Consider the following 40,450-nt stretch of genomic DNA (forward strand, 5'->3'; position numbering starts at 1 on the left):
GGCTGTTACTGTTACATCCTTCGGTTTAATTTTGATGTAGGACTCTATAGCCTTACTTTCTACATTTCCATTAACCACTTTAACCCATACATTATATTTACCGTCATTGTCTGTTCTCACATTTGTATAGGAGATTTCATCTTCCAAAAACTGGATGCCGTCTGTTGAATACAGTATCTTATCTTCATCACTAATTGTATTCTTTACCGTAACTGAATGCGGCTTTCCATCGTAAGTATCCTCATATGGCTCTACAGCAATATTTGAAAAATCACGTTTAAACTTCGCCTTATAAGTATGGTCTGAAAGTATCGTCGTCGGAAAATGTTCTACCCGTTCTCCATTTTCATACCATCCATCAAATTGATAACCACTGTTTGCTACCGTTTGCGGTACTTGAATTGCGGTCTCCCAGGATGTCCCTGTCAAAATGTCACTGTAACTTGTCTGATCATCCAATAAACCACCAGAACCATCTACTTCAAATGTAACAGTAAACCACTGTGTCTCATCTTTTTCATAGTAGATCGTAATAATCGTCGAACCATCTTGCTTTACAACCGCACTTCTTGAAAGTTCGGAAGAAGATTTTTTCGCCAGTTTATATCCAGTAATTTCTTGTGCTTCTTCTACGCTAACGTATTCTCCAACTCTAGCCTCTTTTCTTTCCGACTCAAAAATAGTTTTTCCTTTTTCATCCTGATATTGAATCGTGTAGCTCGTTTTAGGAATTGGCTTATAGTAGAATGTAATTACAACTGGCTGAGAATCATTTTCCGGTCTTTCAGCACTTTTGAAAATTCCCTTGTTTGCCTCATAGTCTGGTACAAACCCTTCAATATTCGGCGCATACTCGACCACACGGCTAGAACTTGTTGTTTTTTCTACTTTTTTCCGGATTTCCTGTTCAGACTCACTGTTACTTTCCATATATTTAATGGTATACTTCCACGTTTCCGCTTGTTTGTATTCCATTTGAATAATCAGTCCATCTTTTGTCAAAGTAACATTTTTAGAAGAAACAACCGGATACCATCCATCTAAATCTTTGGCGTTAATGGTGACAGTACTGCCTTTTTCGCCTTCCAGTGTCTCCGATTCCACTCCTGGGATCTGATTTCCTTCTGAATCAACATACTGTACTGTATACCGATAGGTCTCATTTTCTTTCACCCATTTTGCATACAAAGTAGTGTCCTCTAAAATTTGAAATCCTTCCGTAAATGGTTTCGTAAAATTCTCATCTAAAAACCATCCCAAAAATGTATATCCATCTTTTGTAGGATTTTGTTCTGGTACTTCGATTACATCATATTTGTCTAATACTTTTGGTTCGATATTCCCTGCTCCATTTGTTTCAAATGAAAGCGTATACTGTGCCGGTATCCACTTTGCATATACTCTCACATTATGAGCTGGCATTGTATCCGAATTCCATTTTACTTCAGTACCAGATTCACAAGCTGGTGAATAATACCAGCCTCCAAACGTAGAATCCGAATCAATTCCTTCTGGCGGCTTCACCATGTTATCCATTGGTTTAGCAGAAGATAGTGTGGCCTCATACTTCACATTTTTGTCGTTCATTCCACTTGCATTTTCAAATGAAATCGAATATGAGTTACGGGTATAATAGAGCCATAGTTCGTTGTCCCACCATCCCATCGTCTCTTTTTTCCAATCCTCAAATTGGAATCCTTCGATTGGCTGTTTATCTTCATCTGTTAAATAAACACCGTTCGAAGCCTGAAACTTACTATATAGTTTTCGTTGTCCATTTAGGCCTTCTACATAATAACTGATAGTAGTTCCTGTGCCGCTCTCCTTTTGATACATCTCGAGATTCTCAGCAGGCATATTGGCAAATAAAGTATATTGGGTGTCCCCCGACTTCTCAGGTCCCCATCCGTCATTTTCACATGCTTTTTGCCATTCTTCAGAAATATCTTCACCGTACTTGGCTGTAATGCGTAATTCTTGGTTCTCTACCCACTCATATTGAGGTATTATCACACCACCTACTCGTTTGTATTCATTGAATTTAATTGTGAAAGTTTTTCTATTGTAGAGAACATTTACTACAGTACTTCCATCGGCCTTAATTTTGATGTTTTGAGTCTGACTATTCAACTCTACTCCATCAGGATCGATATTAGCATCCTCCCATTCACTTCTAGTAAGCTTTTCATAGGAAGTCATATCACCCACCTGACCCGTCTTGGTCTTAGCAGTAATATAATCATACCCATCTAATCCATTCTTACCTGTAAAGTTCTCCAGCCAATACACCACTGTGTAGGAAGCCGTTTTAGCATCATTCCAAAGGGCATTGACGGTCAAATCCTGTGCCGGCATCGTTGGATATTGAACTTCTTCTTTCCATCCGGCAAATTCATATCCTACTCGTTTCATTGTATCATAACCAGGATATGAAATCTTCGCACCATATTTTAATGTCACAGGGCCAACATAGGTTCCACCATGTGAATTATAAGTCAGTACATAAGAATTTCTCGTATACTTTACATAAATAATAGTTTCTCCGTCATTTTGCAACGTGACATTTTCAATCGGCTGAGCAGTAAATCCATCATAATCCTTGGCAACCGCATTGGTTTTTAGTCCAATCGTACCTTGTAAAGTTTCTTTATACTGATCCGTATATCCATCATCATCTAAATTTTGTAATTGATGAATGACTGTATATTCTTTTGGAGCCCCAGTGTACTTTACAGTTTCAACATAATCTTGTTCCTGCCCCTCACTGAGATTAATGTTTACCTCTGTTTTATCTGGCGTAAATCCTGGTATCTTGGGAGAATTGACTACATTCTGATAGCTCTCCCCAAAATCAACTTCCGCTACATATGGTTGATCGGCCTGCCCGATTGTTTTACCAGATTGATCTACATACACATATTCAATCCGTACTTCATATTTCTGGTTCGTTTTGAATACTGCTTTGTATGTAATATCTTGTTTGACTTCCCTTTCACAAATTTCAGCACTTGTGTAAATTTCCTCATCTAGACTGCTCTTCCAACCGACAAAATGTTTTCCGGACTCTGTAACATTTTCCCAACTCAAAATTGGTGCTGTTGTAAATGTTCCGTCTAAAACATATTGTGGTTCCCATATAAGCCCTTCATTTTCATCAACAAACCTAACCTCATAGTAAATCTCGCCTGTCGCAGTATTATCCTCTATTGAATAAGGACTTACTTCGTTACTTGGAGCCGCTGAAAACCAGTTTGCAATCGGTGATTTTTCTTCTTTAACATCATTCTGTGAAAAATCTTCTTTTGCATTACTGGTTGCTTTTTCAGTTTCGTTTTTTTGCTGATCAACGTTCTGTTCATTTCCCTTAGATTCAGAAGTATCAGCCTCCCCCTTCACATCCTCCGCTTTCTGGCTGTCATCCTCTCCAGCGTCCTCGCTGTCATTTTTTGCAGGAATCTTCTGGTATACAACTTTGACAGTGGTATTCTTTTCTACCTGCATTTCGTAGTAGCTGTCTTTCACCAGCTTGAGCGGTGTCTGTTCGTCAGGCATCTGATATACAGCCTGTACCTGATATCCGGCATCTGGTTTAACTTTAAACTTCGCTTTACCATTTTCGTCAGTTTTCAAAGTCTTGCCGTCAGCCACTTCTTTACTATCCAAATCGGTCACTCTACCGTGCTTTTCCGGCGTATCAAAGGTGATATCATAGAGGACCTTTTCTTGTTCTTTTGAAGGTTCCTGTGTATCTTCAGACTTATCTGCATCCACATTCTGAGTTTCACTCTTCTGGCTATCAGCTTCCGTACTCGGCTTCTGCGTTTCTTTTGAATCTTCATCCTTCTTCTGATCCTGATTCTGAGAAACGACGTCTTCCTTGGAGTCCGTCTGCTTCTGGTCACCTGGGTCAGTACTCTGCGAGCTTTCATTCTGTTTCACCTGCTCTTTGCTCTGCGAAGCTGAGGTGCTCGTGTTGCCCTTCGTGTCAGATGCCTGGTCCTTTACGCCTCCCGATGCATCGCTTTGGGAATTAAGAGATTCGGCACCCTGTTGTGTGGTCGTAGTGTTCGTATCCGGTGCCGCATATGCGACATTAGATAACACCATCGCAGCCGCTACTGCTAATGCTGTAATCCTTTTTGCTCGTCTCATCTCTTTTCCCCTCCTTTCCTTTTAGATTTTTTCACCACTGATGCCTCACGGCATAATGGTACGCAGGGCACAAATTTCGCCCTACATTATATAAAGACGTAACGCAATACTAAAAAGGTTCACATTTTCTTAATTTTTTTTACATATTTTTTTCTTATTTACAAAAGGCCTGTATTTCCAATGTGGCTTTGTACTGCAGTTTCATAAAACTGGAAATATTTTCCTTTATTTGTGGCGAATCCGCACATCTATATACTTTTTTCACTTTTTTTCGGATTTTGTGAACCTTTTTACATGTTTCCTGCGTCTAAATATTATATAAGGGCAAATTTTGATGGTTTTCCTGCATTTTAAGTTCCATTCCTCATCCAGAACTTCCTAAGCAGGGATTTGACAGATCGTTTTGTTTTATTTATCATGAAACCTATCAAGAATACCGATTGTGTACATGATGACCCGATACCGGTTTTTCCGGATACCTTAGACCATCTTTTGGAAAGGAAACGTAAAACTATGAGACACGAAGAGAACAACCGTAACAACCAAACATCTGAAACATCTGATTTTCTTCACGATAAAATGAATACAGGCCAGCTTTTTGAGTGTATTATGACTGACCTGGATCTGGATCCTTCCTGTTCCCCGCGTTCCGGCATGAAATACAGAGCACGGTTTATCCGGCGCTGTCTAATCAAGGGTATGCTCGCCGCCGCAGCCGTCGGGCTTTTCGTCTTCAGTGGGACAGGTATCGTTCAGAAGCCTTCGATCTCCAGTGTCAAAGCCGCTCCATCATCGGACGCTTCCAGCGCAAAGGTCACCTTCCATGTGGACGCGCTCTTCCCTGTCAGCCAAGTCAATGCTTCTCTGAATGAGAAAGATATCGACGTAGATGTACTTGGCAATCAGGACTACTCCCTCGAAGTAGAGGAAAACGGATATCTCCTTCTGGACGTCGTTTCGATCTCAGGAATTCACGCTACCCAAGAGATATCGATTGATTCCATTGATGACCAGGCTCCCGTCATACTCTCCCACTCCCATGAAGGGGACAATATTGAGATTCACGTGAAGGATATCGGCGATTCCGGCATCGACTATAACGGAATCTATGCCAGAACAGATTCTTCGGACATGATCCGCCCGACCTGTTGTGAACCATCGGAGGGACTTGTGGTATTCCCTTATCCTTCCGAGGATATGTACATTGTGATTCCGGATCTCAACCAGAATCGGCTTGTCTCTGTTTTGCATCCGGGAATTGGGACAGGTGCGGAAGAATAAAAAAGAAAACATACAAGATGCAAGGCGGGAAAAGAGAACCGATTTTTCCTGCCTTGTTTTCTGTTACTTAAGATGATATACTAAAATAACATCTTATGGTTTTGACAGAATTTTACTTTAGAATGTCAAGAGGTTTAACGATGATACATAAATCATTTGACGCCAAATACCTTGCTTATCTCGCAAGGTTTATCCGTAAACGTGATAAAGAAGCGTTCGTGGAGCTTTACAATTACACACATAAAAAGATTGATCAATACGCACTACAGTTTTTGAAAGATCCTCATCTGGCACAGGATGCAGTGCAGGAGATCTATATTCTCATCTACAAGAATATAGATTCTCTGAAAGAAGATTCACTCTTTTTGTCATGGATGAACCAGATCACCTACCATGTCTGTTGCGATTTTCTCCGCAAGGTACGCAGCCAGTCATATGAGCAGACAGATTTTTCCAGTGATCCGAAGGTTCTGAATATTCCGTCGGACGATGACTGTTTCCGGGACATCTCGGATCGGGATTTTCTGGAACACTACCGTGAAGCACTGGATTCGCTTTCTTATCAGGAGCGCCAGACGTTTCTTCTTCGGTACGACCATGATTTCAAGCTTGAAGAGATTGCGGACTTCCTGAATTGTTCGCTCAGTTCAGTAAAGCGTTATCTGAAATCTTCCAAACGTCATCTGGCTGAGAGGCTGCGGTCTTTTCAAAATTAGGAATGGAGTTTTCTTTTATGAAACCAAAACATAGACTTCTGCTTTTGTGCGGGCTAATCTTATGCCTTGTCCTTATCTGTTCCGGCTGTTCCCAGAAAGGAGACTCCTCCCTTCATGGCGCAGAGGGAAAGAAAAACGGTACCCGCCCAAATGCCCCGCACGTGTATGTCCCTGAGGCGTCAGGAACCGCTTTGATTGGCAGTTCGCCCCTGACTCTGGATATTTCTCATATCGATCAAGGATATCTTATGGCACTGTATGACGGCTCTGCCGCCAAGGCTGTCGTCCAAATCACCGGACCGGACGGGATTACATACAAATACTTTATTTCCGCTCAGGATCAACACGTCACCCTCCCCCTGACAGCAGGAAGCGGCTCATACACAGTGGCGGGATATGAGAATATTGTGGACAATCAGTATGCCTCATTATACAAGGAAAGCATTGAGGTCAGTTTGTCGGATGAGCTTCTGCCTTTCCTATATCCGAATCAGTATATTTCTTTTACTCGGGATACCCAGGCAGTCGTAAAGGCATCTGAGGTGGTAAAGGGCGCCTCTTCTGATCTTGATGCAGTTGGCGAGGTCTACCACTTTGTCATTGAACATGTGACGTACGATGATAAGAAAGCCGAGACTGTTCCTTCGGGATATCTCCCGGATGTAGATGAGACCCTCGCCACCGGGAAGGGTATCTGTTTTGACTATGCCGCACTGACGACCGCCATGCTACGCTCCCAGAATATTCCGACCCGCCTGGAGATCGGCTATTCGGGAAAGATTTATCACGCATGGATCAGCGTATATATTGAGGATATCGGCTGGATCGATAATCTGATTGAGTTTACCGGGGACGGCTGGACAAGGATGGACCCGACCTTTGCCTCCAGCAATGATAACAGTGAAAATATTCTGAAATATATCGGCGATGGTTCCAATTATACGATGCAGTATCTGCACTAGATTTCATCGAAATGGAGAAAGGAGCATTATGAAAACATTATCCAACACCGAATTAACGACGTTTTGCAGTCAGTTTTCCCTGATCCTAAGATCCGGGATTTCCTCCTTGGAGGGTCTGTCGATCATGCTGGAGGATACACCGGAAGGCGATGGCACCGTACTGTTAAAAGGGATGATTGCGACGATGGAGGAGACCGGAAGTCTCTATGAAGCGCTTATTACATCCAAAGTCTTTCCCCCTTACCTTTGCAGTATGGTACAGATCGGAGAGCAGTCCGGACGTCTGGACGACGTCATGGCTTCTCTTTCCGAGCATTACCACAGAGAAGAGGAAATGGCAAGAAATATTAAAAGCGCCGTCACCTATCCGCTTGTCATGCTTGGTATGATGATGGTAGTCATCTTTGTGCTGATTGTAAAAGTGCTTCCGGTTTTTAATGAAGTATTCAGGCAGCTTGGCACCGGGCTTACCGGGATCTCCGGGACGATTCTCTCCCTGGGAAATACGATCAGTCGCTATGCCGCCCTGCTTGTCATACTGGCTGTCCTGCTTGCCACAGTGTTTCTCTACTTTGCTTTTACAGCGAAGGGGCGCCATCAGATCGGCTCTTTTGCCCGTTCCTTTTTCCTCACGAAAAATCTGATGGAAAAGATCGCGTGCTCCCGGTTTGCAAGCGGAATGTATCTCTCTCTTTCCAGCGGACTGGATACAGATCAGAGCCTGGAAATGGTTTCCCGGCTTGTAGAACATCCAGTGATCCAGGCGAAGATTAAACAGATTCAAGAGCTGATTCTGGAGGGAACGTCTTTTGCAGATGCAGTAACCAAAAGCAGTATATTTTCCGGCATCTACACCCGCATGGTCTCCATCGGGTATAAGACCGGATCTATGGATGATGTGATGAAGCAGATTTCCGTACAATACGATGAAGAGATTGACGCCCGGATGACAGATCTCGTCGCGAAGCTGGAACCTACTCTTGTGGCAATCCTTTCGATCGTTGTAGGACTGATTCTTTTATCCGTTATGCTCCCACTCATGGGAATTATGTCCAATATCGGATGATACGTTGGCAGGAGGAGTTTATGAATCGATTTATGAAGCGTCCCCGGCATCTTGCGGGGGCTAAATATCTGATTTCAATCGTAGTTTTCGGCATTGTCCTCTTCCTCTTTTTTAACGGACTTTCTTCCATTACCCGGACAACTTCCGGTCAAGAGCTCGAAAGTCTGGAGCGGGCAGTCCGCAGAAGTACCGTCCAGTGTTATGCCTTGGAAGGATTTTATCCGGAAAGCCTCTCCTATCTGGAAGAGCACTATGGTCTGACCTATGACGAAGATAAATATGTCGTCTCCTATGAGGTGAGCGCTTCCAATTTGATGCCTTCTATCGATGTGATCGCTTTGAAGCAAGGAGGAGGTGACGGAAAATGAAAAAGAACTGGAAAAATCAGGGACATATCGTGGATTTCTTCTTTACTTTGTCTTTGTTTTGCCTGTTCGCCGCATCAGCTCTGATCGTGGTAATCATTGGTTCCGGCGTTTACCGGAATACGACCTTGCAGATGGAGGAGAATTACGTTGCCCGTACCGCCCTCTCTTATGTAGCAGAAAAGGTACGCCAGCATGATACCTCCGGAGGCGTCCGCCTGACAGAAGGGGAAGGAGAGACAGTGCTTGTGCTTCAGAATACAGAGAATACTACCGATACTGATTATCTGACTTATATTTATGCGTATGACGGATGGCTCTGTGAACTGGTTATCCGAGATGACGCCCCGTTTTCCAAAGCCCAGGGCGAACGGATCCTGGAAATAGATACGTTCCGTCTCGTAAACGAGGGAAATGGATTTCTAAGGATCACAGTCTCTGATTCTGGTTCCTCTTCTGCCTCCTGCCTGCTTCATCTACGCAGCAGCCAGGAACACCGAGAAAAACCATAACGAAGGGGGAGTACAATGAGTATACGAAACAGCAGCAAATCCAGTTTGTTTTTAATCGAGCTGATAATCGCTATCTTGTTCTTTGCTATTGGAAGCGCTGTCTGCGTGCGGGCTTTTGTCAAAGCGCACGATCTGAGTATGCGTGCGAAAGATCTGAGCTTTGCTTCCGCTCAGGCGTCTAGTGCGGCTTCGGTGTTGGAGTATACGGATGGTTCTTTTTCATCCTTTTCCACGTATTTTCCGGATGCCGAAGAACGTGGAGATGCGTTTCTCGTCTATTATGACGCTGATCAGTCCCTCTGCTCCGGAAACGACGCTATCTACACGATGCAGATCAAGATTTCCGATGAGGATGGGATGCGTCACGCAATGATCTCTGTAGCGTACACGGGGAAGGAGCCACTCTATGAGCTTCCGATCCGTTTCTTACCGTCTGCCAAAAAGGAGGTGGCTGACGATGCAGCCTAGAAGAAAATCTTTTCTCAGCACAGGAATAACCTCGATCGTCCTGATCTTCGTTCTCCTCTGTCTGCTGACGTTTGCGGTACTCTCCGTGGTGAGTGCCCGGGCAGACTACAAGCTGAGTGAAAAGAATACGACACGGACGACCGAGTACTATGAAGCAGAAAATACGGCAAATGATATTCTTCTGAAAATTTCCACTGTCCTTTCAACGCACGCAGGGTCTTCGGCCTACCTTGACGACGTTCGGACAGATCTGGATGGAACTGATGGAATCTCGTTCTCATCCGCAAGCCAGCTTCAATACTATGTCACCATCAATGAGAACCAGCGTCTGTTTGTCTCACTTCTGCTTACAAATGCATCTTCGGATACATCATCGGATACCGCAGGTCTGTATCAGATTAAAGCATGGAAGGTAGAAAACACCCATGAGTGGAACAATGATACACCGGTTCCGGTTCTGGGTAGTGATGAGATGAATGAGTTATTATCGGAGGAATAGGAAATGAATGTACTTGATATTTTGACACAGACGACAAAGGAAGGGGCTTCAGATCTCTTTATCGTGGCAGGGCGCCCGCTCTCCTACAAGAAAAACGGCAAGATTCTTCAGGCCGATGAGGAACGGATGATGCCGCATGACTGTGAAACGTTCGTGCGTGAGATCTATGAACTGGCTGGAAAACGGGATATTTCCCGGTTTCTTGCAACCGGAGACGATGATTTTTCCTTCGCGGTACAAGGACTCTCCCGGTATCGTGTGAGCACATACCGTCAGCGCGGTTCTCTCTCCGCTGTGATCCGGGTCATTACTTTTGAGCTTCCGGATCCATCTGCTCTTGGTATTCCGGATCCCATCATCCGTCTGGCAGATCAAAAAAAGGGACTGATCCTTGTGACAGGTCCTGCAGGAAGTGGAAAGTCCACTACCCTCGCCTGTATCATTGACGAAATCAATCGTACACAGGAGAAGCATATCATCACTCTGGAGGATCCACTGGAATTTCTCCACCGTCACAAGAAAAGTATCGTAAGCCAGCGTGAAATCAGCTCCGATACCGAGAGCTACCTTACTGCTCTGCGCGCTTCCCTGCGCCAGAGTCCGGACGTCATCCTGCTTGGTGAGATGCGGGATTTTGAGACCATTTCCGTTGCTATGACTGCTGCCGAAACGGGACACCTGGTACTCTCCACCTTGCACACGCTTGGTGCGGCCAATACGATTGACCGGATTATCGACGTTTTTCCTCCAAACCAGCAGCGACAGATCTCTGTCCAGCTTTCCTCGGTGCTCCATGCGGTTGTCTCCCAGCAGCTTGTACCGTCCCAGGATGGAAAACTGGTTCCGGCATTTGAATTGATGACGACCACCTCTGCCATTCGGAATATGATACGTGAGAATAAGATCCATCAAATCGAAGGACTGATCTATTCCTCCTCCGGGAAGGACATGATGTCCATGGATAACAGCCTTTTGGCATTGTATAAAGCAGGAACAATCTCAGACACCGAGGCGTTAGCCCACGCCTCCAATCCGGATATGCTGAAACGAAAATTGTAAAAAACAGATCATGCGGACATATGTCAGACAATCGTCATCTGTTAGGTAATACCGTTTTTTTCTAACAGGTAGAAGCAGGTGTGATTTTCCATAAAATCACACCTGCTTCTGTTGTTCCAGATTTCCCTAATTTCCCGACAACTCATTTCCTGTTTATTCCTGCAAAAGTCTGGCAATTGTAATTTTTAACACTTCAAAGTCGATCGGTTTGGAGATGTGTGCGTTCATCCCTGCCTTTTTCGTCAGGGCAATATCTTCAGTAAACGCATTAGCTGTAGCCGCAAGGATCGGAATCGTCTTTGCGTCTTCCCGGTTCAGATGACGGATTTGCCTTGTAGCTTCGCATCCATCCATAACCGGCATCTTCATATCCATAAGTATCAAAGCAAATTCATGTTCCCTGCTCTTCTGGAAGATTTCAAGTGCTTCTTTTCCGTTCCATGCTGAGACGACTTTAAACCCAAACATCTTCAAAATCTCAACCGCAATCTCCATATTGATCTCATTATCCTCGGCAATCAGGACTTTCCGTCCCTGACCCGAAAACTCTTGCTCCCGTTCTACGTTTCTTTCTCCCTGGGCGGCCGTTTCCTCCGGTGCAATTTCCAACGGCAACATGACGGTAAATTCCGTTCCTTTTCCCAGAATACTGTTCAGCTCTATCGTCCCCTGCATCCTGATAATCAGATCATGGACAATCGGCATCCCCAGACCGGTCCCTGCAACGTTTGCTGCACCGAATTTCGTCTCACGCTCAAACGGAACGTAGATTCTATGCTGGAATTCCTGACTCATACCAGCTCCATTATCCTTCACCACAATCCGATATTTTCCGTACTTACTGTTATTATCCTTCTGCTCTGTGATGGTCAACCAGATCCTTCCGTCTGTTTTGGTGAACTTAAAAGCATTCGAAAGCAGATTATCCAAGATCTGCCGGATCCGGTTCCAGTCGCTGTTGACCCATTCATCCAAAACATCGATCTGAACGTCAAACTGTTTCTTCTTTCCAACGATCTGAGCTTGATAGATAGAAACCAGTTCTTCCGTGTTCGTCCGGATATTAAACTTCTGATTACGAATCTCAAGTTTTCCCTGCTCCATTTTGGAAATCTCCAGTATATCATTGATTAGAGATAAAAGCTGGTTACTGAGATTTTTAATCTTCTGAAAAGAATCCTCGACTCGGTCCGGATGATCCAGATTTCCGAGCGCCAAGTTTGTCAGGCCGATAATTCCATTAAGCGGTGTACGCATATCATGGGACATATTGGAGAAGAAAATATTCTTCGATTTTGCCATCTGATCTACCGACCGAAGCGATTCCTGCATAAATTCCATGCGGGAGAGTTCCTGTTTCTTTGCGTCATCAATATCCTTAAAGCCAAGAACGACCGTATCCTGCTGCAAAGACTCATCATAGAGCATCTGCACATGGACCCATCGGTATTCCTGATTAAAAATCCGTTTGAAATCTCCCCCGAAATCACGGACTCTTTTTTTCGTCAGTTCCATCATATTATCGCAGGCAAAGGCTGCCCGAAACTGCTGGTATGTATCGTCCTCCACGATCTCTCTGAGCGCATCCAGCAGATCATCATAGCTTCCCTTCTTCGGCAGGTGTTCTCTGATATAATCTGAACCTTTCAGCATAAAATACTGGTTCTGGCTCAGGTCAATCATATAGAGCGCATAGTACGAATTCCCAAGCACCCGCATGATGTCATTATAAAGCCCCGCCTTGCGTTTTGCCCGGTACTCCAAAATTAAAAACATTACTAAAAGCAGAAAGAAAATCAGCATCACAAGAAGGAAGATTCCCCAAGAATCCTTCATCGGCTCCAAAAGCTTGGAAAACGGAATGGTAATCACGGAATACCAGCCATTATCCAGAATAAAATAGTACACGCCCCTCTCTTTTCCATCCATTCCTATGATGGATGAATCGTATACCTCATGCTTTCCCGCCTTGATATCGGCAAAAAAGCTATTATATTTCTCCTGAACCTCTTCTCTGGAAAGCCCCTTTGTACTGATATGCCAGTTCAGCAGGTTCCCCTCGCCGTCAGAGAGATAATAGTGACTCTGCTCCGGCAGATCCTCCAGTATACTGGTTGTCAGATCACTCGGATAAATATCCGCTGCCACTACATTGTCCGTTCCGTCGATCCGCCTGGACATGGTAACTACTTCCTCTTCCAGACGCACATCCTCGTACACATTTGTATAGTAGACACCATCTGTCTGCAACGCCCCCTGATACCACTCAGTACTGGCAGCATCATAAGAAGCGTCCCCTTCCCACGGCGTCGCCGCAACAATCTTTCCATCAATATACCCGTACAGCTCGATCCCCTTTAAATCCATGGTCTCGTCAGCCATTTCGAGAAAATTTTTCATAAACTGTTCAAGATCACTAATCGCATGGCCAGGTCGCAGTTGATATTCCAGAAGATTCAGTATGTATTCATACTGCTCCGTATACATTTCTTCTCTGGAGCCGTATTTGGACGCACTTTCAGCCCCCATAGACTGACCGCTCTTTAACAGGGTATCCTGCATTTTATTTACACTGAACGGAAATACCACCGCCGCAATGATAATACACAGAATCAGCGTCCAGTAGACATTTCTTTTCCTCTTCATATACTTCCTCCTGTTTCCTTCAAAATGAATGTCAGACATTCCAGAAGTTCCGGATTGAAGCATCCACACTCTCCACCCACAATCATGGACGCCGCCTTCTCTGCGGAGTACGCAGGCTTATAGACCCGCTCGTTTGTCAGCGCGTCGTAGACATCAGCCAGGGCCACCACTTGAGACCAGATCGTTGTCTCATCGCCTTTCAGCGCGTCCGGATAACCTTTTCCGTCCCACCGCTCGTGGTGGTGACGGCATATATCATATGCATACTGGTATAATGGATTTTGATGATATTTGGGGATCTGGCAAAGCAGATCACAACCTTTGAGAGTATGTTGTTTCATCACCTCAAATTCCTCTTTGGTCAATTTCCCCGGCTTGTTCAAAATGTGGTCTGGTATCGCAATCTTTCCTACGTCATGCATAATAGATGCGAGAGAAATCATCTCAATCTCGTCCTCACTGAATTGGTATTTTTCAGGCCTTATTTCCATCAGTCTTCTCAGGAACAGACCGGTCAGCTCCCGTATCCGCTTCACATGGGCGCCGGATTCCCCACTCCGGAATTCGATCGCTGTGGACAAAGTCTCGATGATGGCATTATTCAACTCGTAGATCTCCATCTCCTGAGCCAAAAGTCTTTGATGCTGCTTATGCACTGTATTACTCAGGCGCTTTCTGGCATGAAACAGCTCTACTACACTTCCTACACGCTTTTTCACAAAATAAGGAACAATTGGCTTTTCAATAATATCCATGGCACCAAGCTGGTATCCCCGCTGTGTATTCTGCTCTGAACTGTCTGCCGTGATCAGAAAGACCGGGATGCTCTCTGTCAGGCCGTCTTTATAAAGGATCTCCAGCAGCTCCAGCCCATCCATCTCAGGCATTACAATGTCCAGCAGAATCGCTGAGATTCCACCCGGTTCCCGTCGGATCAGATCCAAGGCTTCTTTTCCATTTTCTGCCTCCAGAATCTTATCCTGATCCCGAAACGTTTCACTCAATATCATACGATTGATTTCATTGTCGTCTACAATGAGGATTGCTGTCTTTTCCTCTGTCTGTCCATCTTCCTGTAAATTCATATCCTCACCAATCCTCTCTTTCCCCATACCGTTTTTTCAATGCTTCCCGCCGCTTTTCGCTTTTGTTTTCTTTTAAACTGCTTCTTGTATTGCTGTTACGATCCGCTCATACAACCGCTCACATTCCTCAAAAAGCTCTTCCGTCTGTTCTTTATGATCCTCGCGCACTGCTTTAACAATCTCATCGCTTTTCTGGCTCAGTGTCTCAAATCCCAGATTGGCACTGATCCCTTTCAATGTGTGTGCTTTCGTCTCTATCATTGGAAAGTCTCCAGCTTCCATCGCACTCTTTAATTCCTCAAATGTCCGATCGTCAAGAAACTTATTTATCAGGCGTTCGTAAAGCGTTTCCATTCCGCCCAGTCTCCTCAGCGCAGCCTGTAGATCACATCCTGTTCTCTGAGATAATTGTTCTACATTCATATCCGGCCACTACTCTCCTTCTCTATTTTATAGAATTTGTCAGCGGAATTACCGCTGACAAAAATATTTTTATCTATTTTATAGTGTAACACAACTTTCTGCCCACGAAAAGACCTCTTACGGCCGAAAATCTCGCCTAACATGTAACAATTCACCTATACAGTCCAGATTCCCAGCTTGCCTCTCTTTTCATTTTTCTTTATAATTAAGGAAAGAAAGGAGCATCTCCTATGAAAAAAGAAGGTTATTATTCTGCCGGAGAATTGATGAAACTCGCTCACATCACGAAAAAAACAATCCGGTATTATGACGAACACCATATTTTAAAGCCCTCCTATGTGGAGCCGAACACCCGAACCCGTTTTTACACGGATGACGACTTGGCTCGTCTGCAGCAGATCCTGCTTTTCAAGGCGCTCGGTTTTTCTCTGTCCGATATTATGGAAATGACAATCAACGAGTCCGATACGCATTTCATGGTAGATTCCCTGAATCTTCAGAAAAAACTGGTGGAAGACCGCATTGAACAGCTTCAGATCGTGGCTCGGACAATTCAGGAAACGACACAGCTCATCTCCAGCCACCAGACCGTCAACTGGACCAAAATGCTCAACCAGATCCACGATCTCGGTATGGAAACAAGCATGAAAAGGCAATACCAGAATGCTTCCAATATTTCGGCACGCATCCATCTTCACTCCTTGTTTTCCCATAATAACCAGAGCTGGTTTTCCTGGATCTTTAATCAGGCTAATTTTTCCGATGGGCAGCGAGTGTTAGAGGTAGGCTGTGGAAACGCCACATTCTGGGCTGAAAACTACGCTTTCATTCCGGACCGTCTGGAAGCAGTACTCTCAGACATATCTGGCGGGATGCTGCGGGACGCCAGACGGACCTTGGGCCAGGTAATTGAGAAGGAAAGACAGACCGGAGCCGGTCTTACGGACAAAGTCTGGGATTCCAGATTTTCTTTTCGTACTTTTAACTGTGAGACAATTCCCTATGAGGACGCCTCCTTTGATCTGGTACTCGCAAATCACGTTCTCTTCTACTGTGAGGACATTGACACAGCCAGCGCGGAAATCGCAAGAGTCTTGAAACCAGGCGGCGTCTTTTTGTGCAGCACTTACGGCAAGGAACATATGAAGGAAATCTCACAGCTCGTCTCCTCGTTTGACGACCGCATCGTTCTCTCCTCCACCAGTCTGTACGATTGCTTTGGGAAGGAAAACGGCACTGACATTCTGGCCCCGCATTTTTCCCAGATTACCTGGAGGCAGTACGAGGATTACCTGACAATTCCGGAACCGGAACCTCTGATCTCTTATATTCTCTCCTGCCACGGGAATCAGAACCAGTACATTTTGGAACACTATAAGGAGTTTGCGGCTTATGTGAAAAAGAAGACCACACCGTCCCTCCATGTGACAAAAGACGCCGGATGTTTCCTCTGCACAAAATAATAAAACTTTTTTGAAAAAATACTTGCACGTGCCCTTAGGACACCTGATATGATAGGATCATCAAGACAACGTATACCGTCAGAAACCATGAGTTTACTATAGTTAAAGGAGGTTCATATGAAAGGAATCATTCTTGCAGGCGGCTCAGGAACACGCCTCTATCCATTGACCACAGTCACATCCAAACAACTGCTTCCGATTTACGACAAACCGATGATCTACTATCCTCTGTCCGTACTGATGAACGCCGGAATCCGTGATATTTTAATTATTTCCACTCCACAGGATACCCCTCGTTTTCAGGAGCTCTTAAAGGACGGAAGCCAGTTCGGTATCCACCTGTCCTACGCCGTCCAGCCAAGCCCGGACGGACTTGCCCAGGCATTTATTATTGGTGCGGATTTCATCGGAGACGATTCCGTTGCCATGGTGCTGGGTGACAACATCTTCGCCGGTCATGGACTGAAGAAACGTCTGGAAGCTGCCGTAAAAAAGGCGGAAGCCGGAAACGGGGCCACAGTCTTTGGCTACTATGTAGACGATCCGGAACGCTTCGGCATCGTGGAATTTGACTCTGAGGGAAAAGCAATTTCCATCGAGGAAAAGCCGGAACACCCGAAGAGCAACTACTGTGTGACCGGACTGTATTTCTATGATAATCACGTCGTAGAATACGCAAAGAACTTGAAACCCAGCGCCAGAGGAGAACTGGAGATCACCGACCTGAACCGGATCTATCTGGAACAAGGCGCGCTCCATGTGGAGCTTCTCGGACAGGGATTCACCTGGCTGGACACCGGAACCCACGAAAGTCTCGTAGACGCCACGAACTTCATCAAGACGATGGAGACCCATCAGCACCGTAAAATTGGCTGTCTGGAGGAGATCGCCTACTTAAACGGCTGGATTTCTAAAGACGAGGTCCTGAAAGTATACGAAGTATTAAAGAAAAATCAGTACGGCCAGTACTTAAAGGATGTGCTGGATGGGAAATATCTGGACGCTCTGCGTTAAATCTGAAATGAGGAGGAAACTATCATTATGAATATTATCGTAACCGGAGGAGCCGGTTTCATCGGTTCCAACTTCATTTTTCACATGCTCAACAAATACCCGGACTACCGGATCATCTGCCTGGACTGCCTTACCTATGCCGGCAATCTTTCTACCCTTGCCCCGGTCATGGACAATCCAAATTTCCGTTTTGTTAAGGAAAGCATCACAGACCGGAAAGCTGTCTATCGACTTTTTGAGGAGGAACACCCGGACATGGTGGTCAATTTTGCGGCAGAAAGCCATGTAGATCGTTCCATCGAAAATCCGCAGGTATTCCTCGAAACCAACATTATTGGAACTTCCGTCCTTATGGACGCCTGCCGGAAATACGGGATCCAGAGATATCATCAAGTTTCTACTGATGAGGTCTACGGAGATCTTCCACTTGACCGGCCGGATCTTTTCTTCACAGAGGAAACGCCGATCCACACAAGTAGTCCATACAGCTCCTCGAAGGCTGCCGCCGACCTGCTCGTCCTTGCCTACCACCGCACTTACGGACTTCCAGTGACCATCAGCCGCTGTTCCAATAACTATGGCCCTTACCATTTTCCGGAGAAGCTGATTCCGCTGATGATTATCAATGCCCTGCACGATAAGCCGCTTCCGGTGTACGGAGAAGGTATCAACGTCCGTGACTGGCTTTATGTGGAGGACCACTGCAAAGCTATCGACCTGATTCTTCACAAAGGACACGTGGGGGAGGTCTACAATGTAGGCGGACACAACGAGATGAAAAATATCGACATTGTAAAGATCATTTGTAAGGCACTCGGAAAACCGGAAAGCCTCATCACTTATGTCACAGACCGGAAAGGACACGATATGCGCTATGCCATCGATCCTACCAAGATTCACGAGGAGCTTGGCTGGCTGCCAGAGACAAAATTCGCGGATGGAATACAAAAGACCATCGAATGGTATCTGACAAACAGGGAGTGGTGGGAAACCATTGTTTCCGGCGAATATCAGAATTATTATGAAGAGATGTACGGAAACCGCTAAGGGATCCGCATCCCAAAAAGGAGGTCACTATGAAAAAAGTATTTGTAACCGGTGTAGCCGGACAGCTCGGACATGATGTAGTAAATGAACTGACCTGCCGCACCGAAAGCGGAAGATCCTCATATACTTGTGTCGGATCCGACCTGGCGCCGTACTACAGCGGAGCCATGGACGGTACCGCTGTCACACGGACTCGATATGTCTCTTTAGACATCACGGATTCTGATACTGTAGAGCGGGTACTGCTAAAGGAAAGTCCGGATATTGTCATCCACTGCGCTGCCTGGACTGCTGTCGATCTTGCCGAAGAACAGGAAGAGAAAGTCCGCCTTGTCAACACGGTCGGAACGCAGAATATCGTAAATGTTGTGAAGGCACTCGACGCCTCCAAGCCGGAGGGCTGCAAAATGGTCTATCTCTCCACCGATTATGTATTTAACGGACAGGGTACCGCTCCCTGGGAAGCAGACTGTAAGTCCTACGCTCCGCTCAATATCTATGGGGAAACCAAACTGGAGGGAGAACTTGCCGTCTCCGGGCAGCTGGAAAAATATTTCATCGTCCGCATCGCCTGGGTATTCGGGCAAAACGGGAAGAATTTTATCAAAACGATGTTAAACATCGGAAAGACACATGAAAAACTGACGGTTGTCAACGATCAGATCGGCACCCCAACCTACACCTATGACTTGGCACGTCTTCTGGCCGATATGATCCAGACAGAGAAATATGGTTATTATCATGCCACGAACGAGGGCGGATATATTAGCTGGTATGATTTTGCGGTTGAAATCTTCCGTCAGGCCTCTGAACTTGGCCACCCGGAATACGACGCTGACCATCTGACTGTGGCTCCGGTCACGACAGAAGAATATGGCGCGTCAAAAGCCCGCAGACCCTTTAACAGCCGCCTGGACAGATCCAAGCTGGCCGCAAATGGATTCACGCCGCTCCCGGACTGGAAAGATGCGCTCCACCGTTATCTCATGGAGCTGAAATTTTAGAGTAACTATGATTGTGAAAGGAGATCGATGGATATGGGACAGATCACTGTAGAAAAAAATGTCGGCGGTATTGAAGGACTCTGCGTCATCACCCCGGCCGTCCACGGCGACAGCCGCGGATATTTTATGGAAACATATAATCAGAAAGACATGGAAGAGGCAGGACTTCACATGGATTTCGTTCAGGACAATCAGTCCAGCTCCACAAAAGGCGTTCTGCGCGGCCTCCATTTTCAAAAGCAATTCCCACAAGGAAAACTGGTGCGCGCCATCCGAGGATCCGTCTTTGACGTTGCTGTGGATTTGAGAAAAGACTCCGAGACCTACGGAAAATGGTACGGTATCGAACTGACAGAAGAAAATAAGAAACAGTTTTATATTCCAGAAGGATTTGCACATGGTTATCTCGTTCTGTCCGACCATGCTGAATTCTGCTATAAATGCACGGACTTCTATCATCCGGGCGATGACGGCGGACTGGCGTGGAATGATCCGGAAATCGGAATTGAATGGCCGCAGTTAACCGGAACGTATCCAGGGAATGGTGCATGTGCAGGATATACGCTCACTGACGGCACACCACTGAATCTCAATGAACGGGATCAGAACTGGCCGGTTCTCAAAGACGCGTTTCAGTTCTAAGTAATACATATAGCACTGAATATAGAAACAATAGGATCTACAGAATGATTTCAGCCAGGAAGCTGTAACTTGCTGCGGCGCCCCTTGCACCGCTTTCTTTACAGACTCCTGGTTTCTGACTATAAAGAAAGGAACGAATCACATGAAACTCCATAAGACACGCTGGATTGCTCATGCCTCAATGATCGCCGCTATCTATATCATTGTAACCTGGCTCTTTGCACCATTTGGCTTCGGTGAAATCCAGGTCCGCATTTCCGAGGCACTCACAATTCTTCCCGCTTTCACCCCAGCCGCTGTACCGGGTCTCTTCGTCGGGTGTCTGATCGGCAACATCCTCGGAGGCGCGATCCTGCCGGATATTATCTTCGGCAGTCTCGCAACACTGATTGGAGCTGTCCTCGTATACCGGATGCGGGACAAGCACTCTTTCCTGCTGCCTTTGCCGCCGATCCTCTCTAATACGCTGATCGTACCGTTTGTCCTCCGCTACGGATATGGGATAGCACTCCCGCTCCCACTTCTGATGTTCTCTATCGGAATCGGCGAACTCATTAGCTGTGGAGTCCTTGGCATGATCCTGCACCGCGCACTTTCCCGATATCGGAATACACTGTTTCACTCTGGCCAAAATCAATAGGCTCTGTAGCGGTCTGCGGGTTTCCTGCGCCTCAGACTTCTGAGAATATGGAAAACACACCATCCGGCCACTGCGCCAAGCACATTGTTAAAAATATCGTCGAATTCAAACAAACCAAGCTTGAATACAAGCTGACTGAGCTCAATACACCCGCTGACCGCACCTGATGCCAAAAGAACCGCCCAAAACGGACATCTCCGAAGAGCATCCGTCAAAATAAACCCAAATGGGAAGAATAAGACGATATTATTCAAAATCTCAAGTCCAAAAGTCACACTTCCCTCCAGAATCCACTTCCGATACGACCAGAATAACTCCAGCTCATAGGTGTGGGAATCTCCCTGCTCCCGGAAGAAAATCGTAAACCAGGCAATCGCAATGATCTCCACGATCAGACATATAATTGCTACTGGCTCACGCAGGACCCGAAAAAACCGAATATTCATCCAGTGCATAAACAAAATATAAAAAAATACAAAACAAGCCAAAAACGCTACCAAATAGCGGTATTCCCTTACGTACAGCTTGAGAAACCAGACCGCCTTTTCCAAGAAGCTCTGCCACATCATAAGTTTCCCCTCTTTTCTCTGCTCGCCGCCTTGGTATACTCCCCGTAAAAGCGACTCCCTTCTTTTGGTGTTTTCTTATGATATACCGAATCCCGTAAAGATTCAAGAACAAAACACCAAAGATTTCCTTAAATGTTTGTGAATGAAATATTGCATCAGGTTAAGGAAAGGGAAATTTTTTAATTGATAAAGCAGAAAGGGCAACATGATTATTGCTCCTGAACGCTTCAATCATATTGCCCTTTCTTTTTCTTATCGTTTGCTTTTTATAGAGTTTATTTCCCGATATACCGTCCAATCATAAACAGATATGCAGAAGAACCCCTCTGTTCTCTTACATCATATACTCTGACAACCCCATCTCCGGCCGCAGTTGCTTCTAAGATTTTTCCATCTCCAAGGTACAATGCTGAATGATGGATTTCATTCCAGTTATCCTTTTCATCACTTACTCCTTCATACTCATAGTCTCTATAGAAAAAGATATCACCTGGTTTCGCCTCTTCAACAGAGTCTATAATCTGGAACCTTTCCTTATCATAATATGCCTGATAGGCCTGACTTCCGCATAATCTAGGAATTTCAATTCCAGCTTCGCAGTAAGCAAACTGTACAAACATTTCACAGTCAAATCCTTCTCCCTCTGTATGACTGTACGGTGTTCCCAGTTGTTTTAACCCCCACTGCAGAGCCTTTTTCATTCTGGAATCTCCCATTTCCTTTAATGAAACCACACCCTCTTCGTCAATATGATACTGTATACCTTCGATTGTAATATCTTCATTTTTTATCATTTCAAAAGTAACCGGATCAAAATAATATAATTTATCTCCAACAGAATATAATCCGCTCTTTGCCTGATAGTACCATTTATCAAAATAATACTGTTTTCCGTCGATTTCCTGCAGCCCTGTCAAAACGCCTCCATCCGGAGCAAAGTTATAATAGACTCCATCTGAAATTTCGACAAGTCCTGTCTGCATTTTACCGTCTGTCTCATCAAAGAAATATCTCTTCCCGTCTATATTCTGATAACCATACAAAAGTTTTCCATAATAGGAAGAAAAACCATATATTTCCTCTCCAATTTTTTGCACCCCTCTCACTCTTCCCTTTTCGTTCAGGTAGTAGGTGTCTGTATCAATTTTGACAAACCCAAGCTGTCTGATTCCTGTTTCCAGATCAAAGTAACATTCATTCCCTTCAATTTCGGTCCATCCTGTTACCTGTGTTCCATCATCCGGATGAAAATAATATTGATTTCCATCCTCAGTTATAAATCCTGTGCTCATCTTTCCGGTTATTTTGTCAAAGTAATACGTGTTTCCAGATACAGAAGACATTCCAAACAGTTTTTCCCCTGTTTTTTCATCAAAACCAAATATATCATCCCCTATTCTCTGAATACCTGTTTTCATTTTACCGGTTGACTCATCAAAATAATACTCTTTATTCTGGATCTTATATACTCCTGTCACCATACCATATTTTGCATCATAATAATATGTTCCATTTCCATCCTTCACAAATCCAGAAAGTTGTTCTCCGGATTCCTGGTCAAAGAAAAATGCCGCGCCTTCAATCTGTACTTTTCCGGTAATCATATAGTAAAGCGTAGGGGAAAAATAATAGTTTTTTCCATCTATCGTTTTCACTCCTCCTTCTGCTTTTCCATTTTCCCCAAAATAGTATATCTGTTGGTCAACTTCCACTTTTCCGGTCTGCATTTTCCCATTGATAGGGTTAAAATAATATAAATCATTTTCATTCCAGAATAACCCTCTTTGAATGGTTCCATCTGAGTTGAACCAGTAGGATCCATCCCCGTTTACAGCCTGCAAGCCATTTACCCTGGCCCCAGTAGTCTCATCAAAGAAATACGTTTTCTGTCCAATACTCTGTTTGCCTGTCTTCATTTCTCCGGTGATTGGATTGAAATAATAGTATTTTCCGTCCACTTCCTGTAAACCGGTCATACAGTATCCTAATTCTTCTGAATAATATTTCTTGCTATTCCCAACAGTCTGGATTCCTGTCAACATTTTACCTGTATCCTGATCGAAAAGATACTTTTTATTTTCGATAACGATTTCTCCTGTTTGCATAAGACCTTTCTCATCAAAATAGTACTTAGCGTTATCATATTCTATCATTCCGGAATAAAATCCACCATAACCGTTAAGGTAATACGTCTTCCCTCCATCTTTCACCAAACCACTCTGACTCATTCCTGTCTCTGAGTCAAAGAAATATACCCTGGATTCTATAAAAACCAGGCCGGTCTGCATTTCTCCGGTATCAGACAAATAATACCAGGCATCGTCAATCAAAGTTAATCCTGTTTGCATCGTACCGTTTGCGCTAAAATAAAATCTTTTTCCATCGATATCCTTCCAGCCAGTTTGCATAGATCCATTCTCAAAATAATATGTTTCGCCTTCAATCGATACAAATCCGTCATGGTCTTTATTAAGTTCCTCTTCGATTTCATCGACATTGGACAATCTGCGCCCATCTTCTGTATAGTAATACTTGCCTCCGTCTATTTCCTGAATTCCAGTAACGGCATAGCGGTATACCGGATCAAAATAGTAGCGCTTCCCGTCAACACTTCTGTCACCAGTCAAGGAAGCTCCATTTGTAGACGAAAAATAATATAACCTTCCGTTAATAGTCTGAAGACCCGTTTTGTAAGTTCCATCTTCCTTTAAATAATAGGAATATCCATTCTGGGCATCTACCAATCCATAAACAGCACATCCTGTTTCCGGATCAAAGAAATATCTCTTATCATCAATGATTTTCAATCCGGTACTCATAGTTCCGTTTGACGAAAAATAGTATTTATTACCTTTATACTCCTGGATACCAGTTTTAACGCTGTTTTCTCCATCAAAGTAATATGTATATTCTTCTGTATCATTGACTTTCACTTTAAAAATCCCGGTAAGAGCCTCTCCTGATACACTATCAAAATAGTATTTCTCAGTATCTGATTTTTTTACATATCCACTTCTTCGTACCCCATTTTCCATAAACGAATAGAGCTTTCCATCTATCATCTGGAAACCTGTTTTATAGTTTCCTCCCTTTTCCAGGTAGTAATAATATCCATTATTTTCTACCCAACCATACTGCGCTGTACCATCCTGAGTATCAAAATAATATAAAGTGTCATTTTCTGTATCTCTGATCAGACCTGTCTGCATCACTCCTGTACTTCCAAAATAATAGGTCTTTCCGTTATACTGCTGTAGTCCCGTCAGCGCACCGTTTTTCCCATCAAACAGATACTTTGCACCATTCGCACTTATTAATCCTGTCTCTGCCTGTCCTGTTTCCTGATGAAAGAAATACCTTGTATCTCCTATTTTCTGGAAGCCGGTCTGCATGATTCCATTTGAATTAAAGTAATACAATTCCTGGTGGATTGTCTGTAAACCTGTCTGTGCCTGTCCTGTTTCATCAAAATAATAGGTATATCCATTTACGGTTATCAAACCTTTTGCGGCACTACCATCTTCTGGTTGAAAATAGTATTTTTTCCCATCCAACTGGATAATACCTGTCTGCTGGACTCCATTTGTACCGAAATAATAAAGTTTCCCATTTACTGTGACTAAACCGGTTTGAGCTCCTTCCTCCCCTTTAAAGTAGTACACATATCCATTCCCCGGATCCAAAATTCCTGTCTGTGCACTTCCATCTTCTCCAAAATAATAGGCCTTCTCATCCAGTCGGTAAAATCCTGTCCTTCTGATACCATTATTTCCAAAATAATAAAGCTGATTACCTATTTTTTTTAAACCGGTTGCCATTCCGCTTTTCTCATCAAAGTAATAAAAGTGTCCTTCTGTTTCTACCCATCCATTTTTTTCCTGTCCAGTTGTATCAGCAAAATATCGTTTCTTGCCATCTACATCCACAATCCCGGTTTGCATTTTCCCATCTTCCTTGTCAAAAAGATAATGCTCATTTTCAATCGTCTGATAGCCCGTTAACATTATACCATTTTCATCAAAATAGTATTTACTTCCTTCAATTTCCTGGAATCCGGTCAACACTACATTTGTCTCCGGTTCTACATAGTATGTTTTTCCGTCAATCGTCTGCCATCCGATATATGGCATTCCAGATTCAGAGAACAGGTACAGCTTTCCATCTATTTTCTGAGCTCCGGTCAACACGCCTCCTTCTTTTAGAAAATACATATAGCAGTTATTACCAAGATCAATTAAGCCTGTCTGCATTTTCCCTGTCTTCAGATCAAAATAGTATCGTTTGCCATCAATCCTTGTAAGACCTGTCTGCATTTTTCCAATATCGGAAAAATAATACGTATCATTTTCGATTTTCTGAAGTCCTGTTTTTGCTCCGTTCTTTCCATCAAAATAATATACATATCCATCACTGAGTTGTTTAAAGCCTTTATATGCCTGTCCATTCTCTTCATCGAAGTAGTAATACTTATCATTTATATTCTGTAGACCTGTAAGCATTGCTCCTGCCCCAGAAAAATAATATGTTTTTCCGTCGATTGTCTGCAAACCTGTCAATGCCCCATTTTTCCCATCAAAATAATATGTATACTCTCCATCCGAAAAAGCCACCGTCTTAAATCCAGTAATCGCATACCCCGCCTTTTCATCAAAATAATACCGTTTATTATCAATATTCCGGTATCCTGTCATCATCACGCCACCTGATGAAAAATAGTAAGCACGATCTTCAATGATCTGAAAACCTGTTAAATACTTTCCTCCTTCTTGAAAATAATAGGTATATCCATTGTTCGCTTTAATGAGTCCATATTGTGCTTTTCCCGTCTCCTCATCAAAATAATATTTTCCGCCACTAATAATCTGAAATCCTGTCTTTTTTGTACCTGAGGATGACAAATAATAGGTATCATTCCCTATTTTTTGTAAACCAGTTAAAATTCCGTCCTTGCCATTAAAATAAATGGTAAAATCGCCATCTGAAAACGTAACCGTTCGGAAACCGATAACTGCTTTTCCTGTTTTCTCATCAAAATAATATTTCTTGTCCCCTATTTTTCTATATCCAGTCATCATTACGCCGCCTGATGAAAAATAGTAGGCATCATCCTCTAAAACCTGTAAGCCGGTTAAATATTTTCCATCTTCTTGGAAATAGTAAGTATATCCATTATTAGCTTTAATAAGGCCATATTGTGCTTTTCCTGTTTTCTCATCAAAATAATATTTTCCGCCATTAATAATCTGAAATCCTGTCTGTACTTCTCCCATAGACGATAGGTAGTAGGTACCTCCATCAATTTTTTGCAAGCCGGACAACGTCCCTTTTTCACCAGCAAAATAAAACAAAAAATCTCCATCAGAAAATGTGACCGTAATAAATCCTGTCATAGCTTTACCAGTTTCGGGATCAAAATAATATCGGTTATTATTCAGCTTTTGATAACCCGTTTTCATAATACCATCTGAATCGAAATAGTAAGTTTCTCCATCTATCTTTTGAAAGCCAGTTAACGCATATTTTACTTCCGGGTCAAAATAGTATTTCTTTCCATCGATTGTTCTCCATCCGGTAAGACTCCCTCCGGTCCCCGCAAAATTATACCATTTCCCGTCTATCTCCTGTAAGCCTGTCAGCCACTTCCCGCCCTCCAGGAAATAATAGGTGTATCCGTTCCCGGCATCAATCAGTCCGTACTTCGCTTCTCCCGTCTTCTTATCGAAGTAATATCTCTTCCCATCTACAATCTGAAAACCAGTCTTTTTCTTCCCGTTCTCATCATAATAATATAGTTTCCCATCTTCTTCGGTAAGTCCTGGCACAATCTCTTTTTGCAGAACTCCATCATCACTGAACTGATATATTACACCATCGATCTTCTTGATTCCCGTTACCGCATATCTTACTTCCGGGTCAAAATAGTATTTCTTTCCATCGATTGTTCTCCATCCGGTAAGACTCCCTCCGGTCCCCGCAAAATTATACCATTTCCCGTCTATCTCCTGTAAGCCCGTCAGCCACTTCCCGCCCTCCAGGAAATAATAGGTGTATCCGTTCCCGGCATCGATCAGTCCGTACTTTGCTTCTCCCGTCTTCTTATCGAAGTAATATCTCTTCCCATCTACAATCTGAAAACCAGTCTTTTTCTTCCCGTTCTCATCATAATAATATAGTTTCCCATCTTCTTCGGTAAGCCCCGGTACAATCTCCTTTTGTAGAACTCCATCATCGCTGAACTGATATATTACACCATCGATCTTCTTGATTCCCGTTACCGCATACCTTACTTCCGGGTCGAAATAGTATTTCTTTCCATCGATTGTTCTCCATCCGGTAAGACTCCCTCCGGTTCCCGCAAAATTATACCATTTCCCTTCTATCTCCTGTAAGCCCGTCAGCCACTTCCCGCCCTCCAGGAAATAATAGGTGTATCCGTTCCCGGCATCGATCAGTCCGTACTTTGCTTCTCCCGTCTTCTTATCGAAGTAATACCTTTTCCCATCTACGATCTGGAAACCGGTCTTTTTTTCCCCGTTTTGGTAATAATATAGCCTTCCATTTTCTTCAATTAACCCATTTTTTTCTTTTACTGAATTTGCAAGATCTGATTCAATCTTTTTGTTTTTCTCTGTCACGGATGTCTCTTTCTGATTTTTTACAGATCCTTCAAATTCTTTTTTTCCATTTTCCTTTTGTTTCTCTTCTTCACTGTTTATACTTTGCTGACTTTCCATATATAAATTCTCATCTGCTGCATTTGTAACAATATGAGAACCTTCTATAGAATTTACTAATGTTAATAACAATAATAATTTCGTAACTTCTTTTCTCTTCATAATTTCTCCATCCCTATTTTCTTAATATAGATAAAATAATACCCTTTTGTTTAAATATCAAAAATAAAATAACAGTTCCATAAACCAACGTAATTATATATCTCAATATCGTATAATTATATAAAATCATTATTCCAAACATTGCTAGAAACAAAATGAGCAACGTACCAAACAACAATTTTCTATCAAAGATATCTTTATATCCAAGCCTTTTAACATAATTATAATGGTAAAATAATAAACATATGTATCCAATTAATGTTACATATGCCGCCGCACGATAGCCGAACGCATGAATGAAAATCAGATTCAGTACGATGTTGATCGCTGCGGAAGAGATGGTTCCAATCGCAACTCCTATTGTTTTCTTTTCATAAAATTCCACCTGTACATACATTGTATAGACGAACTGTACAACACACCCCATAATCAATGGTGGCAAAATAAAAATTGCATCGAGGTAAGCTTTTCCCCCTAAAATCAGAATGACTTCTGGCCCTAGTAGAAAAATTCCTCCCGCGATTGATACAAATAAGAGAAAATACGGTTTTGTTACTGGTTTCACATTACTATAGTCTTTCGAATGTAACGTATCAAGAAACCATGGAGCCCATGCTTTATTCATAGAATCCAATAAAATGGATACAATATTCGCACAACTATGTGCAATACTGAACAAAGCAGCATATTCGGCTCCGGAAATTCTTCTAATTAATATTCGGTCTGATGACGATAAAATGTTCATTGACAGTAAATGTGGAACTAACGGAATACAAATTACCAGTGCATATTTCCAATATTTGATCTGAATTCGTTTTCCTTTGATAGCAAGAAAAATATATAGAATCAAGCTTAAGATCGCTGCCGGAATATACTGCCCAATAATTCTTCCCATCAATTTATCATTCATCATCACGACCAGAATAAGAGAAGTCCCAAGTGATAATGCTATAGATATTCCTGTCATAATAGAAAACACCCTATATTTATAGAATGCCCTGTGTTTTGTTACAAACATGCTATATGCAGGTGCACAGAACAAATAGAAAAACATTATGTGAATATATTTTTTGTCAATCGCTAGAATACTATTAAAAATAAAGTCGTCAAAGACTAAAAACACTACATAGAAAAACGCAGTAATCAGTGTTGTCAATCCAAGCATGGAAAAGATATAACTATCAATATCATCCTCAAATTCCAGCTTACTTCGGATAATGGAAGTTTGCAGATCGCAGGATGTGATGATAACAAGAATCGACATCCAGGACGCAAAATTACTAAAATCTCCGTATTCTCCCTTTGTCAATAATCTGGTAAATACCGGAGTAGTTATAAATGCCATCCCTCGGAAAACAAAATTGCTGACCGTATACCATATTCCTGCTTTTAAGACTACCCCTGATGACTTCTTCTTTGTACTATTGTCCATTCTTCGTTTCCCTTCATTTCCATTTGACTTTTCTTTTTTTTCACAGCCTTTTTGTAACTGATCCAGACTGCCAGTGCTCCCCAAAAAGCTTCTGAATACCAAAATGATCCTGACAAAAACAATTTAGTCACACTGACAAATAGAATCATATAGATGTCTCCCCACTCTTTCTCCTGGGCAAAAAACATGATCTTTATAGATGCATAAAACATTCTCAGGCAGAAAATTCCTCCTAACAGAATCCCAAAGTCAATCAGAATTTCCAAAATGATATTATGGCAATATCCGACAAAAGCGATATTTCCAATAACATACCGATCCCCATAAGCGCCATATCCAAATAAACCGCCATTCCGTATCATCTGAATTGCAGTCTCATAAATTCTGCTTCTGTTATTGTCATCAGCGATTTCTCCTTGCAGAAGCATATCAATCGTTCTGGAAGAAATTCCTAAACTTTTGATAATAGATGATACCCACTGTAAAATGGTTTCCAGACCTATTCCTACAAAAAGAATGAGCGCAAAGATGCTTGCCACGATTAAAAAAACTCTTAACCGCATATCCATTTCCTTGAAGAAACGTAAAATCAGGAGGATCCCAAAGATACCCACTCCCACCAGCGGCCCTCGTGATCCTCCTAAAATGATTTCTAGTACAGAAATTCCGCAAAGAATCCAGTAAAAAAGTTTTTTCTCTTTCATTGCAAAATATCCGAAAATTGCCATAACAAGTAAATGATTATAACCATAATTCAAATTATAACTCCACTTTTCCACCTCGCCTGTCGAGTTATACAGCCAATATCCTACCGATAGCGCATGTAATAGCTGATAGCTATAATAAAGCAACAGGATATAAGCCGTTATCTTTAATGTCTTTAAAATATCCTTAGGATCCTTAATGACACGAAAAAACAGGTATGCAAAGATGCATTGATCTGGTCTGAAAATCACAGTCTTGATCGGATAGGAACCTTCAAAAAACCATTCGTAGTATTCCGGATGAAAAAGATAAGTAACACAAAAAAAAGCGGCTATTAGCGCCATTAAAACATAAAAATCCTTAACATCCCTTTTATCTCCCTGAAAAAACAACATTGCAATAAGTGGAAGATACATCACAATGATTGTAAATATCCTTGCGGTTCCGCCTCCTCCAAAAGCAATGGAGAAAATCGCGTAAATCATTTCCTGCAACAGATATAACGACAATGCAATACAAGGAAGTGTTCTTTTATTTATCCTGATGATATAATGCAGTTTTAATGTCAACATAGAATCAAGCACCCTCCATTAAGCTTTTCTTAACTCATTCCAGCGTTTTTTTAAACCGCCGTATGTGTCCTGAGGTCCTCCAATTTCCCAATCATCATTTCCTTCCAGCAATACAGGGCCCTTTTCTGTAATCACTATATCCCAGCCAATAGACTGCAGGGAATAGAATTGTGCATGAGCGTTTTTAACCAAGTCCACTACTTCTTTCCAAAAAGGTATTTCATATCCTGCAAATTCCACCCCGGTAAGAGGATGCTGCTCTTCTTTTAAGCCGAACTCATCATGGACGAATCCATACTTCATTAAAACCCCTTTTGATAAATCAATTCCTACGCCCAGTCCTCCCTTAGCCCTGTTATCAACAAAAGAATCTTCCGACGCACCTAAACGTAAAAATGCCGCAAACACCTGAATCCTTCCGGATTTTCCTCGAATCGTAATAATCCGAATTGTATTAATACAATATGGATTTAACTCTGCAATTTTATGATGTTGTTTTAAAACTTCCTGTACTAAAATTTTATCTCCCGGGAACTCGCGCAAATACGTTTTCCAATCTATTGTTTTGCCTCCTTTGACAATCTTCCCCTTCTGCACAGATACCAAGGCTACACCTTCTGCACATTCGCCATCAATCAATTTAAAAACAACTGTCTTATCTTCTTTAAAAAAATCTGACGTCAAAATCCACTTTTTCATTCTTGCATCGTATACACGGCTTCCATTTATAAAAGCGATCGTCTCCGGAAGATATTCCGCTCCCAATGTAGAAGACAAATAAGCTGAAAAAATATATTTATCTCTTAAAAGTGCAATATAGTTATAGGAACCAGAAATTGTATTTTTTACTCTTTGATTTCCTATATTTCTTTCCCTACAAAACTCATGTCTCGGAATAAACTCATTTTTATTCCTAAAATTTTTTACATCCAATCCGTAACTTGTATAATAGGGATTTAATTCGTGATTTTTCAGCAGCCACAAAAAGTTTTCAATCCACATCGTATGTTTCGATTTTCTTGGCTTTTCCGGGTAATAACTTGGCTTTTCAATCACTTTTTGAATATTGGAAATTTGTTTCGGCAAACGGAATGTGGCCAGAGCAACAAATTTAATTTCTCTGAGCCTCTCTATTGTCTGATTTTTCATATTGTTCTCCCCTGAAACTCATTGATTCTTTCATCAATAATCATTCCATGATTCATAATAAGCGCCTGTGTCAAAATTGGATTTTCCTTTCTTTCACACAAATCATCCAGATACTTTCCAACTTCTTCTGAAATTCCCTGGGATGCGGTCTTATAAAATAACGAAGGAGTATGGTCTACAACATAATGCAGAATTCCCTCTACTTCATATGTAGGATGATCGATAGTTGTCGCTTCGCTTGTTTCTATTCCTCCATGAGCATCACAACTAATGTCAATAATCATCGCTCCTTTTTTCATCCTTTTGAGATCCTTTTTGTAAATAATATGGTCTTTTCGCTTTGTATCCCAAAGAATTCCATTCACAATCACATCATATTGACCAAGCTCTTTTTGAAATAAGCTTTCTGTTCTTCGGTCATAAACAGTTACATCAGCGCCAAGTAATGTCAGAATTTTTAACGCACCACGTGCTACATTGCCTTTTCCCAAAAGCGCGACTTTTGTATTATATGGCATCAGGCCGTGACAGTGAAAAGCATTCATAATTGCCGCTTCTCCAGCAATCTCATTATTTCTCCAAAAACAGTGACGTCCTTCTTCAAACATATCTTCCCATGCATAAGCGGTCAGTTTTCTATCAAGCAAAATATCGGTGATGTCCTTATTTTGAACAGCATGAATCCATCCGAAAATAGTTTTTCCTTCTTTTAACTTTTTCAGATACCCCGCATCTCCGATTTTTGCATCACAAATAATATCCTTATCTAACACTTCTTCATGTTCTGCCAGATGGCATCCACATGCCACATACTGTTCATCATCGATTCCAAGAACCTTTCCATATCCTTTTTCAATACAAATGCACTCCGGATGTCTGATTTTCATCAAATCTGTTGGCAAAATTGCTCTTCTATTTTCATTTTCTTTATCACTAATCGGAAAACCTATCGTTCTCATTTACTTTTTCCTCCTCTACTTTTTTCTACAGCTTTTAAAATCGGTACATACATTGGCCATTTTCCCTTTCCGTCCGGCATCTGCGTTACGTCCGGATCCGCCATACAGTTTCCTTCTACAATCATAACCTCTCCGTTTTCTCCGAGCGCAATATCCCATCCTACATACCGGACGGTTGGAATAATTAATGCCGCTTCACGAACCGTTTCTTTAATCTGCTTCCAGAATGGAATACAAAAACCAATAATTTGCTTCTTGCTGTCCGGATGAAGAATATATCTTCTTCTGTTTTTATCGATCCCCATCGTATAGATAATTCCTGTATCAACATCAATTAAAGAAGCAATCCCATTATGATGAAAATTATCCGCAACTTTTCCCTTTCGTCCAAGACGCAGATCCGCAGTCATAATCTTCACGTTATTGTCCGGACATAATACCGTCACAATTCTTAGTGTGTTGACCGATGTTGGATTAAATTCTGAAAGCTCGTGATGCTGAGTGATACATTCTTCTAATAGTGCCTTTTTCTCTTGGAGCTCTCTCCATACTTGATCAAGGGATGAATCATCCTCCACATTACAGATACCTGCACCGATTCCAAACCATCCTTCTGCCGGTTTTACGAAAAACTTCTTATGTTTCTCCACAAATAACCGAAAATTCTCAAAGGTGTCATTTTGAGTATCAAACCAGTCTCTTCCTAAATACTTTGTAAATACCCTATTAAACTCTGCTTTATTATTAAACAGTTCACAGTCTTTCGGGTCATTCATAATCCGATGAATGATTTCCCTACGGTTTTCATCAATAAATTCTCTTCTTAAATAATTTGGCTTTTTATAATATTCGTACTGAATATAATCACTCATTTTGGTCTTATATCGTATCTTCTCTAAAAGGAAATCCGTCAAAATTCGAATGGTCTTTCTCTTTTTAGGATAGTCGGTCACATTTTGATTGATCATATCTATAATTCTTTCATATCTTTGTTTTACAGATAATTGATTCATTTGTAATCCCCTCCCATATGTTAATCTGCACTTCCTTTCAATGTCTTTTTCACAAATACCTCTTCCAAAATCTGATCTGTCAGTTTCCCGAAAGTCGGTCCACAGGTAAGCTGATTCTGTTCAGGTGATACGTTAAATTCAATTAATACCGGTTCTCCTTCTCTATCAATCGCAAAGTCCCACCCGATAATTTTGAAATACGGAAGGTATTTATGGTTCTTTTTTATCGTTTCCAGAACACGATCATATGAAGGTATTTTTATTTCCTTAAAAAGGAAACCATTGGGATGTCTGCTGATCCAGTTTCCGTATTTATCAGATCCTTTTTCATACAGTGTTCCATCCATGTGAATCCCACACTGAATTCCTCCTGCGGAAACATTGTCCACCATAGAGCCTTTTTGCCCCATACGGAGAATAGCAGACAGAATGTGAACCTCATTTTGAAAAAAGATACTCAATACTCTCATAGAATTTAGGGAAGATTCATTCAGATTACTTAAAATTTCATGCTGTTCTACAATTTCCTGTACAATAAAATTATTCTGATAAAATGAAAAGATTTTCTCTATCTTCTCTTTTGTATCCTTTGTTTTGTCATAAAAATGAATATCTTTTCCCGCACCTCCGCCTAATGTAGGTTTTGCGATAAATTTTTCTTCCTGTATGCAAAGTATAAGCGCCTCTTTCTTTGTAATGACATTTCCTTTCCCATCATAAAAAATTCCAGCACGGTTTTTTACAACTGTTCTCGGCTGCTTAACTTCCGGAATCAAAATATCAAACATCCCTTTATCCGCGATTGCTCGTTTAAACATCAGGTTATTAAAATAAGGCGTAATTTTCTCGTACCAAATATTATCCGGAATAAAATACTTGTTGTAGTGATTTTCCCCCTGACCGAACCAGTCGAACCAATATTTTTCTGGCTTCAATCCAAACCTTCGCCAGTATTTTAAAACCACTTCCTGAAACTCTTTCTCAGGTGCTCTGCATGGATTTTTACAATGCTTTACATTCGTACGAACTTCTTTTTCTCTCAACAAAATCCGATGTTTGAATGTAAGCCAAACATAACATCGTTCTAGTACTATTCCTCTTTTTGCTCTATTTCTCATTTCTGCTCCTATTGCTGTATTTTACAGATACTTCTCTTAAATTTTCCGGAACTTAACACCGGAATTTCGTCTACATACTCAAATTGAATCTTTACGTCTCCGACAACATTTTTCACAAGCGTATATAACTTAGCTTCATCGTACCTATCCTTTTCTACATTCATCCGAATCACATATTCTGTCCTGGACTCCTGAATAATCTGATATTGTTTAATATCCGGGAACTCCCAGAATAGTACTCCCCATGTTGATGGTGATATCGGTTCTCCTTCTGCTGTATACGTGATATCTGCTTTTCTTCCTTCAATTCTCTCAAGACAGATCGTATTCCATCCGCAATCAGATGTTTGTTTTCTAACTGCTAAATCTCCCGTGTCATAGCGGATCATCGGCATAGCATAATTAAACAAATCAGTAATGACCACTCTTCCCAATTCTCCAGGTTCTGCCTTTTCATCACTGTTCAGCTTCAATAATTCCAAATAAAAAGAACTGCTATTCCAATGAAATTCTCGATGACAGGCACATTCCTGTGCTAACATCCCATTTTCCTGATTCGAATAAAGAGAGACAACTGTACATCCAAATACCTTAACTAGTTTTTCTCTTGTACTTTCCATCAATGCTTCCGCACCAGAAATTACGCACCGGATATGAAACATGTCCGGCGTATCTCCGCATTTCAACAGATACGATGCAAGATTTTCAAACGTGCTCGCATATCCGAGCAACATTCTGATCTTTTTATCCTGTTTTAGTCTTTTCCGGATCCGTTCCAAGTTACTTTCATCCAGTCGGAGCACATCCTCCATCACAAGGTTTCTTGCAAATGCTGTGAGTCTGCTTTTTTGGTTTGTCTCTGTCCAAATTCGGAAAAAAACATACTTCATACCGATTTCATATCCTGCTTTTTTCCAGAAATACATCATCTCGGCATTTACCCTATCCCGCTTATTTCGATCCTGAATAATTGCAAACGGAGTTCCTGTGGAACCACTAGTATGAAGACTGATCGTATTTCCTGTTCTACATAAATCAGACTGAAAGGCTTCATAATTTTCCTTAATGATATTTTTATTAATTACCGGAAAGTCAGACAATTTCTTATATCCCTGATACGGTTTATATGCCTCCACTTCATTGACCGCAAAATGCAAAAGTTTTCTCATATTTTTATTAACCTGCTGTTTGCAATAGGCCATATCGTTTAACTGCTTCTCTATATCCTGATAATGTCTCCTGACATTTCCTCCCTTGCAGGCATCTAATACCCAAAATGCACTTTTTCTGCTAATTTCACCTAACATCACTATCTCCTTAATTCGTGTAGATATTTTCTCTTTTCAGCACAGTAGAAACGGTCTTAAAAACGATTTTTAAGTCCAGTGCAAAGCTGATATGCTGTGCATACCACGCATCCCGCAATCTTTTTTCCCGCACACTCAAATTGTTTCTGTAATAGGCTTGAGTATAACCTGTTATACCCGGGCGAACCCACATTTTAGGCAGCTCATCTTTTTTATACGTGTCCAGCACATAGTATTCACTCGCTCTTGGCCCTATCAGACTCATATCGCCTTTTAATACATTTAAAATCTGTGGTATTTCATCAATACTCGTTTCTCTTAATAATTTTCCTATTTTTGTTATTCTTGGATCATCCTGGGCATTGTATGTGCTTCCATCCGCATTTAATTTGTTTGGGGCATGCATTTTCATCGTGCGGAACTTCAACATATCAATCTGTTTACAATCTTTTCCTATCCGTTTTGCATGATAAAAGATACTTCCTCTGTCTTCCAGCCAAATCAATGGTGCTACTACAAGGAACAATAAAATAAAAAAAGGCAGCACACAAAGTGCTACAGCCAGATCCAGAATTCTTTTTATTTTGTTCTGATACATCATTTATCTCCTCAAAATACTGTCATCAATTTCCCTCAGAGCATTCTCTGCTTTTTTTTCTGCATATTCCAGTACCTCATCTGTCGCCAGAATGTATCCTCCGCCGTCCAGATTCGTATGATACTTATGGATTGTATCTCCTACTTTAAGATGGTGAAAAATCTCTACCCCATATTTTGCTTCAATATGTGAAAAATCAGGAAGTTTTTCAATCACCCCCGGCGTCAGTGCCAGCAATCTGGTCGCTACCGCCATATTTTTATGGAAAGGTTGATGATTCGTGCTTTCTCCAACAGCCTGCATAATCATCTCTTTTGCATAGTCTCTTCCGGTAGCTTCGGGAATAATATGAGAATATATGATATTTCCTCCCATTCTTGCGCCAAGATCCACGATAAATATTTCCTCCCCGTTCACAAGATAATCCATATTCACTGCTCCATGCGTAATTCCAAGATTTTTCACTGCCTGTCTCAGCTTTTCTTTGATTTCTTTTTCATTCTTCAATCCACTTGGATAGTAATGTCCCAATTCCGCATAGTCTGGTTCTGGAGTAATGTGCTTTCCAAGAAGTGCCATGACTTCAACCATCCCATCGTGTACGAAGATGTCTGCTCCATACTCTTTCCCAACAAAAAAATCCTCAACCAGAACTTTTTTTGATTTTGAAAAGCGATATGCTTCCTGAAACGCCTCCAGCAGCCCTTCCCTGTTTTCCACTTTTTCTACACCTTTACTTCCAGACCCATCACACGGTTTCACAATCACAGGATAGCGAATTTGCTCTCTTAGTTGAAGTGCTTTTTCTTCCGTATCCAATTCAAAAAATTGGAGTTCCTTGTTTTGACTGATTTTTTTTCTGATCAGATATTTATTTTTTACTGTTTTGGCAATTTCATAAGAAATTCCTGGAAGATTCATCGTCTCTGCGATTCTTGCTACTGTCAAAATACCATAATCCGTTGCCGCAGTAATGACGCCGTTAATTTCTTTTTCTTTTGCATACTCCAGACATTGCGTTTCATCTGTAATATCAATACATTCCCACTCATCTGCATAAAAAAATCCTGGTGCGTTTTGATCCCCATCAACGGCAATCGTATATAATCCACATTCTTTTGCCTTTTTTATCAAAGGCACCTGTAAAAATCCTGCCCCAACAATTAAAATTTTTTTCATTCTCTCCCCATCCCCCATTCGTTCAATACATGACCGATATATTTCATTTCCTCTTTACCATATCTCTGGTCACATGGGATCGACAAAATCTGATTTGAAAGATTTTTTATTTCCGGACTAACACTTTTTTGTTCCTCTGAGAGTCTCCAGTGAACATTGCAATAAATTTTATTCCGAATCAAATACCGTAGCAGATCATCCCGATTTTGTGTACAAACCGGCATACAAAATGGTACTTCCCCTTCCTCTAGTTCTGATACAATTTCAAACTTCCCATTTTTATGAATCAGATTGTGAAGGATCTCATAATTCTCTCTTCTCTTCTGACTGGCTTCATTCCAGTCTATAATTGCAAGCAAATGTCTCGAAACCTGATCCATTTCTCTAATAGAATAATCTTCAAATAATTTTGTGACTCCCTCGTTCATCCATTCCAAATACTTTTTCTTATCCAACATATTGTTTTTTAAATATTCTGTCTTCATAATCTGAGAAAGAAAATAGTAAAATGTGTATTCACTGATTCCGCAAGTCATTGGAACTGATGGAAGACTATGATTAGACCAAACACAGCCTCCTGAAGGAATCGGGAACCATTTTCTAAGGCTGGCAAGCATATAATCTGCAATACTTTCTTCTGTACGTTTTGTCATTATACTTTGAGTACAATCTTCTATTAAAACAAGCTCTGAATATGATTCTTTAAGTCTTTTCAAAAATTTCTGAGATTGATTCTTACCAAAATAGTCAATGAAAAATAAAACCGGATATTCCTGAATTTTTTCTTCGATCTCCTCTTCTACAATTTCCAAATCTTTACTAACAGTATAATACTGAAACTTCCAGCCGGCTCTTAATATTGCATCACTGATACTGGAACACAAAAATTCTGGCAGTAAGACAACCTTCTTATCTGAAGAGATACAAAACCGAAAGATATACTCCACTGCATTCCTTCCAGATTCAAAATATCGCACATTCTTCTTCGCAAATTGTTTTTCCAAATTCGGATATACAGGGGTATCATACAATGAAATTTGAAACAAATCCTGAATATCGATCTGTAAAGCGCTTCCAACTTCTTGAAACATTTTTCTATCTCCATTTTTCTATAAATTCTTCAAAAAGAATACTATAGTAGCATCTTGAAACATAATGATTCTGATAAAACAATTCGTCTCTTAGAATACCTTCTAAAACAAATCCTACTTTTTCATATAACCCTCTGGCGGCCTTATTTTCTACATCAGTATAAAGATATATTTTATGAAGTTTGAATTTTTCAAACATATCTTTTAAAAATAAAACCGTTGCTTTTTTTGCAATTCCTTTTCCTTGATACTGTTTTTCTCCCACCGTGATATAAAACCCTGCTTTTTGATTCGCTCTATCAATCTCAAACAGTCCGATAATTCCTACCGGAATTTCCATATGCCCATCAATAAGCCAGATGACATATTCCTTTCTTGTATCACTTTTTTTGATCCTTTGTAACCAGTTCAGACTGTCATTTTTATTAAATGAATCTGTATAATGCAGATACTTTCTGATTTCTGGATCATTATACCAGAGAACCTTTTTCTCAATCTCCTGTTCTGTTAATGGAAGAATCTTTACATCATACTGCCGCATCTTTCTCACTCCTGGTTTTATAAATATTGTTTCACACATTCCACATATTTTGCCGTCACATACTCCACATCTTCATCAGTCAGCAACGTATGTAATGGCAAAGTGATTTCATTTTCAAACTGTCTGTATGCATTTGGATAATCTTCGATTCGAAATCCAAGATTTTTATAAGCAGTTAAAAGCGGCAACGGTTTATAATGCACATTTGTCGCAATTCCTTCTTCTGCCATCTTCTCTATGATATGGTTTGCTTCTTCTCTTCCAATCCCCGGAATCCTGGTCAAATAGAGATGCCCGGTCGATACATGTTCTTTCCCATAATGATTCAGCGTTTGAA

General features: G+C 41.6%; 33 protein-coding genes. 15 read left to right on the plus strand and 18 right to left on the minus strand.

The window, feature by feature from the left end:
- Positions 1-4,152, minus strand: a 4,152-nt coding sequence (locus AOA56_RS15045) for an InlB B-repeat-containing protein (RefSeq protein WP_053770012.1), incomplete at its 3' end; no start/stop codon positions are given.
- Positions 4,153-4,665: 513 nt separating this feature from the next.
- Between AOA56_RS15045 and AOA56_RS15050 the strand changes: the two genes are divergently transcribed.
- From AOA56_RS15050 to AOA56_RS15090, 9 genes are all read left to right on the plus strand, one after another.
- Positions 4,666-5,433 (plus strand): hypothetical protein, encoded by a 768-nt coding sequence (locus AOA56_RS15050; protein WP_053770013.1) that lies wholly within the window; start codon positions 4,666-4,668, stop codon positions 5,431-5,433.
- Positions 5,434-5,573: 140 nt separating this feature from the next.
- Complete coding sequence (locus tag AOA56_RS15055; RefSeq protein ID WP_053770014.1) at positions 5,574-6,149, plus strand: RNA polymerase sigma factor; 576 nt, start codon at positions 5,574-5,576, stop codon at positions 6,147-6,149.
- Between the two features lie 17 nt (positions 6,150-6,166).
- Positions 6,167-7,111, plus strand: a complete 945-nt coding sequence (locus AOA56_RS15060; protein ID WP_053770029.1) for a transglutaminase-like domain-containing protein — start codon at positions 6,167-6,169, stop codon at positions 7,109-7,111.
- A 28-nt stretch (positions 7,112-7,139) separates the two neighbouring features.
- Positions 7,140-8,177, plus strand: a complete 1,038-nt coding sequence (locus AOA56_RS15065; protein WP_053770015.1) for a type II secretion system F family protein — start codon at positions 7,140-7,142, stop codon at positions 8,175-8,177.
- 20 nt (positions 8,178-8,197) lie between these two features.
- Positions 8,198-8,545, plus strand: coding sequence for a hypothetical protein (locus tag AOA56_RS15070; RefSeq protein ID WP_053770016.1), 348 nt, complete (start codon positions 8,198-8,200; stop codon positions 8,543-8,545).
- Entirely contained in the window at positions 8,542-9,054 is a 513-nt protein-coding gene (locus AOA56_RS15075) for a DUF4860 domain-containing protein (protein ID WP_053770017.1), read from the plus strand. Before AOA56_RS15070 ends, AOA56_RS15075 begins: the two co-directional genes overlap by 4 nt.
- A 15-nt stretch (positions 9,055-9,069) precedes the next feature.
- A complete protein-coding gene (locus tag AOA56_RS15080) occupies positions 9,070-9,522 on the plus strand; it encodes a hypothetical protein (protein ID WP_048621616.1) in 453 nt (150 codons plus the stop codon).
- A complete protein-coding gene (locus AOA56_RS15085) occupies positions 9,512-10,021 on the plus strand; it encodes a hypothetical protein (protein WP_053770018.1) in 510 nt (169 codons plus the stop codon). Before AOA56_RS15080 ends, AOA56_RS15085 begins: the two co-directional genes overlap by 11 nt.
- Positions 10,022-10,024: 3 nt before the next feature.
- Positions 10,025-11,080 carry a type IV pilus twitching motility protein PilT gene (locus AOA56_RS15090; RefSeq protein ID WP_053770019.1) on the plus strand — a complete coding sequence of 352 codons (1,056 nt, stop codon included), beginning with the start codon at positions 10,025-10,027 and terminating at the stop codon, positions 11,078-11,080.
- 153 nt (positions 11,081-11,233) lie between these two features.
- On the opposite strand, the gene AOA56_RS15095 is transcribed toward AOA56_RS15090, so the two are convergent.
- The 3 genes from AOA56_RS15095 to AOA56_RS15105 all read right to left on the minus strand — a co-directional run bounded on the left by AOA56_RS15095 (position 11,234) and on the right by AOA56_RS15105 (position 15,234).
- Positions 11,234-13,726 (minus strand): hybrid sensor histidine kinase/response regulator, encoded by a 2,493-nt coding sequence (locus AOA56_RS15095; RefSeq protein ID WP_053770020.1) that lies wholly within the window; start codon positions 13,724-13,726, stop codon positions 11,234-11,236.
- Positions 13,723-14,811 (minus strand): HD-GYP domain-containing protein, encoded by a 1,089-nt coding sequence (locus tag AOA56_RS15100; RefSeq protein WP_024732325.1) that lies wholly within the window; start codon positions 14,809-14,811, stop codon positions 13,723-13,725. The genes AOA56_RS15095 and AOA56_RS15100 overlap by 4 nt, the downstream gene beginning before the upstream one ends.
- 72 nt (positions 14,812-14,883) lie before the next feature.
- Positions 14,884-15,234, minus strand: coding sequence for an Hpt domain-containing protein (locus AOA56_RS15105; protein WP_048621612.1), 351 nt, complete (start codon positions 15,232-15,234; stop codon positions 14,884-14,886).
- 230 nt (positions 15,235-15,464) lie between these two features.
- Between AOA56_RS15105 and AOA56_RS15110 the strand changes: the two genes are divergently transcribed.
- From AOA56_RS15110 to AOA56_RS15135, 6 genes are all read left to right on the plus strand, one after another.
- Complete coding sequence (locus AOA56_RS15110; RefSeq protein ID WP_053770021.1) at positions 15,465-16,697, plus strand: MerR family transcriptional regulator; 1,233 nt, start codon at positions 15,465-15,467, stop codon at positions 16,695-16,697.
- A 117-nt stretch (positions 16,698-16,814) separates the two neighbouring features.
- Positions 16,815-17,711, plus strand: coding sequence for a glucose-1-phosphate thymidylyltransferase RfbA (gene rfbA / locus AOA56_RS15115; protein WP_024732322.1), 897 nt, complete (start codon positions 16,815-16,817; stop codon positions 17,709-17,711).
- 27 nt (positions 17,712-17,738) lie between these two features.
- Positions 17,739-18,758, plus strand: a complete 1,020-nt coding sequence (rfbB, locus tag AOA56_RS15120) for a dTDP-glucose 4,6-dehydratase (RefSeq protein ID WP_024732321.1) — start codon at positions 17,739-17,741, stop codon at positions 18,756-18,758.
- Positions 18,759-18,787: 29 nt separating this feature from the next.
- Positions 18,788-19,762, plus strand: coding sequence for a dTDP-4-dehydrorhamnose reductase (gene rfbD / locus AOA56_RS15125; protein ID WP_024732320.1), 975 nt, complete (start codon positions 18,788-18,790; stop codon positions 19,760-19,762).
- Between the two features lie 33 nt (positions 19,763-19,795).
- On the plus strand, positions 19,796-20,404 hold the full coding sequence (gene rfbC / locus AOA56_RS15130; RefSeq protein WP_024732319.1) for a dTDP-4-dehydrorhamnose 3,5-epimerase: 609 nt from the start codon (positions 19,796-19,798) through the stop codon (positions 20,402-20,404).
- 142 nt (positions 20,405-20,546) lie between these two features.
- A complete protein-coding gene (locus tag AOA56_RS15135; RefSeq protein WP_053770022.1) occupies positions 20,547-21,044 on the plus strand; it encodes a QueT transporter family protein in 498 nt (165 codons plus the stop codon).
- Here the strand turns inward: AOA56_RS15135 and AOA56_RS15140 are convergent.
- From AOA56_RS15140 to AOA56_RS15200, 14 genes are all read right to left on the minus strand, one after another.
- Positions 21,038-21,613 (minus strand): VanZ family protein, encoded by a 576-nt coding sequence (locus tag AOA56_RS15140; RefSeq protein WP_024732317.1) that lies wholly within the window; start codon positions 21,611-21,613, stop codon positions 21,038-21,040. The two genes, AOA56_RS15135 and AOA56_RS15140, sit on opposite strands and share 7 nt — an antisense overlap.
- Before the next feature lie 275 nt (positions 21,614-21,888).
- Entirely contained in the window at positions 21,889-28,449 is a 6,561-nt protein-coding gene (locus tag AOA56_RS15145; protein ID WP_053770023.1) for an NlpC/P60 family protein, read from the minus strand.
- 13 nt (positions 28,450-28,462) lie between these two features.
- Positions 28,463-29,881, minus strand: coding sequence for a lipopolysaccharide biosynthesis protein (locus AOA56_RS15150; protein ID WP_024732315.1), 1,419 nt, complete (start codon positions 29,879-29,881; stop codon positions 28,463-28,465).
- Entirely contained in the window at positions 29,845-31,158 is a 1,314-nt protein-coding gene (locus AOA56_RS15155) for an O-antigen ligase family protein (RefSeq protein WP_024732314.1), read from the minus strand. Before AOA56_RS15155 ends, AOA56_RS15150 begins: the two co-directional genes overlap by 37 nt.
- A gap of 18 nt (positions 31,159-31,176) precedes the next feature.
- A complete protein-coding gene (locus AOA56_RS15160; RefSeq protein ID WP_053770024.1) occupies positions 31,177-32,307 on the minus strand; it encodes a sugar-transfer associated ATP-grasp domain-containing protein in 1,131 nt (376 codons plus the stop codon).
- Positions 32,304-33,266: a N(5)-(carboxyethyl)ornithine synthase gene (locus tag AOA56_RS15165; protein WP_053770025.1), complete on the minus strand. Its 963-nt coding sequence runs from the start codon at positions 33,264-33,266 to the stop codon at positions 32,304-32,306. Before AOA56_RS15165 ends, AOA56_RS15160 begins: the two co-directional genes overlap by 4 nt.
- A complete protein-coding gene (locus tag AOA56_RS15170; RefSeq protein WP_053770026.1) occupies positions 33,263-34,279 on the minus strand; it encodes a sugar-transfer associated ATP-grasp domain-containing protein in 1,017 nt (338 codons plus the stop codon). Before AOA56_RS15170 ends, AOA56_RS15165 begins: the two co-directional genes overlap by 4 nt.
- A gap of 20 nt (positions 34,280-34,299) precedes the next feature.
- Positions 34,300-35,214, minus strand: a complete 915-nt coding sequence (locus AOA56_RS15175) for a sugar-transfer associated ATP-grasp domain-containing protein (RefSeq protein ID WP_162224712.1) — start codon at positions 35,212-35,214, stop codon at positions 34,300-34,302.
- 191 nt (positions 35,215-35,405) lie between these two features.
- Positions 35,406-36,704, minus strand: coding sequence for a phenylacetate--CoA ligase family protein (locus AOA56_RS15680; protein WP_024732309.1), 1,299 nt, complete (start codon positions 36,702-36,704; stop codon positions 35,406-35,408).
- A gap of 10 nt (positions 36,705-36,714) precedes the next feature.
- Entirely contained in the window at positions 36,715-37,305 is a 591-nt protein-coding gene (locus AOA56_RS15970; protein ID WP_242843476.1) for a sugar transferase, read from the minus strand.
- Positions 37,306-38,481: an ATP-grasp domain-containing protein gene (locus AOA56_RS15185; RefSeq protein ID WP_082350062.1), complete on the minus strand. Its 1,176-nt coding sequence runs from the start codon at positions 38,479-38,481 to the stop codon at positions 37,306-37,308.
- A complete protein-coding gene (locus tag AOA56_RS16060; protein ID WP_048621603.1) occupies positions 38,478-39,572 on the minus strand; it encodes a PLP-dependent aminotransferase family protein in 1,095 nt (364 codons plus the stop codon). The genes AOA56_RS15185 and AOA56_RS16060 overlap by 4 nt, the downstream gene beginning before the upstream one ends.
- A gap of 4 nt (positions 39,573-39,576) precedes the next feature.
- The gene (locus AOA56_RS15195; RefSeq protein ID WP_053770028.1) at positions 39,577-40,113 is read right to left on the minus strand and encodes a GNAT family N-acetyltransferase; all 537 of its coding nucleotides are present in this window, start codon (positions 40,111-40,113) and stop codon (positions 39,577-39,579) included.
- Positions 40,114-40,130: 17 nt separating this feature from the next.
- Positions 40,131-40,450: DegT/DnrJ/EryC1/StrS family aminotransferase (locus AOA56_RS15200; protein ID WP_205694937.1), on the minus strand; the 320-nt coding region annotated here is incomplete at its 5' end.

Origin of the sequence: Sellimonas intestinalis (assembly GCF_001280875.1) — a bacterium.
GTDB classification, from domain to species: Bacteria; Bacillota; Clostridia; order Lachnospirales; family Lachnospiraceae; genus Sellimonas; species Sellimonas intestinalis.

Bases quoted from the DNA above. Each gene is read 5' to 3' on its own strand.
- AOA56_RS15050 (WP_053770013.1), top strand. From the start codon at position 4,666: ATGAGACACGAAGAGAACAACCGTAACAACCAAACATCTGAAACATCT.
- AOA56_RS15055 (WP_053770014.1), top strand. From the start codon at position 5,574: ATGATACATAAATCATTTGACGCCAAATACCTTGCTTATCTCGCAAGG.
- AOA56_RS15060 (WP_053770029.1), top strand. From the start codon at position 6,167: ATGAAACCAAAACATAGACTTCTGCTTTTGTGCGGGCTAATCTTATGC.
- AOA56_RS15065 (WP_053770015.1), top strand. From the start codon at position 7,140: ATGAAAACATTATCCAACACCGAATTAACGACGTTTTGCAGTCAGTTT.
- AOA56_RS15070 (WP_053770016.1), top strand. From the start codon at position 8,198: ATGAATCGATTTATGAAGCGTCCCCGGCATCTTGCGGGGGCTAAATAT.
- AOA56_RS15075 (WP_053770017.1), top strand. From the start codon at position 8,542: ATGAAAAAGAACTGGAAAAATCAGGGACATATCGTGGATTTCTTCTTT.
- AOA56_RS15080 (WP_048621616.1), top strand. From the start codon at position 9,070: ATGAGTATACGAAACAGCAGCAAATCCAGTTTGTTTTTAATCGAGCTG.
- AOA56_RS15085 (WP_053770018.1), top strand. From the start codon at position 9,512: ATGCAGCCTAGAAGAAAATCTTTTCTCAGCACAGGAATAACCTCGATC.
- AOA56_RS15090 (WP_053770019.1), top strand. From the start codon at position 10,025: ATGAATGTACTTGATATTTTGACACAGACGACAAAGGAAGGGGCTTCA.
- AOA56_RS15095 (WP_053770020.1), bottom strand. From the start codon at position 13,726: ATGAAGAGGAAAAGAAATGTCTACTGGACGCTGATTCTGTGTATTATC.
- AOA56_RS15100 (WP_024732325.1), bottom strand. From the start codon at position 14,811: ATGAATTTACAGGAAGATGGACAGACAGAGGAAAAGACAGCAATCCTC.
- AOA56_RS15105 (WP_048621612.1), bottom strand. From the start codon at position 15,234: ATGAATGTAGAACAATTATCTCAGAGAACAGGATGTGATCTACAGGCT.
- AOA56_RS15110 (WP_053770021.1), top strand. From the start codon at position 15,465: ATGAAAAAAGAAGGTTATTATTCTGCCGGAGAATTGATGAAACTCGCT.
- rfbA (WP_024732322.1), top strand. From the start codon at position 16,815: ATGAAAGGAATCATTCTTGCAGGCGGCTCAGGAACACGCCTCTATCCA.
- rfbB (WP_024732321.1), top strand. From the start codon at position 17,739: ATGAATATTATCGTAACCGGAGGAGCCGGTTTCATCGGTTCCAACTTC.
- rfbD (WP_024732320.1), top strand. From the start codon at position 18,788: ATGAAAAAAGTATTTGTAACCGGTGTAGCCGGACAGCTCGGACATGAT.
- rfbC (WP_024732319.1), top strand. From the start codon at position 19,796: ATGGGACAGATCACTGTAGAAAAAAATGTCGGCGGTATTGAAGGACTC.
- AOA56_RS15135 (WP_053770022.1), top strand. From the start codon at position 20,547: ATGAAACTCCATAAGACACGCTGGATTGCTCATGCCTCAATGATCGCC.
- AOA56_RS15140 (WP_024732317.1), bottom strand. From the start codon at position 21,613: ATGATGTGGCAGAGCTTCTTGGAAAAGGCGGTCTGGTTTCTCAAGCTG.
- AOA56_RS15145 (WP_053770023.1), bottom strand. From the start codon at position 28,449: ATGAAGAGAAAAGAAGTTACGAAATTATTATTGTTATTAACATTAGTA.
- AOA56_RS15150 (WP_024732315.1), bottom strand. From the start codon at position 29,881: ATGGACAATAGTACAAAGAAGAAGTCATCAGGGGTAGTCTTAAAAGCA.
- AOA56_RS15155 (WP_024732314.1), bottom strand. From the start codon at position 31,158: ATGTTGACATTAAAACTGCATTATATCATCAGGATAAATAAAAGAACA.
- AOA56_RS15160 (WP_053770024.1), bottom strand. From the start codon at position 32,307: ATGAAAAATCAGACAATAGAGAGGCTCAGAGAAATTAAATTTGTTGCT.
- AOA56_RS15165 (WP_053770025.1), bottom strand. From the start codon at position 33,266: ATGAGAACGATAGGTTTTCCGATTAGTGATAAAGAAAATGAAAATAGA.
- AOA56_RS15170 (WP_053770026.1), bottom strand. From the start codon at position 34,279: ATGAATCAATTATCTGTAAAACAAAGATATGAAAGAATTATAGATATG.
- AOA56_RS15680 (WP_024732309.1), bottom strand. From the start codon at position 36,704: ATGTTAGGTGAAATTAGCAGAAAAAGTGCATTTTGGGTATTAGATGCC.
- AOA56_RS15970 (WP_242843476.1), bottom strand. From the start codon at position 37,305: ATGATGTATCAGAACAAAATAAAAAGAATTCTGGATCTGGCTGTAGCA.
- AOA56_RS15185 (WP_082350062.1), bottom strand. From the start codon at position 38,481: ATGAAAAAAATTTTAATTGTTGGGGCAGGATTTTTACAGGTGCCTTTG.
- AOA56_RS16060 (WP_048621603.1), bottom strand. From the start codon at position 39,572: ATGTTTCAAGAAGTTGGAAGCGCTTTACAGATCGATATTCAGGATTTG.
- AOA56_RS15195 (WP_053770028.1), bottom strand. From the start codon at position 40,113: ATGCGGCAGTATGATGTAAAGATTCTTCCATTAACAGAACAGGAGATT.